This window comes from Thalassotalea sp. G20_0, from assembly GCF_017744175.1.
Taxonomy (GTDB): domain Bacteria; phylum Pseudomonadota; class Gammaproteobacteria; order Pseudomonadales; family Endozoicomonadaceae; genus Endozoicomonas.
In genome coordinates this window covers 1-57,671 of the sequence record NZ_JAGHQV010000034.1, presented here as the reverse complement: position 1 = coordinate 57,671, position 57,671 = coordinate 1, and the positions used below count along the sequence as shown (strand labels likewise).

The window sequence follows — 57,671 nt, the reverse complement described above, 5'->3', positions numbered from 1 at the left end:
CCCCGCTGCTACCGCTGAGCCAATAACGCCCGCTACGTTGGGCCCCATGGCATGCATCAGCAGGAAGTTCTGGGGATTGGCCTCAAGCCCCATTTTGTTGGAGACCCTGGCCGCCATGGGTACCGCTGACACCCCGGCTGAACCAATTAACGGGTTCACTTTGGTAGACGACACCCGATTCATCAGTTTTGCCATCAGGACACCACTGGCGGTACCGATACAGAATGCCACAATCCCCAACGCCAGAATCCCCAGGGTTTCCATTTGCAGAAACTTGTCAGCACTCAGTTTGGAACCAACCGACAGCCCGAGGAAAATGGTGGTGATGTTGATCAGCGCATTTTGCGCTGTATCCGACAGGCGCTCAACCACACCACACTCTTTCATCAGGTTACCAAAACAGAACATCCCCAGCAGTGGAGCCGCATCGGGTAATAACAGGGCCACCAGCACCAGCAGTAAGATCGGGAAAACGATTTTCTCCGTCTTGCTCACTGACCGCAGCTGTGTCATGACAATCCTGCGCTCCTCTGCCGTGGTCAGCGCTTTCATAATCGGCGGCTGAATCAGCGGAACCAGAGCCATATAAGAGTAGGCAGCCACCGCAATGGCACCCAGAAGGTGGGGAGCAAGCACGCTGGATACATAGATCGCAGTAGGACCATCCGCACCACCAATAATACCGATAGCAGCGGCATCCGCCAGGCTGAAATTCATCAGCCCCATAGAGCTCAATACAATAGCGCCAAACACTGTGGCAAAAATACCAAACTGAGCGGCAGCCCCCAGAAACAGGGTTTTCGGGTTAGCCAGCAACGGACCAAAATCCGTCATGGCACCCACCCCCATAAAGATCACCAAAGGAGCAACACCGCTGCCAATAGCCACACTGTAAAACTGATAAAGGACACCGTTCGTGTACCCTGCATCAGCAATAATGTTACTCACTACAGTCCGGGTTGCCGCATTCGCCTCATGGTATAAAGCATAAAGTTGATCCGGGGCAGCCGAAGCACTGCCCAGCGCTTCGGCAACCGCCTGCATCAGTGCAGGGTTAGCCATATGAAGCGCCTGCTCAATGGCGGAAAACGCCAGACCAGCCTGAGGAATATTGGCCAGAATTCCACCAAAACCAATAGGCACCAGCAGTAGAGGCTCAAATTGCTTGCGGATGGCCAGATACAGCAACCCAAAGCCCACCAGAATCATAACGAACTCTCCGGCGGTAAGGTTGTATAACCCGGAGCCCTCCCAGAGCGTTAATAGCTTTTCCATGGTATTTCTCGACCAGACTTTTCTCTTTGAGAAGCCTCTGTAAGAGGCCTCCCTAACGCTTTTTATTAAGCCAGGGCAAGCAGGGTATCACCCACCGCTACACTGTCACCTTCACGTACATCAACCGACGTCACCTGTCCGGAACGCGGGGCACGAACTTCCGTTTCCATTTTCATGGCTTCGAGAATAAGCAGCACATCACCTTCCTGAATATGCTGCCCCGGTATGACATTCACCTTCCAGATATTACCGGCCAGTGGAGCGGGCATTGGCTCACCTTCAGAGGCTGATGTGGTTGTCGTTTCAGGTTGGGCAGTCGGCACTGAAACCGGAGCCAGCATGGAAACATCACCACCTTCTGAAACCTGAACGGTATAGGCATTGCCATTAACGCGAACGGTATAAACAGAATCCTCCATTGGAGGAGCCACGGAAGTTGCCTGGGCAGCAGGCTTCACTTCCGGTTCGGTCCCGGGAGCAGGTTCAAAAGCATCAGGGTTACCGCGATTCTGCAGGAACTTCAGACCAACCTGCGGGAACAGGGCGTAGGTCAGAACATCATCCACAGTCTGATCTGCCAGTTTGATGCCTTTCTCTTTGGCCAGGCCATGGAGTTCAGCAGTCAGTTCCTCAAATTCAGCTTCAAGCAGATCTGCCGGACGACAGGTAATCGCTATCTTACCCTCCAGCACTCTGTCCTGAAGACTTTGGTTAAAAGGTGCCGGTGCAGCACCGTACTCACCTGTTAAAATCCCCCGGGTCTCTTTGGAGATGGTTTTATAACGCTCACCGGTCAGTACATTGAGAACCGCCTGGGTGCCGACAATCTGGGAAGTGGGCGTGACCAGTGGAATCATCCCCAGGTCTTCACGAACTCTTGGAATCTCCTGCAGCACTTCATCAAACTTATCACTGGCCCCCTGCTCTTTCAGCTGACTTTCCATATTAGTCAGCATGCCACCGGGTACCTGGGCAATAAGGATTCTGGAGTCAACGCCACGGAGTTGACCTTCAAACTTCGCGTATTTTTTTCGGACCACCCGGAAGTAAGCGGCCACTTCTTCAAGCTTATGCAGATCAAGCCCGGTATCACGCTCAGTCCCCTGCAATGCAGCAACGATTGCCTCAGTTGGCGAATGTCCATAGGTCATCGACATGGAAGAGATGGCCGTATCGACACGATCAACACCGGCTTCAACGGCCTTGAGCAGTGACATTGAAGAAAGGCCGGAGGTGGCATGGCAGTGCAGCTGAATTTCCAGGTCCGTTTCGCTCTTTAATCGGGAAACCAGCTCATAAACGTCAGTCGGCGTAATAATGCCGGACATGTCCTTAATGCACAGAGAGTCCGCACCCAGATCCTCGATCTCTTTGGCCAGAGAGACCCAGCTATCCATGGTATGAACAGGACTGGTGGTGTAAGAGATCGTCCCCTGGGCATGAGCACCCTGCTTCTTCACCGCCTTCATTGCCTGCATCAGGTTACGGGGATCGTTCATGGCATCAAATACCCGGAACACATCCATACCATTGGCAACAGCACGCTCAACAAATTTATCCACGACATCGTCAGCATAGTGACGGTATCCCAGCAGATTCTGTCCTCTTAACAGCATCTGCTGAGGGGTTCTGGGCATGGCTTTTTTCAGTTCGCGCAATCGCTCCCACGGGTCTTCTCCCAGGAAGCGGATACAGGCATCAAAGGTGGCACCACCCCAGGTTTCGAGAGACCAGTAACCGATCTGATCCAGTTGTTCTGCGATCGGCAACATATCTTCAATGCGAAGACGGGTAGCAAACAGTGACTGATGGGCATCCCGCAACACCACATCGGTAATACCCAGCGGTTTTTTATTGGCTAATGGCTTTTGTACGTCAGACATAACCCTTCTTTATCCCCCGGTTATCGGCGTTTTTCTGCTTGAGCTTTTTTTGTTCTGTGCATTTGAATGGCTGCACTGATAGCAGCAACCAGTTCGCCCTGATCATCGGATGACGATGGCTGGCTATTCACTGGGATGGGATTGGCTACAGCAGATGGTAGAGGTTCCTGAAAATACCGGTCGATGATTGTTGACATCAGGCTGGTTACCAGCACCAATAGCGTCAGAAACAGGAACACAAAACCCATTCCAAAGAGCATCAGGCTGGAACCTTCTGAAATAAGGTCCGATGGATTCATCAAGTAAGTCCTTTGTTTTTTTCAGGCTTGCAGGTCCGGTCAATCCCCTCAGGCAGTTCTGCCCTGCCGGAACCATTGTTGATTATTATTTCCATGAACAGGTTCATGGCTCCTGGCTGTCTTACGCCTTTACCTGGCTGCGTCAGTATACTACCGAACAGTGTGTAATAAGCAATCAGTCATCCGGACTATGTTGTCTGTATAAACAGAAGCCCCGGACCACCTTCGACAGCATCGTGCAAAAGGAAGATTGCCTCAGTCCGGAAAAAAATTCACCGACGTAAATCAATAAAAGCTGGCCAACCGAAAAAATTGGCCGTTGGTTATTATGCCGCTCTCTTAGGGTAGACATTAAGCGTCTACTCCCCTCTTCGGGAAGTTAAAGATGGAACCACGAAGGACACGAAGAGCACAAAGAAGAGATTTTCTTTTCCTTCGTGCTCTTTGTGTCCTTCGTGGTTCCATCCAAAAGCCATTAAAAATGGAGGGGTAAGCTTAATGTCCACCCTAAGATGCCGCTCTTGCCAGGTCCGAGCAGAGGATTTCCACAATAGCATCAGCGTCACGGAGGGAGCGGATGCGCTCAAACAGATTCTGAGCTTGCGGATACGCTTTACGCAGATAATTGAGCCACTGCTTCAGACGGGAAGGATGGTATTGCCATTTACCATTTTGACGATCTCTGTCGCTTAATTGCAAAATAAGCTGCAACACTGAAGACCAGCTCATGGGCCTGACCGATTCCCGAATCATGGTAGTGATATTCGGCGTTACCAGCGAAGGCCGCCCGACCATCAGGTCAGTACAGCCGGAAGCGTCCATACAGCGCCGGGCATCTTCATGATTCCAGATCTCGCCGTTGGCGATCACCGGAATCCCCAGGTTTTCCCGAATTTTGCCAATGTATTCCCAGTGAGCCGGAGGTCGATAGCCCTCCGCCTTTGTCCGGGCATGCACCGCCAGTTGCGAGGCTCCTGCCTGTTCAACAGCACGGGCATTTTCCAGGAATAACGACTTGTCTTCATAACCCAGGCGAATTTTGGCCGTCACCGGCAGCTCTGCCGGTACCGCCTCCCGAACCGCCCGGACAATACTGAACAGCTGATCCGGCTCCCGCAGCAAAATTGCCCCGCCCCGGTTTTTATTGACCGTTTTTGACGGACAGCCGAAGTTAATGTCCACTCCGGGCGAGCCAAGCTTCACCGCACGCTGGGCATTCAGTGCCATATATTCCGGGTGACTGCCCAGCAGTTGTAGACGAACAGGTGTACCATTCGAAGTTTTTGCTCCCTGCAACAGCTCCGGGCAGGTACGGTAAAAGACCCGGTTCGGCAACAGTGTATCCGTTACCCGGACAAACTCGGTAACACAGAGATCGAAGGTATTGATGCCGGTGAGCAGATCCCGCATATCGTGATCCATAACGCCTTCCATCGGCGCCAGTATCAACCGCATGGCATGCCTCTTGAGTGAAAAAGCGCCAATTCTACCGTTAGCAGAGCTGATAATAAAATAAGGAGCACTCACAGATAACGCTTACTTCACCTGGCAAGAAATGGCTAACCATAAGGAATCGAATATTTTTGGTGTATGCCGACGTCAGGCACAGTGGGAACCAATATATTGTGCTGAGGTCTAACAAGCCGCGATGATTCGCATAAGCACTGCTGCTCTATGCCAGCAGCTTAAAATAAATACAAATCAGAGTTAGTTATGGATACGTCTATCAGAAATCTACCAGCCGTTGCGCAACGCCCACAACAGTCGGGGCCTCAGGAACCTCCTGTCGACACAGAATTTTCAGGGCGTAGTGTCTACGTTGGTGCCGGCTCCTCAAATATACCCTCACCGCCGCTTACTCATTCGTTGCTCGACCCACCAGGCCCCGATTACTCACGCCTTCCTCCCGCTTGTACTTCGATTGCCAACAACCCGGGGCCGGGTTTGGTTTCCGGCGATGACCTCCCTGCAACCTTTAAGCGATGTTTACTCAGGCTGAATGAGGCCTACGATACCAACTTTTCAGAACTGGCTGATACATTAAGCGATTTCGTACCAATGTCGTCATTAAAGGCCCCATTCTGGAAAATATTCCATGAAGTTATCGACCCACCGTTTCTGGAAAGCAACAGTAGTCAAAAAATCCAGGAACTGGGTCAAAAAATACGCCAGCTATACATTGATGAACACGATGTTCTTGCTACTAAACATGCATATCCCAGAATCAGTGAACTGACCATCGTGCTGTGCATGCACTTCCTCGAACAAAAGTTCATCCTCGAACATCCGGAGCCAATCCAGCAAAGCTCTGTCGATGTCACCAGGTCGGATGAAGCTTCAACAGACTGTCAACATTTACTGCCTGCATGGGTCAGAAAGACCTTTTTCGAAAAGTTATTATCTGGTATTGATAAATCCGGCAGGGCAACCGCTGGAATAAGAGTTAAAACATTTATAAAAGATAACCAGTCAGGTTTAGAGAAGGATATGAGCCTTCAGCAGCCTGCCACTGGCCATCTGAAGTTTTCCGGACTGCGTTACGACGATATTCCCGGCGCTACTGTTGCGAAATTATATCATTCCAAACTTAGTGACCATTCTCGTGATTTCTCTATTGATCTGCGCGGTTTAATAGAGGCATTAGGTCAAACGCAAAGCCGATGCTGGCCCGCTTCTACCAGTGACCCTCTGGAGAATGCCATGAAGAGAGTTGCCAATAAAACACACAAATCAAGACTTAAACCGGAAAATTTCTTCAATAACAAGCTGGAGCCCTTCAGGGATCGGAATGCACGAACTCTGCTGGAATTAATAAAATACTTTCAAAACCGGGTTACCAGGCAGCATCGCAATGGGCCAACCCGTGAAGCCCCTGAAATGGGTGAAAAATATAATGTTGCTCATCAAGCCCTTCAGGAATCATCCGCTGGCATCGGGCAGAGAAGCAGGACCATGAAAGAAAGCCTCAGAATATTCCTGACAAACTGCTGTGAGAATAATAAGAGGGTAAAACGAAGGCTAGAAAGTTTTTTTGACAAAACGTGACGCCATTATATTAGCCCGGATCTGGTACATGGTCAGAAAGAACCTTGAGCACCACTACCAGGAGACTGTTTTCGGGCAGTCTCCTTGCTCATGGTTCTTTACCCGATAGTCGGCACTGACTATGCTTGCAGCTTTGTGCCTGATATTGAAACAGAAAGCCGTGTCCAATCATCCACCAAACCATCCGAATCACACCATAACTGCTGACATCCAGTGGGAAAATGGCCTGCCAGTCTCCACCCGGTTTAATGATGTCTACTTTTCCCGGGCCTCGGGTATTGCCGAAACACGCCATGTGTTCCTGGAACATAATCATCTCCCCGGGCGGTTTCGTCAACTGGTACCCGGTACAACGTTCACCATTGGCGAAACCGGCTTTGGCACTGGTCTGAACTTCCTCTGTGCCTGGCAGCTCTTTCTGGAAAAGGCCCCTGATAACACGTCTCTGGTCTTTATCAGCACGGAGAAGTATCCACTCCAGCAGGATGACCTGCAAAAAGCACTCAATATGTTTGAGGAGCTGACACCTCTGGCCAACAAAATGATCAGCGCCTATCAATTGAGTGAGGAAAATATCGACCTGCAATTTTCAGACCGCGCATCAGGCAAACACATCCGTCTTCATATTTTGATTGGTGACGTGCTGGACACATTGCCTCATATCAACGAGAAGGTTGATGCCTGGTTTCTCGATGGCTTTGCCCCGGCCAAAAATCCTGATATGTGGCAGCCCAAACTGTTCCAGACCCTGAAAGCCAAAAGCCATGAGCAATCAACCTATGCCACCTTCACTGCGGCCAGACAGGTTCGGGACGGGCTGACGGAGGCAGGCTTCTCAGTGACCAAACAACCGGGCTTTGGCCGCAAGCGGGATATGATTGCCGGCCGCTTTGTCTCCTCGGGTCTACCTTTGAGCAAACCCTGGTTTGCGCCCGCTGACCACAGGAATCCTGAAAAAACAGCCATCGTCGTCGGTGGCGGCCTGGCGGGCTGCAGCACAGCATGGGCGCTGGCGCGTCGGGGATGGCAGGTCACCATTCTGGAACAACACCAGACCCTGGCCAGCGAAGCATCGGGTAATCCACAGGGTGTTCTCTATGCCAAACTCTCTGCCGACAACACGCCGCTCAGCCAGTTCATCCTTAAAGGTTATCAATTCACCCTGGATACACTAAAAGCACTGGAGGTTGAACAGTGGCAGCAGTGCGGTGTTATCCAGTTAGCCATTGATGCCAAAACGGATCAACGATACCAGGCCCTGGATAAACAACATCCGAATGCTCTGCTTCAATACCTGACGGAAGCACAACTGAGCGATATCGCCGGATTGGGCATTCACTATCCTGGCCTCTACTTTCCACAGGCAGGCTGGGTGCACCCACCCGCACTCTGCCAGGCTTTGGCCGATCACCCAAACATTCGGGTGGTGACCAGCACGGCGATGAATACTATCGAACCCGTTGAGCAGGGCTGGCTGGTGAAAACCGATGGCGACAGGTTGCACAGTAAAACCGTTATCATTGCCCGGGGAGCGGCCAGTCATCAGTTGTCACAGTTGAACTACCTGCCTCTTAAAGCCATCCGTGGCCAGATTACTCAGGCCAGGGCAACCACCGAAAGTGAGAAGCTGGCCTCCTGTGTCTGCGGAGAAGGCTATATAGCCCCTGCTGTCGATGGCTATCACACCCTGGGCGCAACGTTCAGTTTTAACGACAAAGGTACTGAAGTTCGAGAAGCCGACCACCTGGAAAACCTGGCCATGCAGGCCGGGTATTTCCCTGCCATGTACCAGGCACTCGGTGGAACTGATGCACAAGTGACCGGTGGGCGAACAGGATTCCGCTGCACAACACCGGATTATCTGCCCGTAGTCGGTCCAATCGTTGACCTTAAGCACTTTGTTGCCACTTATGCACCCCTCAGAAAAAACAGCAAGTTGACCATTGACGTCTGTCCTGAATATCTGTCTGGCCTGTACGTGACCGCCGGACACGGTTCCCGGGGAATAATCTCCTGCCCTGTTGCCGGTGAGATTCTGGCCACCATGATCACCGGTGAGGCCGATAGTACTGTCGGTCTATCAATGCCTGCAAAACTGCTGGAAGCCATTCACCCCTCCCGCTTCCTGATCAGGGATCTGATCAGAAATAAAATATAGGAGGCTTATGCCGGTAGTTACACCAGAAGCGAGACTGCCGTCTATCCTCGACAAACAATCTAAGTAAAAATCGCAAAAAAACAGGTAGCAATACGCAGTGAGGAATCAACAGCGGCTGTCTATCTTATTAGGCATGGATTAGGTAACACACGGTTACCTGTCCATGAAGCTCCTGTTTCAATCCATTCAGCAAACTGCGTCCGGGCAACCTAATCTTTCTCTTGGTTGTCCGTTTTTTTGTCTGGTTGAAAATCAATAGCGGTTACTTGCCAAGACAAACACCCGTACCTTTCAGACCGCAGTAACCGCCGGGATTCCTGGCCAGATATTGCTGATGGTATTCTTCTGCGTAGTAGAACGGAGGAGCCTCACGGATTTCTGTTGTAACATCCGGATATCCCTGCTGTTGCAAAGACTTTGAAAATTCACTCCTTGAGCTTTCCGCCAATCCGGCCTGTTCATCCGTGGTGGTATAAATGGCTGAACGATACTGAGTTCCCACATCGTTACCCTGTCTCATTCCCTGGGTTGGATCATGGGATTCCCAGAAACATGCTAATAAAGCCTGTGTCGTTAGCTTTTCAGGATCGTAAACCACCATCACCATTTCTGTATGCCCGGTTGCTCCGGTGCAGACTTCTTCATAAGTAGGATTGGGTGTGTAACCACCTGCATAGCCAACAGCCGTTGTATAAACACCGGGCAGTTGCCAGAACAATCGCTCTGCTCCCCAGAAACAGCCAAGCCCCAGATAGATGGTCTGCAAGCCATCGGGAAATGGCGGCCTCAATGGCTGTCCATTGACATAATGCCGGGCCGGGACCGGCATCGCATCCTCCCTGCCCGGCAGGGCTTTTTCTTCAGTTGGAAGTTGCTGTTTATCGGGGTCTTTACCAAAGAATGTCATGATTATGTCCTCCCTGTCAGGGATCATAACATACCGCAGGGTCTGTTGAATTTACTGATCCCCAAGCGTTAACAAAGCAGGGTCAAGCCGCTTATCAAACCAGTTATAGCGCCAGTCAAGATGGGCACCGGTAACCCGGCCAGTGGCACCCACTTCACCGATAGTCTGCCCTCGTTTGATAGCCGCCCCACTTTTCACAGAGACTTTGCTGAGATGGAGAAAGCTGGAAAAAATACCGTGGCCATGATCAATAATGATGGTGCCGCCGGAATAGTAGAGGTCCGGGTCCACCAGTCGCACAACCCCATCAGCCGGTGCCACTACCGGTGTGCCTGTGGGTACGGCAATATCCAGACCGTAGTGTGGCCGCCCAGGTTGACCGTTATACACGCGCTGGCTGCCATAGACACCACTGATGCGGCCTTTTACCGGCCAGTCAAAGCCGTTAAAAAAATCCTCCTGATCCGTATCAGGTACTCTGGCTGCACGCACCTCTTCAGCTTCTCTGCGGATACGGGATAACACCCGCTCATCCGGTGATACATATTTTCTGGCAATCCCGGTCAACCGCTGAATATCATATTTCCGTGGCTTCAGGATTAAATGAAACGTCTTCAGTTCGCCACTGGCAAAGTGCTCTGTATAGGACTGCTTCAGTTCTGCATCACGGCCAAAACCAAGAATAAAGCGCCCATCTTTCGCTACTCTGACGTCCTGGTTGTCATAAACAATCCGACTCCCCGGTGCCGCCTGACCAACCAGAATACCTCCGGGTGTCAGCTGGCTCTGCAGGCCGTCCGCACTGACCATCAGAGAAAACACCAGAAGAAAAAAACCTGTAGCGAGATGCATTTAAACGTTCTCCTTTTATCATCCTGTCTGGTAATCATTATCGACATTATGATTTTTAACGAAATTGGTTCATAACAAAACAGCCTTAAATGGCAATAACTTATTTTTAGAGAAATAAGATATAAATATCAATAGTTTATACAGCCCCCACCATTACTAAAACAAGAATCAGCAGTATTGTCAGTAATACTAAACACAGTGTTATGAACTTTTGGCTCAGCTCGTTGTAAATTACTCCCATAACTTGAACAAAACGCCCAATACATCGGATTGTATTTAAGAAACTACGGATAATGGAGAGTATCTATGTGTAGACCTACTACTGCTACTACTGGCAATCAACAAAAGATCCCCTTTCTTACTGAATTCCAAACCGACATGATCGACGGAGGGCGCTTCGGGCACAGGAAGACCACAAAGCGATCAACGACTACTCAAGTTATCCAGGATAGCAACCCAAGCGCTGACTTGTCGGCAAAGCCAAGTTTAAAAGACCGGCTGGTTTATCCATTCAAGGCGGTCAGAAACCGAATCTTAACGGCCATGATGTTCGGTGGCTCCGCAGGCATGTTTATGGGCATGGGTGCCGGTGCGGCAGTTGGCGCTACGGCAGGATTTACTGTGGCTCTGATTCCTCAGATATTAGACTTGCTGACTTTTTCTTTTAACCCCTATATTGTTGCCGCTGGTGCCTATGTTGGCAAAGAGGCAGGCATCCGTACCGGTGCCGTTCTCGGGCTTGGCATTGGCGCAGTTGCCACTCTGGCATCTGCTGCCATAGCTCTTGCTCTCAGCGTGGTTCACCTGCCAAGGGACATCTACCATGCGGCAACCCTGGATGCCCCCCGCCTGGATGCACCACTGCCGGAGAAGCCATGGCTCACACAGCAACTCAGTCAGGAATTGTCCAAATTTAATGAATAAAAGCCTCAGGACATCATTTTGGATTTAATCATTCCGGGAACTGAAGGTTCTTCAATCACGGTACTTTTATAAGCTTCAGCCGCCATTGGGCGGCTTATTTTCTGAAAGTCCCGGTTTAATTGCTCGGCAAACGCCTTAACCCGCATCCAGTCGGTAAACTCGGTATTCTGAGTGACGTCAATAGGCCCCCCGGTCAGTTTCATAATCAAGCGGATCATCTGTTTATCAATCCAGCGATATCGGGTATACAGCAAAGCACCGGCAAACACTTCCACCCGGTCGGGAGTCCATGAAATCTGTTTCAGGAATTTCTGCAGGTAACGGTTGTTATGAGGGTCCCGTCGTTCAGGCTTGCGGGCGGTCAGATTGACGGAAAAAAAGTAACCCGGAATGGTTGCCAGCTGGTCACTGTATTGCCTGATAAACTGGTAACACGCTTTATGGTGTTTGCCATAACGAATCGAACAACCAAGGATAACACCATCACAAGACTGAAGTGAGAAGCCGTCGTTCAGATCAGTAATAGAGCTGACAAACGTCTCATGACCAGCCTGGGCCAGGCACTGGCCGATTCTTTCGGTAATTTTTTGGGTCTGGCCTTCACACCCCTGGTGCAACAACGCTATACGGGACATATCTAAATACGTGAGTAATTATAAAACCAATATTTGCGTAGATAATAACCAACTTATAAGTCGGTAGTGTTAACTCAGATCAACAAAGCGGTGAATAGAAGCTGTTCAGGTGGTTTCTTCCCGGGAGCTGTTTAATAACTTCGACATTTCAATAAGCGCTGCCCGCCACCCGCTGCCCGAAAAGACAGGCAGCTTTTGCTTTTGCGGGCTCTGCATGAGTATTAGCCCTTATACAGTTTTGGATTCAACACATCCCTGAGCCAGTCACCCAGAAGATTGAGCACCAACACCAGAACCACCAGCACAATCCCGGGAATAACCGTAATCCACCAGCTGCCAGAGAAGATATACTCAAAACCACTGGAAATCAGAGACCCCAGGGAAGGCTGGGATACCGGCATACCAAGACCCAGGAACGACAACGCGGCCTCACTGATAATCGCATTGGCAATCTGCACCGTCGAGATCACCAGAATAGGCGACAGTGAGTTTGGCAGGATATGTCGAAACATAATGCGCCCGGCACCAAAACCCATAACCCTGGCCGCCTCTACATACTCCTTCTTCTTTTCTGCCAATACCGATGCCCGAACCGTACGGGCATATTGAGGCCACTCGGCAATACCAATCACCAGTATCAGCATGAACATGGCCAGCTTACTGTAGAGTTCCGAACCAAAAGAGGCCTGGAAAACCGCCAGCACGATAATCGCCACCATCATGGTAGAGAACGACAGCTGAATATCCGCAACCCGCATCAGAAAACTATCGATTCGGCCACCAAAGTAACCGGCGGTCAAACCCAGAACGATACCCAGGAAAGCCTGCAACAAAACAGCAAACAGACCGATCGCCAATGAGATGCGCATACCATAGAGAATGGTACTGAACAGATCACGCCCCTGGTCATCGGTGCCCAGCAGAAAACGTTCATCCCCTTCTGCTGACCACGCCGGGGGAATTTCCGAATCCATAATATCAATGGTTGACAGATCGTAGGGATTGGTGGGAGCCAGGATCGGAGCCAACAGCGCAGCCCCCACAAACAGCGCAAAAACCAAGGCGCAGACCATGGCCACCTTGTCACGGGTGAAGCTGTACCAGAAGGTAGAGTTCCTGAAACGCTCCCAGCGCCCCGGTGCCCTATTAGCCGCAGCAGTTTCCTGATCGACCGGCGCGTTCGATATCATTTCACTCATTGGGCGCTCCTCGCCAGTCTGACGGTGGGGTTAATCAGGCCATACAGCAGATCCACCAGCGTATTCACCACCACAAAAATGGCACCTACAACAATCAGGTAAGCCACAATCAGCGGCGTATCCACCCGGTTGACCGCTTCCAGAAACAGAAAGCCCATGCCCGGCCACTGGAAGACAGTCTCCGTAAGAATGGTATAAGCGACCATGGTTCCTATCTGCACACCGCCAACAGTAATGACCGGCAGCATGGTGTTCTTCAGGGCATGGAGGAAGTAGATACGTGCCTTTTTCAAACCTTTCGCTTTGGCAAACTTGACGTACTCGGTATGCAACACTTCTGACATTTCAGAGCGAATCAGTCGGATAAACAGTGGCAGCATAATGCTGGCCAGCGAGATGGCAGGCAGAATCAGATGCAACAGGCCATCTTGAGTAAACAGGCCGCTCTCCCAGCCACCGATAACCGGCACCAGCTCACCCCGGCCATAAGATGGCAGCCAGCCCAGCTCAATAGAGAACAGGTAAATACTGAAAATAGCGGTCAGAAAGACAGGGACAGAAATACCGAGAATACTGAACCCGAGAATTAACCGGGTAAACCAGCTATGGGGCCGAATGGCACAATACACACCAGCGGGAATAGACACCAGAATAATGATCAAACTCGCGGCAAACACCAGCTCAAGGGTGGCTGGCATTTTGGCCAATATCACGTCCAACGCTGGCGCTTTGAAAAAATAAGAATTCCCCAGGTCGCCCTGTAACGCGTTGCCCATAAATCTTGTGTATTGAGTGAGGAACGGGTCGTTTAGCCCCATCTCGTCACGCAACTTTTCACGTTCGGCTTCTGACACCGATTGCCCTACCAGCTCCCGGAGGGGATCCCCAAGATTGTCCTGTATGGAAAAGCTGATAATGCTGATAACAAACATCACTATCAGCCCCTGCATAAGCCTGCGCATTAAAAATAACAGCATAAATATCCCTGGATGCCTGACAAAAGCAATAGCGAAGCATTTTCATTCCCCGGTCCGAACTCGTTTCCCGAGGGTGTTAAAAGAAGGGAACCACAAAGGCACAAAGACACAAAGTTTTTTCCGGGCTTGCCTGAGCTTCGCTCAGCAAGCAAAAAAGGCTTCCTTTGTGCCTTCGTGTCTTTGTGGTTCAAGGCTTTTAGACCACGAGTATCCGGGCTAAACCGTTTACTCCTTGATCACCAGGTCGCCCAGGTAAGGGAAGTTCATCACGTTAACAACGTCTTTGGCGGCCACGTTCTTGCTGGCACCCCAGGCAAGGTTCTGCCAGTGCAGTGGAACAAAGGCTGCTTCCTCATAGAGGGTACGCTCAACGTCCTGAAGAATCTGTGCCCGTATGTTTGGATCGGTTTCAGAGCCAGCTTTCTTAACCAGCGCGTCTACCGCCTCATTGCAGTAATTACCGGAGTTATACTGTCCCCAGCCGGAAACCGAATCGGCACAGGCCGTGAGGTACTCGGTAAAGTTGGCGGAATCTTCCGTATCGGAGTGCCAGCCAATCATCATCATATCTGCAGAACGCTCATCAAACTCAGGCCAGTACTGCGCTTTTGGCAGAGTTTTCAGATCCACTTTAATGTTGATTTTTGACAGCATGGAAGCCACCGCCTGAGCGATCCTGGCATCGTTCACATAACGGTTATTGGGAGCCATCATGGTGATGGCGAAACCATCTTCATAACCGGCTTCTTTCATCAGCTGTCTGGCCTTTTTCAGGTCATAACGTGGCTGCAGATCATCAACATAACCGGCGTAGCCTTTTGGCCCCTGCTGACCGGCAGGTGTCGCAAAGCCTTTCATGATTTTCTTAACGATGCCGTCATTGTTGATGGCATAATTAATGGCCTGACGAACACGCTTGTCTTTGAACGCGGGAACACGCTCCTGATTCAGCTGGAAACTGATGATACGGGTACCACCGAGGGTCACCAGGTCCGTATTGCCAGACCGCTTGATACGCTCATGATCGTTAGGCGGCACAGGGAAGATAAAGTCCACGTCACCGGACAGCAGAGCGGCTACACGGGTTGGGCCTTCTTTAATAGGTGTAAGCACAATCTCGTCCACATTCCCCGGCGATTGCTTATCCCAGTAACCCTCAAACCGCTGGAAATCGACACGCACGCCCTGCTGACGCTCGGTCACAATAAAAGGCCCGGTACCAGAAGCATTTTTAGAGGCATAGGTATCGCCGTGCTTCTTCAGCAAAGACTTCTCCTGACCTGTACTATCCAGACCTGCATAGAACTTGCTGTCCATCGGGAAGATGTAGGTGGCAGAGTTAAGGACCAGGGGGAACGCCTCTTTGGTCACCAGATCAAAGGTATAGTCATCAATGACCTTCACTGCGGCAAAAGGCTCGAACACCGCTTTGAAGTCCGGGCTGCTGGCCAGTCGCTGAAAAGTCCATTGAACGTCGGCAGACGTCAGCGCATTACCGCTGTGGAATTTAACGCCTTTACGAAGGGTAAAGCGCATGGTCCGGTCATCAATACGCTGCCACTTCTCCGCCAGACGAGGCTCAAACTGAAGGTTGTCATCCCAGCGAACCAGTGGATCAAACACCAGGTGAGACAACTGCAGCGTTGCACCAGACAGCTGCTCATGCGGGTCCAGAGATACCGGATCCGAGTCGTATGCCATTTTTAAAGTAGCGGCCTGAGCCCCTAACGCCAATGATGCTGCCAGGATCGCTCCGGCAAGCTTTTTCATAGTTTTTTTCATCGCTCCCCCATTACAGGTGTTTCACTTTTTAAAATTATTCAAGAACTATACCTAAGAATGCGCAGCAACTCTGGCTTCAATATCCAACCCACTACGGGACAGATTCTCAACCCTTGGCATCATATTGATCAGATGCCGGGTGTACTCATGGTGAGGATCACTGAAAATCCGGTCGGTATCCCCCACCTCAACCAGTGTACCCATCTTCATCACACCGATGCGGTCACACATCTGCAAAATAACCGGCAGATCGTGGCTGATAAACAGCATGGTCAGGCCAAGCTCTTCCTGAAGGTCTTTTAACAGGTTGAGAATCTGAGCCTGTACCGAGACATCCAAAGCCGAGGTCGGCTCGTCACAGATCAGGAATCTCGGGCGGGTTGCCAGCGCCCTGGCAATGGAGATGCGCTGACGCTGTCCACCGGAAAACTCATGGGGATACTTGACCCCGGCCGCACGCCCAAGGCCAACGTGATCCAGCAGATCCGCCACGATACGATTGATCTGACGTTCAGATTCGGCCAGTTGATGAAAACGAATGGGCTCGGCAATGATGTCCTGCACCGTCATCCGGGCATTCATGCTGGAATAGGGATTTTGAAACACCATCTGAATCTGACGGCGAAATGGCTTACGCTGCTTTTCAGTCAGCCGGGTAATATCCTGACCGGCAAACTCAATCAATCCGGAGTCTGGTGGATAAAGACCGGCAATAATCCGGGCAATCGTCGACTTACCGGAACCGGACTCCCCCACCAGACCAAAGGTTTCACCGGCGCGCACCTCAAAAGACACCTGGTTGGATGCCTGAACGTAACGGCGATTTTTTGCAAAAAACGCAGACTGGGTTTCAAAACGAAGGTTAACGTCTTTCACTGTCAGCAGGGCACGGTCGCTAATCTCTGCATTCAAATCAGAAAGCTGCTCTTTCTGCCCCAGCCAGTGATTCTTCACATCAATATGACGCCCCTGCTCTTTTTCGATGTACTCGACCCTGGGAAAGCGGTGCAGTTTAATATCGGTTCTGGGCACGGCACTGATCAGGCTCTGGGTATAAGGGTGTTCCGGGCGGCATAAAATCTGCTCTGTAGAACCCAGTTCCACCAGGTCACCCATATACATAACAGCGACACGATCCGTCACATTGGCAATAACGCCCATATCGTGGGTTACCAGCAGGCAGCCAACGTCCCGCTCTTTACAGAGTTTGCGGATCAATTCGAGAATCTGATTCTGAATAGAGACATCAAGTGCCGTGGTGGGTTCATCGGCAATAATCAGCTCAGGATCGCCGGACAGAGCAATGGCAATAACAACACGCTGTCGCATACCACCGGAAAACTGGTGAGGGTATTGCCTGATACGCACTTCCGGCTCTGAAATGCCCACCGAGGTCAGCAGTTCAATTGACTTATTATAGGCCGCTGCTTTATCAAGCCCCAGATTGACCATGATGGTTTCCACCATCTGGGTTTCAATGGTCAGAAGTGGGTTAAGAGACGTCATTGGGTCCTGAAAAATAAACCCGATACGACGACCACGGATCCGGCGAATGGCTTCGCCACTGAGACCGCTGATGGCCTGGCCATCCAGCTTAATATTGCCACCAGCCACCACACCCGGAGGGCTCAGCAAGTCAATGACCGCATTGCCAACGGTGGATTTACCGGCACCGGACTCACCGACAAGGCCCAGTATCTCACCCTTTTCGAGGGTAAATGAAACCCCTTTAACAGCTACAGCAGTACCATGACGAGATGGAAACTCAATGCGCAGCCCTTCTACTTCCAGTAAGGACATGCTTCCCCCTTGTAATGCTCAGTCCTGAACTTCAGAAGGTGAACCTCAGCTTCTGAAACTCGCAAGCCATGATGCAAATACGCTGTCGTATATGGCATAACAATGCCCCCCATAGAGGGCAGCGCAGCTTGACTTACGACAGATACAGACGATACGTGACACAGCTTATACCCCATAACAGCCGTCACAAATTGAATAGAAGTTCAGGCCGGACTCATGGATGACATGAGTGCATGGAGGTTATGTTATTAATGCGTTATTAACACCAGAGTGCATCGACAAATACATGAAATCATGCCGGCTCATTTCGGAAAATAACTATACCGTCAGGACAGAAAAATAAAAAGCCCTGATTCGAAATCGCTTACGAATCAGGGCTTTATTCATGAAAACTGAAGATTTTTTATGCGACAGGAATTGCGACAGGCTTGAACCAGTTGCGACAGAGCTGCAAATAGATTCCGTATGGCCGCCCCATGATCAGCATGGCTCCTATCTGCCCTGCACAGGCAACCAGCAACTGCTCCAAATTGACACCCGTCGACAATAACAGCAAGGCATACAGCGGAATCTGAAACGACAGAAACGCCAGGGCATCCAGCAGCGTCATTTGCATAAAGCCATTACCGATAAACCGGCCACGACGAATCAGCCAGTCACGGTACAGTCCATAAGCTCTTGCCGTTAACAGGTTAACGGGAACACTCATCAGACGGGATTGCAGTGACTGTTCAAAACTCAGCCCTGCCAGCAGTTCAACACTCATGCCAACCACAATACCAAAGGTAATCATGGCAAAAGTATCCGCCAACATATCCCGATTAAAAACCATCTCCCTCGCTCCTGAAACAAATAGCCCTGATCGGGCAGAAAAAGCGCAAAAAAATCCCTGCACCGATTCTGTAAAGGAAGAACCGGTCAATTCATTTGAAATTAAATAGAATCCGTCAGTCTGTTCAGGAGAAGGTTCTGAAGCCCCTTCCATAAGTAAAAACTGAGATCTGACGGGATAACTGATAAGCAGAAAACCGAACTGAAACAGCAGTATTCAGACGTTGAAAAATATAGCTAGATAAGGCAAAAAACAATAGCTAATAAATCCATATTTAGATAATTTGCAGAATATAATTTCAACATATCTCTTTTAAACAGGAATAGTCGCCAACAACAAAAAACCTGATAACAAATGATCTACTCTTGAAATCATTTGTCAGGAGACAAGACCGTGACACGTGTCAATTCACTGACCGCCAGACATCATTATTATTGAGCATGGATAAAAAGGCCTTTCCTATGCAAGAACAAATGATTCATTCACTCAAAGAAGTGAGAGAAAAGCAGCCGCTGGTTCACAACATCACCAATGATGTGGTCACCAACATCACAGCCAATGCCCTGCTGGCCATTGGTGCATCGCCGATCATGGCCCATGCCATTGAAGAAGTCGCAGATATGGTGAGCATTACCAGCAGCCTGGTGATCAATACAGGAACGCTGACCGGCTCCGGTCTGCAAAGCATGCTTCTGGCCACAGAAACGGCATTACAACTTGAAAAGCCCTGGATTCTCGACCCGGTCGGTGTCGGGGCAACCCCCTTCCGACTGACAGGCAATAAACAGTTGCTGGCCAACAAGCCATCCGTTGTGCGGGGCAACGCCTCCGAGATCAAAGCCCTGTTTACCGGTGCCAATGAGGGGAAAGGCGTCGACAGCAGCAGTAGCAGTGAATCTACCCTGGAATTTATTCAGGAAAAGGCCCGTGAACATCATCTGATTATCGCGGTAACCGGTGCTACCGATTATGTGACCGATGGCTACGACGTCTACAAAATCAATAATGGCCACCCTATGATGGCCAGAGTAACCGGCACCGGTTGTACGGCAACTGCCATCATCGGTGCTTTTCTTGCGATCTGCGATACACCACTGATTGCCGCCGTATCGGGCCTTACCTGCCTTGGCATTGCCGGCGAACTGGCCAGTATGGATTGCCCCGGCCCTGGTTCTCTGCAACTGCGCATACTGGATGAGCTGTACCTGCTGGACCGGGCCACCATTGAGAAATTTGAAAAAGTGAGCAATATGAGAAGGAGCTGTCATTGAGTCTGCTGCCATCTATTAGACTTCCTCTGCCCGGTATTAACCTGCGGGAGAGACTCAAAAAACCAGGTATTGAGTTACTGGGCCTGCCGGTCAGGCTGCTGCCATCAGCCATGGTGAACAAACCACTGACCAAAGCCATCAACCACATCTTCCATACGCCGGTAGAAGAAGGCGATTTTGATTTTCTGGAAAGTCGCTGCCTGAAAATCCATATTACCGATATCGACATCAGCTTCTTTATCAGTTTCGATGGCAGTCAGCTGACCGCTACCGGCCCACGACACTTTGATGTTGAATTCCGGGGAGACAGCAAAGCCTTCCTGAAACTGGCCAGCCGACAGGAAGACCCGGATACCCTGTTCTTCCAGCGCAGCCTGATGATTGAGGGTGACACTGAGCTGGGGCTTGGAGTAAAAAACCTGCTGGATAGCCTGGAGCTGGAACAGCTGCCAATTCCTGTCCAGCAACTGGCCCGGCTGGGGCAGCAATTGCAGAAAAAAATGCCTTCAGGATTTGTCACAGGATAACTTCATCACTCAGTCTGGGAAAAGGTCGCCACCCTCAGGGATGAAAAGTCGTTGAGCAAAATATTTTTCTCGGCAAAATTTGTCAATATAACTAACCATAAGGTCAATGACAGGTGTTACACAGCCAGCTAACCTGAACAGCATTGTGACCATCCGAAACGGCGATGATAGCCACTTTAAACCAAACGGAAGATGCCAATGCTTGACCGAATGATGCCAGAGCTTGACAAAATACTGATTGAGAGCATAAGTACACAACTCAAGAGCAACCTTGATTCGGGAGAATATCAGTGCCACAACAACGGTGGGCGACCCTACCTGACCAACTCCCGGGGTTCAGTTCTTTGCATTTACAATGGCGAGTTCAGTGATGAGCTAGACCAGATCCAACCCTACATAAGCGAGGCTCAGGATTTTTATGACCTGCTTCCGCCGGACATTAAAGCGCTTGCCCAAAGAAAGATCACGGCATCAAACCCTCACACAGCCGGAGCATCACTCCAGACAAAGTGTTCCGTGGAAACCAACCCGGATGCCACCCAGCTAACGGAAACACAGTGCCAGATATTGAAAACAATATTTGACTTACAAACAGGCGTTTATTTTAATCAGGCTTGCCAAGCGATCACCTCAATTGATGAACTCCACTGCTACCGTCCCGACAACCTCAATGGCGGCTGGACAACTTCCCCGAATATCACACCGCTGGCAAACTTTGCGGCCATTGAGCAACAGTATACGCAATGGGTCGAGCGCTCGGATGCGCACCATGCAAGCGCGATGCAATCACCATCGCAGCACTCAGCAACCGGCATAACCCAGACAACCTGCCATACGCCTTTGCCTATCCAGGATCGGGAATATAACGTAAAAAGTATTGCCGCCGTTATTGACTATGTGACTCCGGGATACCACCCATTAGTGATGTTTAATGTTGACCAGACCCTGGTAACCCTTGACTTTGTTTATGGGCAATTAAAACGGGTTGCTGTTGAAAACGATATTGAGCGGACCCTGCAACGCATCAGACAAAAAGCACCTGACGCGCACATTATAGTGTTGACCCGGGCCACAGCAACAGCAGCCAGAGAAAAGCTGCAAAAAGCCAATATCGATGAGCGCCTGTTTGACAGTATCGAAAGCGTTGCCGACAAACAGGGCACAGAAGGCTCGGTGATGGAGCAATACATCGAGAAAATGCCCGAGCGCCCGGCACAGGTTTGTTTCGTTGGTAACACGGTCGAAATGCTAGCTAATGTGGAATTCACCTGTAAGAATTTGCAAATCCATTACAATACTTTCCACTACACAGGAGCAGAAGAGATAGCACAAAGAGCCAGTGAATATGCTCGGAATATGCCATGGACTGAAGTTAGTGTGCAATATAACAGGGCCTGAGTGAGACATAGTATAAAAAAATTGTCTTAATAAAGTTTTTTTAAAAGATAAACGATATTTAGATTCGGTGGTTCCTGGACTAACTTAAAGTTCAGTTATTCTATTCTTTGTTATTAATTGGATATCCGTCGTTTTTTTATAATTTATCTGACGTTTATTTTCTGGTTTGATTCAACACCCTTCAAGGCATCTAAAACCATCTTCAGGCGCTTAACGTCGTTCAAGGTATATGTGATGAGTCGTTCAGTAGTTATATTAAGAAAGAAAGCTCTGGTTCTGGGTATCAGCTCTGTGCTGGCCGGGTGGAGTGGCAGTGGTGGTTTGTATGCTGAGGAGTTGGATGTTGCCCCTTCTGTTGATGTTAAACCAGCGGCTCCTGCTGTAATGTCTCAGAGCAATGGTGGAGGTGGAGACTCGAGCGATTCGACAAAACCTGCTTACTGGCCGCCCGAAAAACAAGCAATCATTATAGGTCAAAATCCTGTGAAAGCTATTAATGGGATTGACATAAAAGAACCAGGAGAAAACATTTCATTAGAAGGCGGCAATCTGGAAATTCCGACAGGTGTTACCATCAAAGTAACCGGAACAGGCGATGGCGCAAGCATTGTCGGACAGTCTGGTACTAATACCCTGACTCTGACTAATACTGGGCAAGCAAGCGTTGAGGTTGGGGCTGGCGCTACCGGCGTGAAGGTTGTTGATCAATCATTAACCATTAGTGGAGCGGGATCTATCACGGCAGCTACAAGTGCAGCCGATGCAACTGGGGTATCCGTTGCCGGGGGAACACTCACAATAAATGGCAGTACAATCGAAGGCTCTAAAGCCGCCATTGCAATAACCGGAAGCGCTACCGTTGATTTCCAAAAAGGTTCTGTTATCACAGGTCTGGGCGGCAAACCGGCAGTAGATGCACCGGACATAGAGGCATCAGACAAACCTGTTATTGTAAACATTCAGGATGGTACATTTACCGGTGACATAAAAGGTGGTGGTAGCGATGATGACAAGATAACCATCACTGCCACAACGGGTGACGGGATCAAGGGTAATATCAGTGGTTTTGAAACTATCAATATCACTGGCACTGGCTGGAAAGCCCAAGGGCATGTGTCCGGTGCAAACAAGTTGAAAACCAACAGCGCGATCGAAGACCTTCGTGTCAGTAAAAAAGCAGAAGACTTAGCGAAAAGCGCTGATCCAAATACCCTTAAAATTAAAATGGCATCTGATGAGACTCTGACGATTGAAACCGCCGGCGGTGCCGACGGCAAAGTCAAAAATCTGCATATACTCGATGCTACACATCTCAACTTAAGCGACGGTAACAGCTCGTCGCCTGGCCCCGCTACTGTTGACAAAATCACTGTTGGCGACACTGCTGGTTGGCAGGTTGATGGTGTGGCTAAAGATGTAAGCGTAGTCAAAACCACTGGCACCATTGAAAATCTCTATGTGAACGTTCAAAACCTCTTAGGTAGTGACCGTGGTTCTTTGAGCGTTAATTCTAAGGGTGCTGAAAATCTGACTATCGCCACCAATACCAATAACAGTGGTGATGTCTTGGGTAAAATCGGCATTCTGCACATACATGGTGATAACACAAAGCTGACATTAAGCGATGACGTAAAAGATCATAAACCCGGCTTTGCCTCAATTGACAATATTTTTGTTGACGGTATCACTGGTTGGCATGTCGACGGCTTTGCCAGCCAAGTAGAAGCACTCAACACTTTAGGTACCGTCAATAATCTTTATGTTTATGATCAGAACTACGCGCTAAGTACTATTAAAAATAGTGAGGCAGGGACGCTGAGGGTTAGGTCTGACAAACTGGAGGTTAACACCGTTAAAGGTCTTAGCGCAGTTGGCAAAATCGACCATCTGCATATACTCGGTGCTACAGAGCTCAATTTAAACAAAGGTTCTTCTGACCCTGCCGAGGTTGGCAAAATCACTGTTGGCGATCCCGCTGGCTGGCAAGTCAATGGCCTGGCCAAAGGAGTCAGCGCACTCACCACCGATGGTACCGTAAACCACCTTTATGTCAGCGATAGCAACGCTGTTGTAATAAATGCTATTAAAGACAAAGACAACGCAGCCGGTTCTTTGCAGGTAATGTCTGACGAACTGGCGATTACCAGCACTAAGACCGGTGATGCTGCTGGCAAAATCGACCAACTGCATATATTGGGCGTTACAAAGCTAACAGGGGCAGCCCCTGTTATTAAAAATATTGAAGTAAGTGCTAATGGCTGGCAATTGTTATCAGCTTTGAGTGACGTTCAAAGCATTACTGCCAGCAGATCTGAAGCTGATAAAGGTGATGAGCCAACTACTGTGATTAACGCCATCTCACTTGTAGGACAGGGTGCAGCGGCTCCGGTTGACGGAGTTACTGGCTCTTTGAATATCAACGCCCCAATATCAACACCTAAAAATAGAACAACTCCCATACAGATAACGGGTACTGAAACAGAGCTGATAAAAAGCCTTACTATTGGAGAAGGTGTGCAATTCGGAACAGTCACTAATGTCGACGACATCATAATCACTGGTGATAACTGGCAGTCGTCTGGTTTGGTAATCAATACGGAAAGTATTACGGTTGGAGCGGAAGGAAGCGAACCCCCAAAGGGGACAGTATCTGCTATTAAAAGCGTCCCTTATAGTACTAACGTTATCAGTTCCCCACCAAAAGCAACTTTAAATGTTACTTTCAATCAACAGGCGGATTTAGATGATTTTCTTGAAATCCAAACCACTGGTAATGGTGTAATCAGTGGGATCGACTTCCGGGAGGCCAGTTTGCGGCCGAGTATCAAGTTTGTACCGATAGCGAATACTGATTATACCAAGGTATTTGGTAACTCTTCTAAAACAGATACTCTTGTGATATCAACTGGAGTGTCGGCACCAACCGGTGATAAGTGGCCAAATGGCTTCAAAGGTATAGAGTATGCTGCTCCTCCTGCCTCAATCATTCCTGATTTAAAACGATTGGGATTGGCAAAAATTGAAACTGGTACCGAAATCAAAGCTGTTGATAAAGCTAATCGCTCTGGTCAGGAGGATTCAAAAAAAGTTCTATCTATTCCCTTTACCAAAGAGGGAGCACCAGATTCGTTTTATCTGAAAACGACAGCAGACGCTGATGATAATGCTTACTCCATTAATTTTAATTATCCTAATCGACCCAATACTACCTTTGAGATCGCCGGTGGCAAGGTCACAAAACTGGAGAATGGTGATACTCATACAGACAAACTTATTATCAGTGGTGGTGCTATTGAGGGCAATATTTCCACTATTAACTCTATGAGTATAAATGGAGGTTCTTCCTCTACTCCAACTTGGGAAACATCCGGCACCTTCACCAATCTGGAAAGTATTAAGGTAAACGATGGCGGAGTTTTGACCGCTCTGAATGTTGAGCCAGTTCAGTCCGGCAATGCTGCGTCTTCAATATCTAAACAGACGCTGAAGGTACAAACCACCAGTAAACAGAACCTGGCTGTTAATGTCGTCAAAGGTGGAACTCTCACCACCATGGATATCGCTAAAGACGCCAGCCTCGGAGCGATTTCAGGTGCCGAAACTGTCAATATTAATGGGATAGCGACTCTCGGTCCTATTACCAATGCAGCTTCAGTCAAAGCTGGTGAACTTGATTTTGATCAGGTGCAGGTGGGTAGTGGTTTACCTGCTCCTAATGACCGGGCCAGTATTCCAAACCTGGTCTTGAATACGCCCGACAGAGCGGTTGCACTCACCACCAAAAGCATCGGCACTCTGGATTTAGCTAACGGTGCCAAACTTGGGGCAATGACCGGAGACGTTAATGCTCTGAACATAACTGGTAAAGAGTGGGAGGTCTCTCCGGTCATCACATTGGCGGCTAAAAGTAGTGTAGTGACCGTCAATGTTGCCCAAGGTGCTAATGTCAGCGGGATTGTTACACAGGCTCCCAGCTCGGAATCAAAAGTAAACCAATCTGGCTCTAAAGCACCTTCCCCAGTTAAGATTGCTATTAAACCAATTGAAGGTGAAAGCAAAAATCAGACTCTGAAAGTAAAAACCAGCGGTAACATAGATGGCAACCTTGATTTCACAATTGTACCCGATCATACCACAGTTGAACTTACAGAGGATGGGGGCTCCATCAACGGTGACATCACCGGCGCTAAAAATATCACCTTCGGCGGTAAAAGCACCCTGAACGGAACTATTAATGGCCCCGTCAACACCGTCCAGGTAACGGGCCAGCTGACAGCACTAAGTAAAAATACTGCAGAAACATTTACTATTCGTGGCCCTGTATCTAAATCCGAAGCACCTGAGCCCCCCACCTTGAGCATTGCCAAAGGGGGTAAATTGATCATCAATAGAAGCGTAAAGGTGGAAAGTGGAAGCTTCCATCAGGATGGTGAAATTAATATTGATCCAAGTGCCCCACTCCCAGCTAAAGACAAGCCTTTGGTCACTGCCAAATCTATTAACATCGGGCCTGATGCCAGGGTTGTTTTTGATAGTTCAAAGGCCAGTGCGGGGCAGGTATTGATGGCAGCCACTGATAAGGGAATCAACCAACCCGTAACAGTGGCAGCCACTAACGAGCAATACCATCATTTTTATTCCATCCTGAATCCGAAGGATCCGAAAAAGATGGAGCTTGCCACCAAGAACATGCAAGCCTATGTTTGTGATCTGGCGGCCAGCGGCGGTGCCCCGGCATCTGCGGTCAAGGCTGTGGACGTAGCCGTTGCACCAAAAAAAGCACCAGATGCCGCCGCTGCCCAGTCCCGTGCCACAGTTAAAGATCCGCTCAATGCCTTTGTGGTCCAACGGGCAACGACCCCAGACAGTTCCGCCAAACTGGCCAAACAGCTCACACCCAATGATACCGGCAGCAACATTACCGCCGCCCGCGATGCACAACAGATGTCCAGTAAAGCCATTGATACCCGCAATACCAACCGCCGCACCGGCATGAACAGTGGCGATATGATGGAGTCCGGTGGTGTCTGGATTCAATATGCCTACAACGACGCCAAACAGGATGAGAAAGACGGCGTGTTTGGCTACAAGGACAAAACCAATGGCTTTACCCTGGGGGCAGACTGGGAGCTGGACGATATGTTTGACGCCGGGGTGGCCTACACCTACGCCAAGTCGGATATCAGCGGTGAAGGTGCCGGGTCCGGCAGCACCATGGACAGCAAGAACCATATCTTCACCCTGTACGGCTCTTATGACCAGGATGATATGTTTATGGATGGCATGATCAGCTATGCCTCCGGGGATAACAAAGGCCACCGTAACGTCAGCGGCAACCGGGTACAATCCAGCTACGACAGCAAGAGTTGGGGTATCGGCCTGAGCGGCGGCATGACCCTGCCCAGCAATGAAGAGTGGAGCTGGCAACCCCTGGTGGCCTTTAATTACTACCGCATCACCACCGACGACTACCGCGAGTCTGCCCCGTTGAACTACCTCGCCTTTGATCAGGTGAAAAACGACGATTACACCATTATGGAACTGGGCGTGGGTGTGCGACTGATGGGCGATATCCAGAGTGATGATCTGGCCTTTCGCCCGGCCTTCAAACTGATGGTATTGCACGACTTTAAAGACGATCCGGTCACCATGACCGCTCACTATGCCGCCGGTGGCAACAGCTTTGTGGTGCACGGTGCCAAACGTGACACCACCCGCTACCAGTTTGCCGCCTCTGTGGATATGGATCTGCACGATAATATGACGCTGTCGTTCAACTACAGCCATGACTGGATGGATAACTTCAAGTCCGATGGGTTTATCGCCCGGCTGCGGTATGACTTTTAGCGGGAGGAGTAGTATTTAAGGTTAACTGTTATGTGTGCGTAGTGCTTACAGAGTGTGTACAGAGTTGCCTCCCTTTTCGGGAGGCTTTTTTTTGGACAATAAGTATCCATCCTTTGGGTAGAAAAGATTCAAGCCGCCAGCGCTAAAGGGATTCCGACCCACAATAAGGGCATTTGGGAGCCCGAACAAAGCCCTCTACAATAGTCTTGGCAATATCAGCAGGAGAATTTTTCTCTGAGAGGGCATTGATAAGCGCATTTTTGGATTGACTGCTCAGGTTTTCTCAGTGGGTGACGGGCACAACCCGCGTATAGATATAAAGCAGTGGCCGTTCAGGAGTTCCGTTCTTACGGATCACTTCTCCAGTTAGCTGATGGCATGCCTACAAATGCCGGTGGAACAGATCAAGACGACCACGGTCTATATAGCCGAGTTTCTGGCCATTCAGTTCTATCCGGATAGCCCTGTCATCAAAGGAGTTTGATGGCTCTGGTATAAAGCTGACGCTGGCCTCCAGGGGGATATCGTCAACGGCTACCTCAGACTCATGCCGAAAACCGGCCACTTCAACAATAAACTCAAATGCCCCGTCAGCATTGTCAAACGGGTGGATCAGCTCGAAGCCGTCATCAGGTAGCCGGGCTCATGAATGCCCCAGTAAGGCAAAGTCACTGATTTGAGCCTCCGGGTTTAAGCCTCTAAGCTCCAGGTAACGGGAGAAATCGCTGCGGGTTCGAGGCGGCAGTCGACGGATAAAGGCATCAAGCACCTGATTATCGTACTGACTGACTCCCTCCTGAATCTGAAAGGCAGGATAACCGGTAAAACCATCTGCTACTGCCTGCTGAAAATCTTTACTGTCGGAAAAATACCGGAGAGTCACCTTTTCACCCTTGCGTATCAGCTCGCCCACCACAGAGCGAGACCGGTTTTTGCTTGCCAGTGCCTGCCATGAGAGAAGTATTCGATCCGGCTCGACCAAGTGTTCAATATGCCTCATTTCCAATCATCCTTATGCCACTTCATCTGATGTCTACCCCGGTTGATATAGGCGAGCAGCATATTATTGTCACGCACGCATTGATTGAACTTTTTCGGGAAGAGCTCATGGCCAAGACTGGTGCCATTATCAAAGAAGGGCGAAAGTCGGGCAGTGCCTTCGTTGCCATTCCAGATGACTTTCCAGTGGCCCTTTTGAGTGTAAAAGGGAGGGGATTGCGGCAGCCAGGAAGCAAGGTAGAAAAGCTGGGGTCAGAAAAGCTGGGGTCTTTCTTTTTGAACACATTCAAGATTCAAGACCTGTCTCCGTTTTGCCTGGGGAATAAAAGATTCAAGAGCCTGGCCTTCCTTAAGGTTGCGATTACTTAACGTACGCTCTACATTAATAGACGTACATACTTCAAGGATTTTGTTTTATGCCTACGCAACAAGAACCAGAACAGAGCAACCAGGTGGTAACCCTGACTCAGCTTCGCAAGAATATCTATCAGCTTGTTGATGAAGTGATCGCCAGTGGTAAGCCATTAACCATTGAACGGGGGGGAACTCTGTTAAAACTGGATGTTGTCACCAGAGCTTCATCAAAACTTGGAAATCTTAAGGTCCGCAACACCCTGCTGCCTGATGGTCCTGATACGGCAGATGGTCTTGAGGAAGCGATCACCCACCAGTGGGAGCCAGATAATGGTTTTGATTGATACGCATATTGCGGTCTTTCTGCACAGTGGTGATTTGAGCAAGATTTCTCCACTGGCTCAGGAGCAACTTGAATATCATGATATTGTTTTGCCTGAACTGGCAAGGCTGGAGCTTCAGTATTTGCATGAGATTGGCCGGATTACCTTCACGCCTGCTGAAATAGTTGCTGACTTGTATGGTGATGTGGGCATGGTTTGTTCAAAAACGCCTACCGCAGGACTGGTTCAATCGGCTATCGGTATTCACTGGACCCGGGACGCTTTTGACCGGCTGATTGCAGCTGATGCCATTTTTTGTGATTGCCCGTTGATTACCCGTGATCAGCGTATCATTGAGCATTTACCTCAGGCGTTAAGTGCCCGCTGCTGAGTAAATTGTGAAATACTCCCACCACTAAACCGCTAGGGCGGTTATAGTAGGGGCTTCCTGGAAAGCTGGAGTCATACAAAAAGCTGCAAAAGCTGGGAAGCTGGGGTTATGGGAAGCTGGGGTCATATAGAAAAGCTGGAAAAGCTGAGGTCAGGTCTTTCTTCTTGACGCAAAACCAAGGAGCCCGAAACTGAAAAAAACTGGGGTCAAAAAACTGGGGGCAGGTCTTTCTTTTTGAACACATTCAAGATTCAAGACCTGTCATCGTTTTGGTCGTCACCGTTTTGTAAACTCCGGCCTCATGTATTGTGCCAATCCCCCTTCGATACTTCGACAAGCTCAGCACTCAGGATGAACGGAGATCGAGTTCAAAATGTCGAAGTTATTTCGGGTCAATTCCTAACCCGGATATTTCATAAACTGCCCCGAATCTCGCGCACGACCACATGGATGTGGGAGATAGGGCGACGCAGGATGCCAAAGCCGAGGACTTTGTCGCTCTAAGGGATTTTGTGAGGGAGCGCCGTACCGGGGAGTCCGGTCGACTGAGCAAAACTCCCATAGAGCGGCAAAGGACAAGCGAGAGCGGGAGCACGTTTATGAAATATCCGGGCTGAGAGCCTGCCCCCGGTTTATCGACTGTCAAACAAGCTTCGCTGACTTAGATCAATACTTTCTCTTCGGCAAATACGTAACCTGTGCTTATCCATTGAGTGATTGCCGAAGTCGATAGCGACTGTTTCGGAACCTGGTAACAAGAACACCAAATGCTAACTCTCTGGCTAAGAATAAATACCACCCCAATAATAATAAAAACCGCTGACGGCTGATTGATCAGCACTTGTCGCCTTGCTTCGAGCGAGGTTTTTTATAGGTTGGATACGGGGGAATAAGCAGTAAATTCCGTATCTGGACCAATAGGATAATACGGCAATGTCCGTAAAATAGCCGACTCAGCAAACAGGCTGAGACCTTAAGTTGAGTGAAGCATTTTGCATCAGGGAAGAGTCGATACAGTGTCACAGTGATGTGAACTGACGGAAGCCTCGAAAAACCAGGCAGGATGCACAGGAACCCCTAACGACTCCGGTCGTTCTTTACGGTCCTCGCTTTATGCGGGGATTTTGTTTTGATCTCGATTCCAAGGTCCCTGGCATACCGAACCTCTCCACAAATTAGCCCCCCATAAACTCTCATGATTCCGAACAGAAACAGGTTGTTCCACATCCTGCAGGCTCCGGTATGCATTCCCACGCAGAGCATGGGAACGAGGGTACAATACTGCCACTACAGAGGAGCAACAGTGCTGGTACACAACGCCAATTTACCTGCTATGAAGCTGTCAACGGCTGAATTTAGTTTTCAATATAACAGGTTTAGCCCATTACCTGTTCTTGAACTTGCTCTGATGAAATTTTATGTGTTCAAATCCCTTATACAACGATAACAAAATTTGAGATTGACATGACGAACACAATAATAAGAAAACTCCTCTGGACAGCACTGACATTTAGCGCTCTATTAAGCACACAGGCCAATGCAGCCTGTATGTTCTGGCAAGACTGTGACGCCTACAAAACCAAACACCCTATTGTTCTGGTGCATGGTGTAGCCGGGTTCGACTCCATTCTGGGCATTGATTACTTTTACGGTGTTCACAGTGCTCTCAAGGAGAGAGGTGCCGAAGTCTACAGCCCCAACCTCTCTGCCTGGGAAGACGCCTATGTCAGGGGAGAGCAGCTTGTGACCTATCTGGAAGATTTGCAAGCCGCCACCGGTGCCGAAAAATTCAATCTGACAGGGCACAGCCTTGGTGGACCCACTGTCCGTTACGCAGCGGGTGTCAGGCCTGACCTGGTAGCCTCTGTAACCACCATAAGCGCCGTCAACTTTGGCTCGGAGTTTGCCGATGTGGCCCGGGGCCTGGTACCGATGGGCGGGAACACAGAAGCTTTTATAGCTCAGGCTCTTGAGCTGATGGGTCACATAACCGACTTTCTTGCCGGCAACCCTGAGAATCCGCAAGATGCCCTGGATTCGGTCACATTCATGACGACAGCCGGTGCAGCAGAGTTCAACAAAAAGTTTCCCGACGGCATGCCATCCTCATCTTGTGGCCAGGGCGCACAGGAAGTGAATGGAGTGCATTATTACTCCTGGGGAGGCAATGATGCCGTAACCAACGTTTTGGATATTTCAGACGCCTTCCTGATGCTGACCAGCACAGGCATCAGCGGCAACAATGATGATGGTCTGGTCGGCCAATGCAGTCAGCACTGGGGCAAAGTCATTGGGACTGATTACAGTCTGAATCATTTGGATGCTATCAATCATCTTTTTGGTATTCACCATCTTTTTGAAACCGATCCGGTTACCCTTTATGAAAACCACGCTGTACGCTTGAAAACAGCTGGCTTATAAAAGCAAGGTGTCATCAGGAGAAGATCTATGAAAGGTCTTCTCCAAACGGTAGAGGCAGATAATTCATGAAAGCATCACGACGCAGACAACTCAAAATATCCTGTTTTATCTGTTTCTTGTCTTGTATTGGCGTAGTCGTCTATAAACAAATCGCTGAAACAGATAGTAAGCCTCAGGCACTCCTACCCGTCATCTCTGATCAGTCCTCACCCAATGCTCTGGAAAAGACATCAACAAATAGTTCAGCGGTTTATATGTCCAGCTTCGGAGCCTTGCCCGATACACTTCAGGACACCACGGTTATGGGACGTCTGGCTGTAGACGATAATGGACACCTGATCATTTCCAGTGATATCAGGCAGATCTTCGACTACTTTCTCTCTGCCATAGAAGAGGAACCGATTGAAATCATTCTTGGCAGAATCAATGAATACCTGACAAACTCACTGACTGAACCGGCACTGTCTGAGGCCAGGGCGATTCTGAACAGTTATATCGACTTAAAACTCGCCTTGTACCGGTTGAAGCTGGAACGCTCTCCCTCTCTTCAGACATTAGCGGCTGATGGTAGCGGATTTGATAAAACGCTCTACCTTTCTTTGTTAGGAGCGCAATTTGCAGACATCGACCGGCTGAAATCCATCTATTTGTCCAGAGAGGTCCGTGAAGCTTTCTATGGCAAGGAAGAACGATACGATCAATATACCTTTGCCAAAATGAACGTATTGAACGATGGCTCCCTCAGCGATCAGGAAAAGCAGTATCAACTTGAGCAGATTGACGCAAGTGCCCCACAGGAAATGATCGAAGCCAGAAGGGAGGTTCAGATCATTGATGAATTACATCGCAGAACAGCGGATTTAAAGCAGACCGGAGCCGACGAAAGTGAAATTCGATCCCTCAAAATAGAGATGTTTGGCTACGAGGCAGCAGAGCGTTTTGAGCAGCTGGGAAAAGACCGGGCTGTCTGGCAGTCCCGGATCGACCAGTACCTGATTCAGAGAAATCATATCCTGTCAGCAGAAGGTTTAAGTCAGGAGGATCAGCAAGAGCAGATAGAAACCCTCAAAGATTCGCTCTTTGAGGCCAGAGAGCAACTCCGGGTCGAAGTCTATGAACGACAAAAAACAGATGCCTGATGCAGGCCAGCAGTTCAATTAAGGAATCAGATGTTTACCATAGTCTCTGAGCTGGCAGACCGGAATCAGAGGCTATAGAAAGAAGCGATCCTGAAACTACTTCCCCTGATTGGCGCTGAAACATTCCTTGATTAACCGCCAGACAAACATTCTCAGGCTTCGCCTGTCACAATCAAAATCTGCCACCGCAAACCTCATAAGTCTGGGAAAAGTTGAGCAATCTTGTCCTCAAAGATCGCGAGAAGGAGGTAAAAATGATGTTACAGCACTCGGAGCCAGAAACAATTTAAAGCGTACTTTGATGTAACGCCTTGTGGAAACCGCTCAGGTTTTGTGAAAGAACACAGACGGTGAAATCCTGAATCGCTCGGACAGAGCCTGAATATGATCTCTGGTCAGGTTTCTTGAGCCGTTTAAGATCATCGATACCAGGCTTTTACTGCCTAATTCGGTTTTAAGATCATCTGCCTTTAAGTGGTACTGATCCATCAACGTCCGAAGAATAGCGACACCATCATCAAGTGCTTCGATGCGTCGGTTAAACTCAGAAAACTCTGCGGATTCTTTTTCCCATTTTCCAATAGCGATAGAAAGCACCTCAATCAATGGCAGGTATTGGTCATAATCTTCAATCAGTTCATCCATTAATTCCAGAGCTTGCTCATACTCAGACTCATTGTGGATGCGACTGATGAAACGAGCCTCTGCAAAAAAGTCCAGTGCCTTTTCTTTTAAATTGGCATATCTCATGAACCAGCCTCCTTCAGGTACTTTTTGCATAACTTGTCGTACTCCAAATGAGAGACAATATGCTTCACGTAAATTCGGTTGTCTCTATATTCGATAAAGGCAATGAGTCGCAGGTTATTACCACCAATATCAATAATCCACCACTTATCCTTGTATTTAAAATTATCCAGGCTTGGAAACAGGGCCTTCAATTCTTGCGGGCTGCTAAAGTCACCGTTTCGCAATGCTTTATAAGCGGCATCAATGGCAGCTGCATCGTTAGGGTATTTCTTGGCCGCATCGTGAAACGGCTTCCTGGAGATAACGTGCATAGCGGTCTCAAAATTTACTTATTGTGAACTTTAGCATAGGGTTGATTTGTTTACAAATTGTGAATATCGCCTTTATATGCAGGGAAGGCATATTGCAATCGATGACAATCGAGGTCGTTTTCAAGTGACAATACAGGGTTGGTCAGGCGAATGATGACAGAGCTTGGGACACCCGCAAACAAGGATACAGTATCCCGATTGCTCCATATGCAAGACTTCCAGATAAAAATTCGGACAGCCCACTTTCCAGCTTATTGCTCAAAATATAATCCGATTGAGCACCGCGCTTTCCGCATGTTACCCGAGCGTGCCAAGGCGTTGCGCTTGAGTCAATCGACGTTGCAAAACACTACATGGAGAAAACTGAGACTACCATCCGGTCACTTATGGATTCGCTTCCGGCTGATGGTTAATCTTTACCGGGTGGGAGTCGAACCCACTGGATTTAAACGAATGATTTCAGTTCACAGAACCTCCCACATTCTCAGGCGTCACCTGTCGCAATCAAGACCTAATGGAATGGTCCGCCCCGCTCCCAAAACGGCTTCAAATGAGCCAAAATAGAATGAGTTTAGTAGGACATCATTATGATGTAACGCCTATGCTCGCATTGCCTGGGCTGTATTAACCAAGAAAGAGCCATACAAGGCAGCAGCATGAACATAGTCATTAAACTATTAAACGTGAGCGGATTCCATCAGGGCCAGAGGCATTGAGACCTCACCCCAAAGGCCGGTCTCTTTATTAAGAGAATGGAAGCATTACTCTTTAGTAATGATGGAAAACTTTTCCTTGCAATGCGGGGCGGACAATATATTACCCCAGATTTCTGACTCCAATGAGTGGAACTTCGGAAACATTAATAAATAAGCTAGTATTGGGCCTTTTTCCTTTTGACCACAGGGATTTCCATTTAGCAGAATAAACTGACGAATTGTTTATCGACCAACATGACGATAAAAAACCTGAGAAAAACATTCAGGCATGGAGCAAACAGCTCTTTTGACTCTTACTAAAAACATGGCCGTTGCCATACCCGCATATTCACTAAGATGAAATCGATTTGCTAATGCTATTGCTGACATATAAAGGACTTTTCCACCTCCTTCAAAATTCCCCAGAATAGATCCGTCGAATTTAGGCTCATCACCATCATTTAACGACGTGACGAATTCCGGCCGAGATAGAATGCTTCTAACAGCTTCATCCTGACTGATATTGTACCGGTTCATTGCTTTACTTATCAGATAATTAAAGAGGTCGCTGGTATCTCCTTTATCCATCTGCATAGCCCCTCTATACCCCGGGGAGTATGAGCTTGCCCAAACGATCCCTACGCCAAACAACCATTGGCTTACTTGCATTCCTATACGCTGTATCTGATATTTTTCCGGATACTTGTGAATCAGCTCAGGATTGACAAAAAAACTATCCTCATCTGGCAGGCTCTGCCGCCCCTCATCTATTCGTTGCAGCATGAGTGCAAAGAAATAAGAATCTAACTCATCAATATCGGAGGATACCGTTTCGAGACCTTCAACGACCCACTCTTCATAGGTGCCTCTAATATCAGCAATAACATCATCAACAGCAGCCTTCATCGCCTCTTTGTATTTTTTACCATTATCTTCATTTGGCATCATTGTAATTCGGAAAGGCCGGAGCTTATTCCCCACAAGATCGGCCAGATTATCATCAAAAACATGAAGATCTTTTTTAAATTCATCCAGTTTTTCTCGAAAGGCGGGTTTTATTTTTTGTCCTTGCAGTCTATCAACGGTTCTATAGATGATTTTCTTTGAAAAAAGCTCTGTTTCTATATCACTTTGCACCTCAATCTCTTTTACAGCAGCTTGGGCTTCTACACCTGTCTTTAATGTTATTTTCCTCCCAAAAGCCCCTCCAGTATCTCTCCACTCACCACCCGCGCATGGTGAGCGATGCCTGAGGAAACAACTTCCAGATTCCACACCGGTGTTAATCATTGTTAAAAGTCCTGTTTTGGTTTCAGGAACCCGTGATCAGAAACGCCAGGTTGATCAATAAGCTTCTGAGCAGTTAAGATAGCATTAAAAATGAAAGCTTTTTTGTAAAAAGCCAACTTGCAGACATAACAACCAATTTATTCACTTACATTTATAATTCACGATACTATTTTCCAGTTTCAGTTCCTGAAAATTGCATTTTTTTTCAATGAAGAAAAAAATTTCTACCAATTTGATCACCGGCTTCCTGGGCTCTGGTAAAACCACCGCCATTCTGCACTTACTCAGGCAGAGCAAAAGCTGAGGAAACAAAAGCTGGGGTCATATATGGTCTTTCTTCTTGAAGCAAAACCAAGGAGCCCGTTGACGCAAAACCAAGGAGCCCGAAACTGAAAAAAACTGGGGTCAAAAAACTGGGAGCTGGTCTTTCTTTTTGAACACATTCAAGATTCAAGACCTGTCACCGTTTTTCTTTTTCTCTGCGTCCGGGGGATGGGGGATAAGGGATAAAAAAAGAAAAATCATTGTCAAATAAAAATTATTGAAATCTGTATTGGAATAACAAAATGCATGGTACAGTTTCCAGCCCTGGTGGCCAGAGAGCAATCATCAGCAAAAGGCCACGCCTTGATACCCCAGATACGTCGTCGGTTCCTGTTCTTCCTTCCTTGCCAAAAGAAGCTTCCCATGCCCACAACAGCTCTGCCCCATCCAATGCCCTGACGGAAAGAACCATCGCGCCATCAGAACCTCTCAATCCACGGCCCCTGCCGGAAAACTGGCAATGGCAATTGGTATCAGGCATCCTGAATGGAGAAATCCAAGCCATTTCAGCATTGCTTCAACAAGGTGCTGGTGTTAATTGCAACCTCTCCAGCCAGATTGCAAGATTGCAGCAACAACCTGTCAACATTAACAGGGTAGCCCCCTCGACAATCGCCCACCTGGCCAAGGCTGTCAAGCTGGGGGTGCCGTGCACCCCACTTTGGCTGGCCGTCAGGGTCGGCAAGCTTGAAGTGGTAAAACATCTGCTGTCCAAGGGGGCACACCCGGATGCCAGCAACCCTCACTGTTCACCTCTGACGATGGCGGCCTTTTTAGGATTTCAGGAGATAGTCAAGGTTCTGCTTGAATATGATGCAGATATACAAGCTGGCAGCACAACAGGTTTGTTATCACCACTGTATTGGGCCATTCATGCTGGCCATCAGGATCTGGTGGTGTTTCTAAAGGAGAACGGTGCCCATCTGCAAATCGGTTCCCGGGGCAAGGATGCCCTGATTCACAAATCCGCCAGACTGGGATCGACCAGGGTAATGGAGTATCTGCTCAATCAGGGCGAGGACATTGATAACCACAGTACCGGTCAGCTTACCCCGGTTTATGCCGCAGCAATCAATGGCCATTTTGAGCTGGTCAGGTTACTGCTTGAGCGAGGCGCAAACAATAGCCATGACGAAACCGGTAAAAATACCTTAATCTGGGCTGCCTGTCGCAGTGGCAAACTTGACATGGTCAAATATCTGCTTGATCAGGGGGCGGACATCAACGCCCGCTGTGGTAATACCTATTCCGAGAAAAACCCGCATCCCCTTGAGGCAGCTGCTTATTCTGGCAATTTGCCACTGTTAAAGTTTTTGCTCGGCCGCCTGAATCTGACTATCAACAACCCCCGCCTCAGCGCCACTCTGTTCCAGCAAGCTGCTGAGGGTGGCAAAGTGGTGATCATGGATTACATTGCCAACAGGTCAACCATCAACATTAATGGGAGGGGTTACAATTCCCCGATCTCTTCAGCGGCCCGCAGCGGCTCCATCGAAGCGGTGGCGTGGCTACTTGACAAGGGTGCAGATATTGAAGCCAACTGCCGAGACCAACAATCCCCTCTGTGTCAGGCCTTCGCCCGGGGGCACTTTGAACTGGCCAAATTCCTGCACAGCAAGGGCGCAAGACTTGCCGGTAATAGAGGCAAGGATTCGCCCATCTATTGGGCGGCCAGCACTGGTAGAATTGATAGCGCGGCATACCTGCTTGACAGGGGCGTCAGCGTCAATGCCAGTGCTAAAGGCTCAAATACCCCTATCCATAGCGCAGCGGGGGAGGGTTTTCGGGAGATGGTGGAATACCTGCTGGAAAAAGGCGCAGATGTTAACGCCAACGCTGAGTACATTACGCCTATCGTTAATGCAGCATGGAAGGGACACCTTGAGCTGGTCAAACTTCTGGTTCATAAATCTGCAAAAATTGATGCGAGTAGCTTGCTCAATGCGGCCGCCTTGGGAGGCCATTGCCCCGTATTGGAATACCTGTTTGAAGAGAACGCAATCCGCCAGGGTATCAATCCGTCACACGTTTCAGGGGCAATTATTCAAGCGTCCCTTCAAGGCCAGCTGAACGCCATAAAGTACCTGCTCGGCGTATTCGAGACCCATTTTAGTGCTGCCCCCAGGCCTGACATTTCTAAACCCCTATGGAATGCAGCCCAAAGAGGCGATATTGATGTGGTGAAGTATCTTGTTGAGCTGGGGGCTGACGTTAATGTAGAGTCCCGGATGCATGGCAGCGCACTCTGGAGTGCAGCAGAGAGTGGTTGTCTGGATACCGTTATGTACCTGTATCAACAGGGTGCCAATATTCACTATTCACACCCGGTCAACAATACGGATGTACTTTCCATCGCTGAGCAAAAGGGCCATCAGGCTGTGGTTCAATTCCTGCAACAGCAACAACAGCTGAATCATTTTCCTGCCAATCACCTGCAGTCTCTGCCGGAAATCCCCGGGATGCATTCCCCCGATGGCGCAAAAAATGAATTTTATGAGTAATGGTTTAGAGGAAAGTTCAAATATTTTATCTCCTGATAAAGTAAAAACTATCGTACTCCTCAATAGGAGACTTTTACTCAATGCATTTAGCCATTAAGTGAACCAAAAACCGCTGTCTGAAGCGGACAGCGGTTTTTTTTGCTTACTGTTGAGGTCCGGCAGTGATCACAGGATCAGAGGCAAAGAATTTTCTCAACTCCTCGGGTGCCCAAAGACTGTCACCTTCAGGGCCGTTAGCCCTTAATTCATAAAGCCCACGCCCCATCGACTTTGTATGAGGCTCTCCAAGATTGGGGCCGTATATCAAGAAGGTCAATAAAATCAGCAAGTATCCCGGTAGGAAGTTTACCTCAGGCGTTCAGTGCCCGCTGTTGAGTAGATTTTAAGAGGATTCTATCATTGTTCCCTGTTACTCAATGGGCTATTCCGGGCTTTCCTGACCAATAGCCATTACATTGTTGAATATCAGAAGCAATGACCTTACTACTCAACGCCATTGCCTGCGCCAATTCATCACCCACTTTCAGAATATCTTCCGAATGCCCGGAAAGGCGCATAGCCTTAACCCCTGCACTCGCCATTGCCTGCCACTGATCCAGAATATTATGACAACTGCCAGACAGTGTCTGAATACCGTTGATGGTAAACAGCGCATCACCTTCCTGGGTCGCCAGGGGAATACCTGATGATGACTTAATACAGCTGAACTCACAGCTGTCTTTGCTCAGATCGTGGGTACGGGCGGTAAAACAGCGGGCCGAGTAGGCCAGAGGTAGATAGCCATAGCTGAATACCTCGGTTTCCAGATCATGAATGCCCAGCTCTGGCAAACGCCCCATAATCAACTTAAGGTGATCAAAAGAGAGTTCAACCGGCAAAACCCAGCGTTTTAAACCGGTACCATGCAGAACCTGCAATGCTTCAGCACTGTACAGGTTCACCGAAGGGCCGGTAATAAAAGGGATGCCCGCTTTTGATAGATAATGGACAGCAGCCATATCATTGGCTTCTACAGCAAACTCTCCGTTCTCACAGACCTTACTCACCCGGGCCAGTTCAGACTCAGCTTCAATCAGCGTCAGTGTCGATAGAACGACTTCTTTGCCTTTAGCCTGCAATAACCTGGCAATGGCTAACCAGTCATCCAGCTTCAGCTCACGTCTTTTCGAGCAGACGACTTCTCCCAGGTAGACGCGTTCAAAGGCGGATTCGGCTACTTTCTCGTAAAACGCCATAACATCTTGTTTAGGCCAGAAGAACAGTAATGGGCCAAGGGTAATTTGCATAGTTTATTCCCTGTCTGCGCCGGGCATTACCCGAAAACGCGATCTGCCAGCCATAAAGAAAGCAAAGCATGTAAACCTTTATGGCTCGTGTCTTTGTGGTTTAAATCAAAAGAGAGTGTCAAGCAGCCAACATCACTGCCATGGCCGGTTATAGGCACCCAGTGTAGTCTGGCTACCTTCAGACAAACGGGAAAGGCCAGCCATCCAGCGCTCATTCGTGGTAAAACTATCAGGATTGGACTGGTAATGGTCCAGCGCTTCCCGCCAGATTCTCACCACTTCGGCAACATAGGCCGGGCTTCGCTGGCGGCCCTCAATTTTCACCGCACTGATGCCAGACTGATAAAGCTGAGGAATCAGATCCAGTGTATTGAGGCTGGTGGGCTCTTCAATGGCATGACTGACCTGATCATTCACCGTAAAGCGCCCCTTGCAGAGGGTTGGATAACCGGCCTGCTCATGGTGATCAAAACGGTCGATCAACAAACCTCCCAGTCGGGTTTCCATCCCATTGGCCGTTGTCTGCCAGCGCACAGCGGATGCGGGAGAGCAGGCACCGGCGGTATTGGGCGACTCCCCTGTCACATAAGAAGAGAGAATGCAGCGCCCTTCGGCCATAATACAAAGACTGCCAAAGGCAAACACTTCCAGTTCCACCGGGCTTTTCTGAGCCAGTCGCTCAACCTGTTTTAACGACAGCACCCTGGGCAATACTGCGCGTTTGATACCAAAATGATCATGATAAAAAGACAGGCTGGCCTGATTGGTGGCAGAAGCCTGAACGGAAAGATGAAGATTAAGATTGGGGTATCGCTTGCTGGCATAGTCCAGCACGCTGATATCGGCAGCAATCAGGGCATCGACACCGAAGTCGGCACACATATCCACTGCTTTTTTCCAGCGGTGCCAGTTGGTCGCCTGGGCATAAGTGTTTACCGCAACAAAAAGCCGAACCTTTTTTCCTCGGGGATTTTTATCAACGTAATCCAGTGCCTTCATGGCCCGCTGATCAGAAAAATTCAGACCGGCAAAATGCCGGGCATTGGTTTCATCGCGAAAGCCGATGTATACGGCATCAGCACCATTATCGACAGCGGCTTTCAGGGAAGGAAGGTTACCGGCAGGACACACCAATTCCATAGAGAATTATCCAGTAGTTTTTGCGCAGCATAGCACGCTGAACAAAAAACCGACTTGATACTTATCAAGAAAAAGCCAAAAAATAAGTATCAACACTTAAGCCAGTATCTATTAAGGGATTGTCCCGGAATTTGACTGAGACTTGTTAAGGTCGCTTCCCGCTGCCCGCAAAAGCGGCCTGTCTTTTTCGGGCAACGCTTATTGAAATGTCAAAGTTATTCAATGGCAGTTCCTTATGCGCTGATAGCAAGAGGTAGCAACGGGAAAGCGTGGAGAGATTTATATCGCGTTCCCATTGCAGTGCTCTCACTTTCCATTAATACCACTTCACCTACCGTCATCCGGAAACTGGGAAGGTTAAAATACTGACTATGGGTGATATACCTTGGTCGTTTAAAACGCCCCAGGGTTACGTGGGGGCGGAAATTCCGGGTTTCAGCACTGAAGCCTGACTGTACCGCCGCCTGCTCACAAATATCAGCAAGCCGTTTTAACTCCTGTCCTGAATGCATCTCCAGGGCCAGCACCCGCGGGTTTCGCCCAGTTGGAAAGAAACGAAAGCAACCGGTCATACTGTCAAAGGTATGGTAATCAGCCAGATCATTTTCAAGGTTGCTAATTAACTGCTGTAACTGTTGGGGGGAGCTATTGCCCAGGAATTTAAGAGTAACGTGCTGCTGCTGGGGAGCTACCCAGCGCAAATCGTGAACATGACCTTCACCGGCTCGATGAATGGCTTTCTTATGCAGCGTTGCAGCAAGTTCAAGAGGTAATTTTACAGCAAGAAAAGCCCTAACCGGGGAATTATGCGACAACGCCTCATCAAAAGAGGTCGGGGCGCTGGAAGCGTTGTAGCTAATGGGGTTATTTTTCATATTATTCTAACTTCAACGTCTGACTGCTAAATTCAAACCAATTGAGCCTTGCAATTTGGTTTGGCTAAGTTTGTTGAACCTAGTCTAGTACATTGTTGGCAGAAATCTGCCTGTATCGTCGTATTATTCCAAAAGTGCCTGAAAAAAACGGCGATTAATCTTGATCCCTGATTCTGCTATGTGCTCAGGAAATAAACGAATATGTACCGGCACTTTGAATTTAGCTATCTTGCCTGCCAACCTCTCTTTTGTAAATGGTTCATTCAGGGTACCGTCCACAGTCTGAACATAAGCAACAGGGCGCTGCCCATATTCAGGATCCGTTATGGCAACGACCACCGCCTGGACAATGTCCGGGAAGGTCAGCAAAGCCTGTTCAATCTCTTCAGGATGAATATTCTCCCCCCCTGAGATCAACATATTATCCATACGACCACATACCTGTAACTGGTCACCGTGCCAACACCCTTTGTCACCGGTATTAAACCAGCCACGGGTACCCGGTAATGGCGTAATCTCGCCATGTTGAAAATACCCTTTGGCCAGAGTGTCGCCACGCACCTGAATCTCGCCTTCCTCTGTTAAACGAACCTCACGCCATGGCAATACCGCTCCGGAAGTAACACCACTTCCGGTAAACAGTGGCTCTCCGGTACACACCTGGGAGGCCATCTCGGTCAGACCATAGGTGGTCAGAACAGTTACACCCTGTGCTTTTACCGCCTCCACCAGCCTCGGGGAAGCAACGCCTCCGCCCAGCAGAATATAACGTACGCCTGAATCGTAGAGTGATAACCCGGACTGCAGCAGCCTGAACAATTGGGTATTCACCAGGGAAAGATGGGTCAATCGCTGTCTGGTCAGCATGTCATCCAGCGACAACCGACGTTCAAACAGCACCATTGTGGTACCAGCCAGCAGGCAACGCATAACAATGGCCAATCCGCCCACATGAAACAGCGGCAAGGATAACAGCCAGGTATCACCATAGGTTAATGGCAAGGTATGCATTGAGCCCAGGGCACTGAAATAATGATTTTTATAACTGTGCGCTACCGCCTTTGGGATACCCGTCGTTCCAGAGGTGGCGATCAGGTCGTAAACGGCTTCAGCATGGATCTTAATGGGCTGAAGCCTGCTCTCCGATTGTGGCCGCATGTGAGTAATCCGTCGATGAAAATCGATACCCGCACTGTCTGCCACCAGCGCAGCTCCAATACGTTCACGATATCCCGACATTTGCGCTTCCGGAAACGCCGGGTTTACCGGGCAGAAAACCCATTGGGAACGAAGACAGGCCAGGGCAACCACCACAGTGTCCAATGGTTTATGGGTGACAAACAGAAGACGGCCGCCCGCTCTCATGCCCTTATCCCGGTATATACGACAACAATCATCCACCCATGCATCCAGCAGCCGAAACGTGACTCCACCCTCCTCCAGCTGAATCGCTGTACAGGAGGACTGATGAATGGCTCGATAACGCAAGGGACAGTATTGCAATTCGGGGAAGATGGTTTTCATCAACGGCGTTCTGCTATGGTTCTGTTCAGCTCTGTATCGCTGAAAAAGCGGGATTTATGGCAACCGGCTGACCGGCAATCATCTTTTCAGAGGTCAGGCTGTCGGTAAATGCCGATAAGGTGTCCAGGCCCGGTTGTTCTTTCGGTGTCCACTGAGCGCTGAGCTGCTCCAGTATGTGCAATCCAATAGACGACTCATAAGAAGAACTGAAAACAGTCCTGACACCAAGGTTTCTGCCGGTTGTCACCAGCTGTCTGCAACGGGCCAAACCACCCACCAGCGTCGGCTTGATCACAATGGCCGCCAGACCGCGCATGGGTTGTAGCAGGTATTCCGGGAGCTGGACAGTTTCATCCAGGGCAAAGCGAAGCCCGGTCTGCTCGTAGAGTTGTGAAAATTCAGCCACATGAGCGGTCGGCTCCTCAATATAAGCAACTCGCTTAACATCAATAGAGGCAGCGACTCTGATGGCTTGCGCCAATGTCCATTGCTGATTGGCATCCAGCTTGATGCTGACGGACTTTGGCAAAGCCCGCAGAACCTGGTTAATTCTGACACAGTCGTCTTCCATTGAGTCTCGGCCTATCTTCAACTTAAACTCTGTCGGCCAGTTTCCCTGCCACATTGCAAGCCGCTGGAGAATATCCACGGTGCTGCCCTGCAAAAGTGGTCCGGTTTCTGGCGGGACAAACCAATGATCCTGTTGCAACCACCACAGAGCCGATTCAATACCAAACAGGACTGACGGTATTGGCTGTAACCGCAGAACATCAGTGAGAAAAGGACTATTGAGAGATAACGGCTTGCCATCATTAACGGCCCGACAGAAAGCCTGAAGTTGTTCTTCAGCGTCGGCAAGACTCTCACGGCTAAACCCGGGCAGTGGCGCTATTTCGCCATAACCCCACCGGTCACCGATACGCAAACGCAAAATCAGCCCTTCCCGCTTATTCAGGCAGGCGCGCTTCAGCCATAACGGCTGCTTTAAAGGTAGCCGATACCGCAGGATATCGGCCTTACAGTCTTTCATAGATCGGTTAAGAGGTTTCAGGAATTACGACCAAAGCGGCTGAAATCCGGCTGACGTTTTTCCAGGAAAGCATCTCGTCCTTCCTGTGCCTCTGCGCTCATATAGAACAGCAGGGTCGCATTACCCGCCAGCTCCTGAAGACCGGTTTGACCATCGCAGTCGGCATTCATGGCGGATTTCAGGCAGCGAAGCGCCAGAGGAGAGTGCTGCAAAATCTCACGACACCATTCTACGGTTGTCCGCTCCAGCTCTGCCAAAGGCACAACGGTATTGACCAGCCCCATATCTTCAGCCTGTCTGGCATCGTACTGACGACAGAGAAACCAGATTTCCCGGGCTTTTTTCTGACCAACGATACGTGCCAGATAGCTGGCACCAAAACCACCATCAAATGACCCCACTTTCGGACCGGTCTGACCAAAACGGGCATTATCCGCCGCAATCGTCAGATCACAGACCAGATGCAGAACATGACCACCACCGATGGCATAACCGGCAACCATGGCAATCACCGGCTTTGGACAGGTTCTGATCTGACGTTGAAGATCGAGAACATTCAGATGATGGGTTCCTTTATCATCCTTGTAGCCAGAATCGCCGCGAACGCTCTGGTCACCACCGGAACAGAAAGCCAGATCTCCGGCACCGGTCAGAATCACCACACCCACCGACTCATCAAAACGTGCTGACTCCAGGGCTTTCTGGATTTCTACAATGGTTTGTGGGCGAAAGGCGTTGCGTTTTTCCGGGCGGTTAATGGTAATTTTGGCCATACCCTCTGCCCGGTGATAGAGAATGTCCTCATAATCACCGCTGAGGTTTTCCCAGATCACGCCTGAGTCCAGCTGCTTGCTCATATCCAACTCCTTATAGCTCTTCACAAGAGCTCTCTGAGCAACCGGGCCATTGCCTCTGGTTGCTCCCGATGAACATTGTGTCCACACCCGGTCACCGGGTGGACACTGTGTATCACATGCTCTGTCAGCAAATGCTGTCCAAGCTGCCCAAACTTGTGATCATTTTCACCATAAAAATAATGAACGGACAGCGGTGAACCGGGACTGAGCTGACAATCAGCCTTGAGCCGGGAAAGTGCCCGGCGATAGTCTGGCTGCTTCGATAGACTGAATGCCATCAAGGCATTAGCCAGAATCGAACCACTGCCTTTTGATCGCTCAGCAATCAAAGAGCGAATCTGGCTATCATTCAGGTCAGAAAAAACCGGCTGTTTATACCAGTCCAAAAGCACATCAGCCACTGATTCTTCAGTAAAACGTCTGGCCCATTGCAGATCTGACCGATAACGATCGCTTCTTTCCTGCTCACTGACCAGCCCGGGATGCGCTCCTTCCAGTAACAGCTGCGCCACTCGCTGCGGGAAAGCAGTGGTATACGCCATGGCCAGACGCCCTCCCAGTGAATAGCCCAGCAGGTTGAACCGTTTCAGGCTGATGCCTTCCACCTGTTCAATGGTTTGAACCGTCTGTTCCAGGCGATAGCAGAAGTAGTCAGCGCCCTGCTTATCTTCCTCCAGCCACTGGCTTGAGCCGTGGCCCGGCAGGTCAATAGTAATCAGGCAATAGTCGTCTTGCAGAGGTGCCAGCAGGGAGCCCCAGTCGTTTGCACTGCCCAGAAACCCATGCAGTAACACCAGGACTGGCGCATGAACATCACCAGCGCAGTAGTAAGACAGGCTCACAGTGTTTTCGCCATAGCGACGGCCTGTTCAATACTTTTTGCCCCAAGGCCGGATTCAGTAAAGACTTCAATAATGGAGCAGCCAGCCTGACTGCAGGCTCTATTAAACTGCGCGGTAAAGTCATCAATGGATTGCGGTGCAGAGTAATCAATTCTGAACATCTCAGCCGCATGCTCTGCTGTAAGACCGTGGGGTGTGACAAAATAATCATTAGTCACATGGGCAACCTCATTGCTACACCCTTTGGTGGTCACATAGAAAATACCACCACCGTCGTTATTGATCAGCACAATAACCAGCGGCGTTTTGCACTGTGCCGCCAATTGCAGGGAGTTAAGGTCATGGAGGAAAGAGATATCCCCGATCAATAACACCATTGGCCCCTGATGTCCCGCAGCACACCCTGCCGCAGTAGCAATCAGCCCATCAATGCCACTGACGCCACGGCTGGCATAAACCCGTGGCAAATGGTGTGTTGAGAAGATATCCACCATGCGAATGGGCAAACTGTTCCCCAGGAACAGGCTGCTTCCGGGCTGTAACAGTTCCCCCAGAGAAGCACCGAGCCATTGCTCATTAAGCTGCTCTGGTCGTCGACTTTTCAGCAATTCACCAAGCTTTTCTGCCCGGGCTGTAAATGGTGTGCTCCATTCCCTGTCAGCCTGTATCGCTTCATTGTTGAGCAACAGTTGACGACAAACTGAATCAATATTACCCACCAGGCGCACACTCTGCCGCTGTCCTGTATCGACTCTTCTGGGTGCAGGGTCAAGCATCCAGAATTCCTGCCAATGGTGCCGGGCAATAAATTGATCCAATCGTTTCGACGTCAGGTAACCGCCAATCTGCAGCACACGGTCGACCTTATTGAATAGACTTTCGCTGGCAGAACTGGCCAGTAACAGGTCAGCATGCCTGATGGTTTTCGGGTGACCGTGCAGCTGTGATTGAACATCGGCAATTAATGGCCAGCCCAGGCGTTCTGATAACTGCACAATGATATTAACGTCAGTCTCAGGCATCACCCGTCCCGCCACAATCAGGCCTTTACCATCGGCAAAACGCTGCCAGCGACCACTATCAGGCAGCCGGGTTAACTCTGGTACAAAGTACTCAGTATAAGGCGTTAATGAGGCCATCCATTGCTGGATACTGGCAAGATAGACGTCATTTTCAATAAGAACCGTTGCTTCCTCCTGGTGGGGGTAGAGCGGCTCCCGAAACATGCAGTTGATATGCAGAGGCAGCCCCAGCGCTGATGAACGGGCATACGCCTGATCAATACTGCCCAGCAGCCAACGGAGGGAGATGGACCTGTCCGGCGTTGGCAAGTCCAGCGTCGCGCCGGTGTAGTTACCAAAGATATTCAGCTGATCAATGGCCTGATTTGCACCACAGTCAATCAACTCGGGAGGGCGATCAGCCGTCAGAACCACCAGCGGTATACCCGACTGGTGAGCTTCGATAATCGCCGGGTAGAGATTAGCAACCGCAGTGCCTGACGTAGTGATCAAAGCCACCGGTTCTCCCGCTGCCTTGGCCAGGCCCAGGGCAAAGAAACCAAGCCCTCGTTCATCGAAATGAATATGGCGGGTCATACCATGATGATCTGCTACGGCAAAGGTCAATGGAGCTGAGCGGGATCCCGGGGCAATACAGCAATGCCGGATACCCAGTCGCCACAGTTCTTCGATCAGCACTGCAGACCAGATGCCGTTGATATTTGCGTCGTTGGTTTTAACTGTCATGAACAAACTCACCGCATGAGCAGCCAGTGATGGTGGGAATTTCCAGACCTTTCATGTCATTAAGAAAGGCCTGAACTGCCGAAGATGATTCCAGCCCGGTAGTCATGGGCTGTCGATAGGGTTATGAACTTTTTCTCAATTTGAGACTCTAATTCCACAGGGTTATTTATCAAACCATTACTTTAGCGGCTGCTTATATTCTCTGCAGGCAGGTTCTGTCAAACATTTTTTGAGGTGTATTATTGTGGATAAAACTTTTTTTGCTACCGGTAGAGCATCAACTTATCAAGCATCAATGGGTAATTCACCGAAGGAAATTGGTGATGACATCAATAAACTGGCCAAAAATTTTATTGAAAAATCTATAGTAATCGATGAACAAGTGCAAACTAATGCCGTTAATATCAGTGATATCAGAAAATCATTATTTGCCAGAACCATTATTCGGTTGAACGATTTATCGTCAACACGCTTCACGTTAACTCCAGGGCTTTATCACTTGGCTAATCCTACTGATCCAGAGCGCTGGGACTGGAATAAATGGCAAAAAAATTTAGTTGATAGCCAGCAATATGATGCTGTTGAAGATATCGTTAAAGATATACCTCTTGATCATAGAACTGATCTTTTGAAAGATTTTTTACGAGACATTGACCCACAATATTTCAATGATTATCTCATTGCAGTAGTATTAAAAAATGACACCCCTAACCAATTTAGAACAATACTTGAAACCCGTCTTGTAGAAGCAACGTCCTTTATTAAGACTGCGATCAAAAGAGGACTTTTGCAGGAAACTCTTATCAATAGAATATACAACGAAGGTATCCCTGATACTGGGAAAGCAGCTTCACCCAGTGCATCCGCCACCAGGCCAACAAGTCACCAGGATCCCATTAATGCACTCCAGAATCGGGCTGCCTCACAGCTTGCAACAGAGTTCTCCAGATTATCTTTGATCTACGGAGACCTGCCTGACAACAGCAAAGAACTTATGGGTCGGTTTATCTCTGTGTTAAACACTGACTATCAGTGTGAGGTAGGGTTGTACGAAACTAACCCTGAATTTAGCGAATCTTCTGAAATTTCCAGCAACAACCCAACAACATTTATGAAAGAAGAATGGGAAAACTGGCAATTCGCTCTCTACGAGGGAGATGATAGCGTTGGTCAAGGTTATTATGCTGCCAGGGAAGATAACAAGAGTGAACCTATTATTTCACAAATCGAAATTCTATTAGCAAACAACTGTCTTCAAGAACAAGTCAAGAGTGCATTCCGATCAAATGCTGATATCCTCAGCTTAAAGTTGGATTTCCCTGAAGTCGTTCTGGATGATGACAATCTGCTGGAACATTGTTTTGACGCTTGTCGTGCTAAAGGAATACCACTAAACAAAATTATTACAGGATTAATTGCTTCAGGCTGTTTAACACAAGAAGTAATTGATCAGGTCTTGAAATTGGGGATTGATAATTCATCTAATGTCGTATCCGACTAACCAGAACAAATGAAAGTATTACATTACTTTCATCGCTTCTGAACTTTTCAGAGTTGTCAGCAGGTACGTGAAGAGAGCGCTGCATAATCATGGTTACTGTCTACACGTTTCTCTGCCTGACCCGAAAATACAGCGATATCACCGGTCTGTTGATGATCAAGAATATCCAGTACCGTGGCAATTTTATTGTCCAGCTCGGACCACTCTTCGTCGGCCACCGAGTCCTTCACAATACCCGCACCGGAGTAGAGCATCAGGGCATTATCAGCCAGACGGGCGCTGCGAATTGCCACACTGAAATCACTCTTTTGAACACCAACAATCCCACACACACCGGCATACAAGCCACGAGCGTAGGGTTCGTTGGCGGCAATAAAGGAGAATGCGTCCTCTCTTGGAACGCCCCCCACTGCGGGGGTCGGATGAAGTATATCCAGTAACTGTTGATCACTCACGTCGTGGTTCAGTACGCCACGAATCTGGTAACGCAAATGCTGTATATGGCGCAGTTTAACAATCGAGTGACTGCGATCCGCTTCGAGGGACTGACAGAGGGGTTGCAGCCTATGGCAGATATCATCCAGAACCAGACGATTTTCATGGATATTTTTACCATCGCTCATCAGCAGGCTTGCCAGCTGAGCATCTTCAAGCAGGTTCTGACCGCGGACAATGGTACCAGCCAGGGCCTCGGTAGAAATAATATTTTCCAGTCGCTTCACCAGTCGCTCCGGAGAGCAGCCAAAAAACGTTTGCCCCTGCCCCTGAAACAGGAACTGATAGGAATGCGGGTTCGCCTGCTGCCATGCGTAAAGCAATGAGAATGGGGAGAGATGCCCCTCAAGTTTCAGACACGTTTCCCGGGATAACACCACCTTATCCAGCACGCCCGATGCAAACGCCTGCCGGGCCTTGTCAACCAGTTGGTTCCAGACATTGACGTCTGGCTGGTAACCTGCGAGCTGAAACGTAAAGTCAGCCCCGGGTAACTGCTGGCTGCAGTTGAGTGCTGCGATAATCTCCAGAGCTTTGCGAATACTGCCATGGTATTCCAAAGCATTGTCAGACCTGAGGTTCACACCCAACACCGTTCCCTTGCGAGTCTGAACCAGTTCCAGCAGTGGCAGGATGACCCTTCCATAACCAAAAGCAGACCATATTGACGCTTCATCATCCGCAAAGGAGAGGTAGCAGAGGCAGTGACTGCTCATAGGCTCCGGCAAATGACTCAGGATTTTGTGAGCACTGGCAAATGCACAATCCAGGTCCTGCCGACAGGATAATGTTTCTGACCAGCTGTAACCGAGCGCCGCTATAGCATGATCGCCTTCCCGGTCTCTCCAGAACGCTTTTTCACAGCAGTCCTGTGCCGCCAGAAAGCCCTGCAGGTGAATGGCCGGGAAAGGTAGCTCAATTCTGACCAGCCGCTTTTCAGGCACAGGTTGAGATAACAGCTTTTCCAACTGTTCCACCATCAATGCTAACTGAGCCTGAATTACACTGGTCAAGACATCCTGCCAATAAGATCGTTAAAAAAAAGACATCGTAAGATAACGAAATTGTACGTAGATTGGCCACCGGTATCTGGATCGTATTTACCGAGAAAAGCCATGACATCCCTAAGGGTATAACCAACTGTTGGTAATAGTAGATGAATTTTTCAACGTAACTTTTTATCATTGCATTTTTTTCAACGCTGAAATTCATGCCTTTCAGCAGAACTGAACCCTTGATCAGTTTCATCAGCACGGGTAACTATTCACCATGGCCACCAACGGAGAGTCAGCCAGACAATGGCTGGAACAGAACAGGGAGCAGATCTCGGAGGAACGAATTCTCCAGATTCGCAGTAACCTGGTAAAAAAGATAAACCAAATGGCGGATGCTGAAGACCTGGCTGTATCGGATGAACATCAGGGGTTGCTAGAGGCCCTTGATGTGATGGATGCCTGGCTTCAGGAACGCGCGACACCTCAGGAAACAGCAGTGGAAGCTTCAACGCTGGATTACAGCCCGCTTATTCAGGAGCCGTCGCAAACAGTCCCTCAGCTGACTCAGGAAGAGAAGCTGCGCCGCTTCCAGAATCTTCTGAAGGACACAAAAAAATAACGGCAAATGGTGAGGTTGCGCTCAGGCAACCTCGCCAACCGTCTGCCGGGGCATCACACTTTCAACCGCTCACACTCCTCAACGACCCGGTCGTAGGTCCAGTCCCCGCCGCCGGGATGCTTCACCTCGTGTTCAATCAACTTCTGGCACATCTGCATAGGGTTCAATCCCTTTTTTGCCAGTCGCTCCAGAGTCTGCTTCAGCTCATTGTCTGCTTCACTGAATTCCTGAGCGCTTCGGGATCCTTTCTTTCTGACTGCAACTTTTATTTGCTTCATCGTCAATTCACCTAAAACAATGTGGGCCTCTGGGAAGCCACCTTAGAATAACGCCCTGGCAAGAATAGCACCGGGGTGATCTATTCTCAGGCAGCCTCCCGGATAATCTATACTCTATTCTTAGATTCTGCGCGCAGTAAAGCAGGAGTTTATTATGAAACGTCTTTACTACCTGACTGGCTCACTGGACAGCGTCACCAAAATTACTGAAGACCTGCACCGGGATGGTATCACCAACTGGCATCTCCATGTTTTAAGCCGAAACGAAGCTGGCCTGTATCACAAACAGGTTCACAGTGCCAATATGCTGCAGGAAAACGATGTCATTCACTCCGGAGAACTGGGAGCCCTCATTGGTGGTGTTGTCGGCCTGCTGGCGGCCACAGTGATTGAGTGGTGGAACCCAATCGGGATAGAGATCCCGCTACCCGCCCTTCTGGTGGTCGCTGGCGTCTTTACCATGTTTGGTGCCTGGAGTGGTGGATTGGCAGGGATCACCCGCGAGAATTACAAAACGGCCCGCTTCCACGATGATCTGGTAAAAGGCAAACATCTGATTATGGTGGATGTCTCCAGACAACAGGAGCAGCGGGTGCGCTACCATCTGAGCAAATATCATCCGGAAGCTTCTCTTGCCGGTGTGGATACCACCCTGACACTGCCTTTCAGCCCTAACTTCTGGCGTTATCCGCGCCATAACTAGTCAATAACCTGCTTATCCATTGTCAGGGGATGGTGATTTCACAAGTGTCTGCACCTCCTGAAAGGTCTCGGACTCCGCATCAGAAGGTGCTTTTCCCAACAGGCTAAACACCACTATTGCCACTGACGCCGCGATAAAACCGGGAATAATCTCGTAAACTTCAAAAATTCCCCCACTGAGCGAACGCCATACCACCACAGTTACCCCTCCCACAACAATACCAGCAAGGGCTCCCAACCCATTCATTCGCTTCCAGTAAAGGGAAAAAAGCAGCGCAGGACCAAAGGCGGCACCGAACCCTGCCCAGGCATAAGACACCATCTCCAGTACAGAACTGTCCGGGTTTAGTGCCAGCACCGTGGCCAGTACCGCTATACCGACAACAGCCATACGGCCAACCATCAGCATCTCACCCTGAGTAGCATTTGGACGCAGCATATTGCGATAAAAATCCTCTGCTACCGCAGTAGAACAAACCAGCAACTGAGAATCTGCGGTACTCATAATGGCAGCCAGAATAGCGGCCAGGAGAATACCGGCTATGACCGGGTGAAAAAGGGTATTCACCATCAGCATAAAAATAGCTTCCGGGTCGTCTAATACCAATCCCTGCCGCTGGGTATATATGATTCCGGTCAAACCAACCAGCAAGGCACCCAGCATACAGATTCCAGTCCATGAAACCGCAATACGCCGTGCCAACGTTAGCTGATGACTGGACTGCACCGCTTTAAAACGCGCCATAATGTGTGGCTGGCCAAAGTACCCCAGCCCCCAGCCCAATAATGACAAAACCGTAATAACAGAAAGCGCTTCCCCCCGAACATCAGTGAACATGCTGGTCAGATGGGGGTTCAGTTGGTTAATATCAGTCAGCATCTGCCCGGCACCACCGGTGACTTCCAGCACGGTCACCGGAACAATCAGCAGTGCTGCCGACATCAGCAGGCCTTGCACCAGATCGGTCCAACAGACCGCCAGGAAACCACCAAACAGGGTGTAGGAGACCACACTCAACATGCCAAGAATCACCGCCAGCTGGTAGTCGAAGCCAAAAACAGATTCAAAGAGTTTGCCACCGGCTACCAATCCTGAACTGGTGTAAAAAAGAAAAAAAATCAGGATAAAACCCGCACTGACCGGTTGCAGGATATACTTCAGATCGGAGAAACGGTTGGAAAAAAATTCGGGAAGCGTCAAAGAGTCATTCGCAACCGCACTGTATATTCTTAAACGACGGGCCACCAGAAGCCAGTTCAGCCAGGTTCCTCCCAGTAGCCCCAGACCCAGCCAGATCGCCTCAAAACCAGCCGCAAACGCATACCCCGGCAGGCCCAATAATAGCCACCCACTCATATCAGAAGCACCGGCGCTTAATGCCGCCGACCACGGCCCCAGTGAGCGTCCGCCAAGAAAATAGTCAGAAGAGTTTTGGGTTCTCTGCCAGGCAATATAACCAACCCCCAGCATGGCAATAAAATAGATCAGGAAGGTTATGGTTATTTGTAGTTGGTTTTCCATGATGGCTAAACTCTTGGTATATATATCTTCAACGTTAGCCCACATTTATTTGTTCAATTCAATTGGAATACCTGCTGATTTAATTAGTTATTTATCAAATAAAGTCTGCCAAAAATATGACTCTTAGCCCTGAGATAAAAAATTATTTTGATTAAAAGTTTCCCTTATATTGATCCAGTTAAGGTACGCTATTATTCACAAATGAACTTGTAATTTGTGGATAAAGACATGGACAGTCAACGCATATCACCCCCCTCCTATAACCAGATAAAATTACCTGACCAAAAACCAGCAAGGTACGTTGGAATTGAATCAGGCAAGGACAGTAAAATATTGGATAGTCATGGGAAGCTGGTTTCCAAGTGGGGACGAAAGATTGAGAATTACCTTAAAATAGAGCGAATTAATCCAGAAAAATATGCTCGCAGTCAAAAAATGCATGAGTTTCAAGCATCCTTAACCAATAGACGGGTCAAACTTTTAACACAAGAAGTTCAAAGTACATCTGATCATATTGATAGCATATTGAAGCTTCCTGACGAAATCCCAAAAGACTGTGAATTTATCAGCCATAAAAAATTCCAGAAGCTTGTTCAATCAGACGTTAAGAGATATCTCTCTTATGAAATCAGATCCTGCAACTCGGGAGAAAAACTCCTTAAATTACACGAGGAAGTACAGAGACTCGGAGATCACCATCGCCTGCCACCCAAAATAACAGATCCGCTCATTAAAAAAATTAATGCTCAAATGGCAATACTTGTTGAGGAAATGCCAAATCACCTCAGAAGCATTGACCCTGGTGTAGAAAATACTCATACCCTTGAATTGACCAAGCAAAAGTGTGAAGTGGTAAAAGGTCTGTACAAGGCTGCCAAAAAGATTGATTACAACTTATGCAAAAAGCATAGAAAAGTATTAAGAGATACGATGATCGACATGTTTTCCGAAGATGTTGAAAAAGTAGCGACTTTGTGCAAGGCAAGAAACAACCTGAAAGAGAATAAATATTTATCAGATCAAATTATGGAAGTAAGAAAATCAATAATATATCCATTCTTGGAAGAAGCTGCTACAAAATCTGACACGTATTTTGACAAAGTCGTAAAAAGTACCGATGTACAAATAAAAGATTTGAAAGCACAACGTGAAATAATACCCAAAATAATTACAAAACTTAATGAAAAACTAACAACTGCCTCTCAAATCATAAAAAATCAGGCGAAAGCAACGGCAGATAATGAAAATTTATTAGAAGGTAAAAGAAAAAAAACAGAAGGTACAATCCAAAAACTTGAAGAAATAGAAGCTAATAAATTTAATGATTTTAAAAGACTACAAAATGAATATAAAAACCTGTATGGAGCATTGACTTTCAGGCTGAAACAATTTAATTCCAGTGTCGAAATATATTTTAAAGACCAACAAAATATGACACCAGAAACTCTCACACATCCTGAAGCATTCCTGACTGCTTATAGAGGAGTAGAATTAACCAAACCATGGGAAAGCCTACAAAGCCTGGATCCAACAGATACCAATTCGAATTTGGCTTTACAATCCTTCAATCATGCTTGCATTGATAGCCACTTTAAAAAACTTGTGTCTGAGGAACGGGGCTGGTTACCTGAAAAGGAAATAAAAAAACTCAAAAATCATGTTCAAGAATCAGTAACAGAAAACTCTGATCAGAAAGAAGCCTATGATCAATTGGTTGTTGCGCACACCGCCTGTGAGCTGGCCAGTAATGCATATCAAAAAGCCACGAAGGATGAGACAAAAAATGCCAAGAAGTATCGTCGACAAGCCAATATAGTGCAAAGCACTGTTACTTCGCAACAGCTTGACACAGCAAAACAACTGAGAATGTTGCATGCAAAGCCAGTAACCAATAAAACTGATCACATCGGTGTTGATGCCAAGCCCGACGCTGAAATGAATGAAAGCAATAATCACTCTTTGAGTAGCAGTTCTGCTGACTCAAGTAACAAAGCTCCAGCAGTAAGTGATGCTGAAGTACCTCAAGACAGTATTGACGCAAACATTCCCTCAGGCCTGCATCAGGAATCAGCTACTGAAAAGCCACAGACCTTCCAAGCCAAAAAAGTATTACCACCGATACCCAGTAACAGCAACACTACAGGGAACAGGGACGCTGAAATACACCCCAATGGAAATAAACTACCACCAATACCTCAACGCCCCGAAGAACAAACACCACCAATACCTCCACGCCCCGAAGAACAAACACCACCAAAACGCCCAACACGCCCAACACGACCAGCACCACAACCGCCATCTTCTGAAAACACAACAAGTGGTGGAGATAAAGGCCTAACCGATGGTAGTAAATCAGTACCGACACCACCACCTCCGCCACCGCTACCTGCTGGCAACACTACAAAAAGCGTTGGTGCTAAAGGGCAAACCGGTGGTAGCAAACCAGTACCACCACCATCAGTAGGAGGCCAGACCAAGAAAGGCAGTAGTGGCGTCAAAAATCAAGATGACATAAGAAATGCAGTTCTCAAGGATATTCGCAAAGGAAAACCATTAAAGAAAGTACCTGAGAATAAAAAAAGTGATAGATCCGCTTTGAAAAGCAATGCAGCTAAGGATCGAAGTCAAGATAAAGCACCGGAAGGTGAAAAGTGGGGTAGTTCCGCAGCAAACTCTAAACAACCTGGTCAAGAGAGCAAGGAAGTTGACATAGCTACTGCCCTGAAAAATTTCTTATCGCCTGAGGATAATGATAATGATAATGCCTTCTTGAAAAATGCCATAACTACTAGAAGACAGTATATTGAAACTGGTGGTGAAGTTAACTCTGATGATGATGATGAAGCGTGGATCAACTAACCCTCCTTCAAGGATACTAACATCGGTTGTAGCCGCCCGGGGTTCGGTCATTTCATTGCTGAGCGCCTGTGCCGATGGAAAGCATCAGTTTTTTCCAGGTCATAAAAAATCCCGGTTGATTACTCAACCGGGATTTTCAGCCTTGAGTGAACTCTAGGTAAGAATGGTGCCTGGCGATGACCTACTCTCACATGGGGAGACCCCACACTACCATCGGCGATCGGTCATTTCACTGCTGAGTTCGGGATGGGATCAGGTGGTTCTAACCTTCTATGGTCGCCAGGCGAAA

At 48.7% G+C, this 57,671-nt stretch carries 48 protein-coding genes and 1 rRNA gene (1 of these 49 running past the window's edge); 20 read left to right on the top strand and 29 right to left on the bottom strand.

Annotated elements, in window-relative coordinates; all coding sequences use genetic code 11:
* The 3 genes from J7438_RS18260 to J7438_RS18250 form a co-directional block, all read right to left on the bottom strand.
* Window positions 1-1,275, bottom strand: partial view of a sodium ion-translocating decarboxylase subunit beta gene (locus J7438_RS18260; protein ID WP_209277678.1) — the 5' portion only. Its footprint begins 24 nt before the window's first position; the window shows 1,275 of its 1,299 coding nt (coding positions 1-1,275); its start codon is at window positions 1,273-1,275; the stop codon falls past the left edge of the window.
* A 65-nt stretch (window positions 1,276-1,340) separates the two neighbouring features.
* Entirely contained in the window at window positions 1,341-3,158 is a 1,818-nt protein-coding gene (gene oadA, locus J7438_RS18255; RefSeq protein WP_209277677.1) for a sodium-extruding oxaloacetate decarboxylase subunit alpha, read from the bottom strand.
* A gap of 20 nt (window positions 3,159-3,178) precedes the next feature.
* Window positions 3,179-3,457 carry an OadG family protein gene (locus J7438_RS18250; RefSeq protein WP_209277676.1) on the bottom strand — a complete coding sequence of 93 codons (279 nt, stop codon included), beginning with the start codon at window positions 3,455-3,457 and terminating at the stop codon, window positions 3,179-3,181.
* Here J7438_RS18250 and J7438_RS18245 point away from each other — a divergent pair.
* Window positions 3,448-3,741, top strand: a complete 294-nt coding sequence (locus J7438_RS18245) for a hypothetical protein (RefSeq protein ID WP_209277675.1) — start codon at window positions 3,448-3,450, stop codon at window positions 3,739-3,741. The two genes, J7438_RS18250 and J7438_RS18245, sit on opposite strands and share 10 nt — an antisense overlap.
* Window positions 3,742-3,964: 223 nt before the next feature.
* On the opposite strand, the gene J7438_RS18240 is transcribed toward J7438_RS18245, so the two are convergent.
* The gene (locus tag J7438_RS18240) at window positions 3,965-4,912 is read right to left on the bottom strand and encodes a tRNA-dihydrouridine synthase (RefSeq protein WP_209277674.1); all 948 of its coding nucleotides are present in this window, start codon (window positions 4,910-4,912) and stop codon (window positions 3,965-3,967) included.
* Window positions 4,913-5,170: 258 nt separating this feature from the next.
* Between J7438_RS18240 and J7438_RS18235 the strand changes: the two genes are divergently transcribed.
* Together J7438_RS18235 and mnmC are read left to right on the top strand one after the other, a co-directional pair.
* Window positions 5,171-6,502, top strand: coding sequence for a hypothetical protein (locus J7438_RS18235; protein ID WP_209277673.1), 1,332 nt, complete (start codon window positions 5,171-5,173; stop codon window positions 6,500-6,502).
* A 121-nt stretch (window positions 6,503-6,623) separates the two neighbouring features.
* A complete protein-coding gene (gene mnmC / locus J7438_RS18230) occupies window positions 6,624-8,660 on the top strand; it encodes a bifunctional tRNA (5-methylaminomethyl-2-thiouridine)(34)-methyltransferase MnmC2/FAD-dependent 5-carboxymethylaminomethyl-2-thiouridine(34) oxidoreductase MnmC1 (protein WP_209277672.1) in 2,037 nt (678 codons plus the stop codon).
* Between the two features lie 262 nt (window positions 8,661-8,922).
* Here mnmC and msrA read toward each other — a convergent pair whose 3' ends face one another.
* Together msrA and J7438_RS18220 are read right to left on the bottom strand one after the other, a co-directional pair.
* Window positions 8,923-9,567, bottom strand: a complete 645-nt coding sequence (gene msrA, locus J7438_RS18225) for a peptide-methionine (S)-S-oxide reductase MsrA (protein ID WP_209277671.1) — start codon at window positions 9,565-9,567, stop codon at window positions 8,923-8,925.
* Window positions 9,568-9,618: 51 nt separating this feature from the next.
* Complete coding sequence (locus J7438_RS18220; protein WP_209203263.1) at window positions 9,619-10,419, bottom strand: M23 family metallopeptidase; 801 nt, start codon at window positions 10,417-10,419, stop codon at window positions 9,619-9,621.
* A gap of 306 nt (window positions 10,420-10,725) precedes the next feature.
* Here J7438_RS18220 and J7438_RS18215 point away from each other — a divergent pair, with 306 nt between their 5' ends.
* Window positions 10,726-11,343, top strand: coding sequence for a hypothetical protein (locus tag J7438_RS18215; protein ID WP_209203262.1), 618 nt, complete (start codon window positions 10,726-10,728; stop codon window positions 11,341-11,343).
* Window positions 11,344-11,348: 5 nt separating this feature from the next.
* Here J7438_RS18215 and hemG read toward each other — a convergent pair whose 3' ends face one another.
* From hemG to alaE, 6 genes are all read right to left on the bottom strand, one after another.
* On the bottom strand, window positions 11,349-11,978 hold the full coding sequence (gene hemG, locus J7438_RS18210) for a menaquinone-dependent protoporphyrinogen IX dehydrogenase (protein ID WP_209277670.1): 630 nt from the start codon (window positions 11,976-11,978) through the stop codon (window positions 11,349-11,351).
* A 221-nt stretch (window positions 11,979-12,199) separates the two neighbouring features.
* The gene (locus J7438_RS18205) at window positions 12,200-13,177 is read right to left on the bottom strand and encodes an ABC transporter permease (RefSeq protein ID WP_286196692.1); all 978 of its coding nucleotides are present in this window, start codon (window positions 13,175-13,177) and stop codon (window positions 12,200-12,202) included.
* Window positions 13,174-14,154 (bottom strand): ABC transporter permease, encoded by a 981-nt coding sequence (locus J7438_RS18200; RefSeq protein ID WP_209203259.1) that lies wholly within the window; start codon window positions 14,152-14,154, stop codon window positions 13,174-13,176. The genes J7438_RS18205 and J7438_RS18200 overlap by 4 nt, the downstream gene beginning before the upstream one ends.
* Before the next feature lie 225 nt (window positions 14,155-14,379).
* Window positions 14,380-15,936, bottom strand: a complete 1,557-nt coding sequence (locus J7438_RS18195; protein ID WP_209277669.1) for an ABC transporter substrate-binding protein — start codon at window positions 15,934-15,936, stop codon at window positions 14,380-14,382.
* A 51-nt stretch (window positions 15,937-15,987) separates the two neighbouring features.
* A complete protein-coding gene (locus tag J7438_RS18190) occupies window positions 15,988-17,736 on the bottom strand; it encodes a dipeptide ABC transporter ATP-binding protein (protein WP_209277668.1) in 1,749 nt (582 codons plus the stop codon).
* Between the two features lie 403 nt (window positions 17,737-18,139).
* Window positions 18,140-18,568, bottom strand: a complete 429-nt coding sequence (gene alaE / locus J7438_RS18185; RefSeq protein WP_209203256.1) for an L-alanine exporter AlaE — start codon at window positions 18,566-18,568, stop codon at window positions 18,140-18,142.
* 473 nt (window positions 18,569-19,041) lie between these two features.
* Here alaE and thiM point away from each other — a divergent pair, with 473 nt between their 5' ends.
* The 4 genes from thiM (at window position 19,042) to J7438_RS18165 (ending at window position 27,611) form a co-directional block, all read left to right on the top strand.
* Entirely contained in the window at window positions 19,042-19,839 is a 798-nt protein-coding gene (thiM, locus tag J7438_RS18180; protein WP_209277667.1) for a hydroxyethylthiazole kinase, read from the top strand.
* Window positions 19,836-20,366: a ubiquinone anaerobic biosynthesis accessory factor UbiT gene (ubiT, locus tag J7438_RS18175; RefSeq protein WP_209203254.1), complete on the top strand. Its 531-nt coding sequence runs from the start codon at window positions 19,836-19,838 to the stop codon at window positions 20,364-20,366. Before thiM ends, ubiT begins: the two co-directional genes overlap by 4 nt.
* A 198-nt stretch (window positions 20,367-20,564) precedes the next feature.
* Window positions 20,565-21,764, top strand: a complete 1,200-nt coding sequence (locus tag J7438_RS18170) for a DUF2608 domain-containing protein (protein ID WP_209277666.1) — start codon at window positions 20,565-20,567, stop codon at window positions 21,762-21,764.
* Window positions 21,765-21,998: 234 nt separating this feature from the next.
* Complete coding sequence (locus J7438_RS18165) at window positions 21,999-27,611, top strand: autotransporter outer membrane beta-barrel domain-containing protein (RefSeq protein WP_209277665.1); 5,613 nt, start codon at window positions 21,999-22,001, stop codon at window positions 27,609-27,611.
* 382 nt (window positions 27,612-27,993) lie between these two features.
* Here J7438_RS18165 and J7438_RS27875 read toward each other — a convergent pair whose 3' ends face one another.
* Entirely contained in the window at window positions 27,994-28,176 is a 183-nt protein-coding gene (locus J7438_RS27875) for a hypothetical protein (RefSeq protein WP_286196691.1), read from the bottom strand.
* A gap of 78 nt (window positions 28,177-28,254) precedes the next feature.
* A complete protein-coding gene (locus J7438_RS27870) occupies window positions 28,255-28,611 on the bottom strand; it encodes a hypothetical protein (protein ID WP_286196689.1) in 357 nt (118 codons plus the stop codon).
* A gap of 29 nt (window positions 28,612-28,640) precedes the next feature.
* Here J7438_RS27870 and J7438_RS18155 point away from each other — a divergent pair, with 29 nt between their 5' ends.
* The 5 genes from J7438_RS18155 (at window position 28,641) to J7438_RS18135 (ending at window position 33,238) form a co-directional block, all read left to right on the top strand.
* The gene (locus J7438_RS18155; protein WP_209277664.1) at window positions 28,641-28,979 is read left to right on the top strand and encodes a hypothetical protein; all 339 of its coding nucleotides are present in this window, start codon (window positions 28,641-28,643) and stop codon (window positions 28,977-28,979) included.
* Window positions 28,980-29,026: 47 nt separating this feature from the next.
* Complete coding sequence (locus J7438_RS18150; protein WP_209203248.1) at window positions 29,027-29,308, top strand: type II toxin-antitoxin system Phd/YefM family antitoxin; 282 nt, start codon at window positions 29,027-29,029, stop codon at window positions 29,306-29,308.
* Window positions 29,295-29,678, top strand: a complete 384-nt coding sequence (locus tag J7438_RS18145) for a type II toxin-antitoxin system VapC family toxin (protein ID WP_209203247.1) — start codon at window positions 29,295-29,297, stop codon at window positions 29,676-29,678. The genes J7438_RS18150 and J7438_RS18145 overlap by 14 nt, the downstream gene beginning before the upstream one ends.
* Window positions 29,679-31,226: 1,548 nt before the next feature.
* Complete coding sequence (locus J7438_RS18140) at window positions 31,227-32,099, top strand: esterase/lipase family protein (protein ID WP_209277663.1); 873 nt, start codon at window positions 31,227-31,229, stop codon at window positions 32,097-32,099.
* 65 nt (window positions 32,100-32,164) lie between these two features.
* Window positions 32,165-33,238 carry a lipase secretion chaperone gene (locus J7438_RS18135; protein ID WP_209277662.1) on the top strand — a complete coding sequence of 358 codons (1,074 nt, stop codon included), beginning with the start codon at window positions 32,165-32,167 and terminating at the stop codon, window positions 33,236-33,238.
* Window positions 33,239-33,562: 324 nt separating this feature from the next.
* Here the strand turns inward: J7438_RS18135 and J7438_RS18130 are convergent, their stop codons facing one another.
* Complete coding sequence (locus J7438_RS18130) at window positions 33,563-33,988, bottom strand: helix-turn-helix domain-containing protein (RefSeq protein ID WP_209277661.1); 426 nt, start codon at window positions 33,986-33,988, stop codon at window positions 33,563-33,565.
* On the bottom strand, window positions 33,985-34,299 hold the full coding sequence (locus J7438_RS18125) for a type II toxin-antitoxin system HigB family toxin (protein ID WP_209277660.1): 315 nt from the start codon (window positions 34,297-34,299) through the stop codon (window positions 33,985-33,987). The genes J7438_RS18130 and J7438_RS18125 overlap by 4 nt, the downstream gene beginning before the upstream one ends.
* 150 nt (window positions 34,300-34,449) lie before the next feature.
* On the opposite strand from J7438_RS18125, the gene J7438_RS28410 reads away from it, so the two are divergent.
* Entirely contained in the window at window positions 34,450-34,863 is a 414-nt protein-coding gene (locus J7438_RS28410) for an ISAzo13-like element transposase-related protein (RefSeq protein WP_209203934.1), read from the top strand.
* A gap of 374 nt (window positions 34,864-35,237) precedes the next feature.
* Here the strand turns inward: J7438_RS28410 and J7438_RS18115 are convergent, their stop codons facing one another.
* The gene (locus J7438_RS18115) at window positions 35,238-36,284 is read right to left on the bottom strand and encodes a hypothetical protein (protein WP_209277659.1); all 1,047 of its coding nucleotides are present in this window, start codon (window positions 36,282-36,284) and stop codon (window positions 35,238-35,240) included.
* Window positions 36,285-36,492: 208 nt separating this feature from the next.
* Between J7438_RS18115 and J7438_RS28405 the strand changes: the two genes are divergently transcribed.
* Both J7438_RS28405 and J7438_RS18105 read left to right on the top strand, forming a co-directional pair.
* Window positions 36,493-36,588 (top strand): GTP-binding protein, encoded by a 96-nt coding sequence (locus J7438_RS28405; protein WP_353620156.1) that lies wholly within the window; start codon window positions 36,493-36,495, stop codon window positions 36,586-36,588.
* Window positions 36,589-36,850: 262 nt separating this feature from the next.
* On the top strand, window positions 36,851-39,109 hold the full coding sequence (locus J7438_RS18105) for an ankyrin repeat domain-containing protein (RefSeq protein WP_209277658.1): 2,259 nt from the start codon (window positions 36,851-36,853) through the stop codon (window positions 39,107-39,109).
* 413 nt (window positions 39,110-39,522) lie between these two features.
* Here the strand turns inward: J7438_RS18105 and J7438_RS18100 are convergent, their stop codons facing one another.
* The 8 genes from J7438_RS18100 to menD form a co-directional block, all read right to left on the bottom strand.
* Window positions 39,523-40,395, bottom strand: coding sequence for a U32 family peptidase (locus J7438_RS18100; RefSeq protein ID WP_209277657.1), 873 nt, complete (start codon window positions 40,393-40,395; stop codon window positions 39,523-39,525).
* 132 nt (window positions 40,396-40,527) lie between these two features.
* Window positions 40,528-41,535: a ubiquinone anaerobic biosynthesis protein UbiU gene (gene ubiU / locus J7438_RS18095; RefSeq protein WP_209203939.1), complete on the bottom strand. Its 1,008-nt coding sequence runs from the start codon at window positions 41,533-41,535 to the stop codon at window positions 40,528-40,530.
* Window positions 41,536-41,768: 233 nt separating this feature from the next.
* Entirely contained in the window at window positions 41,769-42,410 is a 642-nt protein-coding gene (thpR, locus tag J7438_RS18090) for an RNA 2',3'-cyclic phosphodiesterase (protein WP_209277656.1), read from the bottom strand.
* 123 nt (window positions 42,411-42,533) lie between these two features.
* A complete protein-coding gene (gene menE / locus J7438_RS18085; protein ID WP_209277655.1) occupies window positions 42,534-43,934 on the bottom strand; it encodes an o-succinylbenzoate--CoA ligase in 1,401 nt (466 codons plus the stop codon).
* A 25-nt stretch (window positions 43,935-43,959) separates the two neighbouring features.
* Window positions 43,960-44,964: an o-succinylbenzoate synthase gene (menC, locus tag J7438_RS18080; protein WP_209277654.1), complete on the bottom strand. Its 1,005-nt coding sequence runs from the start codon at window positions 44,962-44,964 to the stop codon at window positions 43,960-43,962.
* Window positions 44,965-44,981: 17 nt separating this feature from the next.
* Entirely contained in the window at window positions 44,982-45,821 is an 840-nt protein-coding gene (gene menB / locus J7438_RS18075; protein WP_101747640.1) for a 1,4-dihydroxy-2-naphthoyl-CoA synthase, read from the bottom strand.
* Between the two features lie 20 nt (window positions 45,822-45,841).
* Window positions 45,842-46,663 carry a 2-succinyl-6-hydroxy-2,4-cyclohexadiene-1-carboxylate synthase gene (gene menH, locus J7438_RS18070; RefSeq protein WP_209277653.1) on the bottom strand — a complete coding sequence of 274 codons (822 nt, stop codon included), beginning with the start codon at window positions 46,661-46,663 and terminating at the stop codon, window positions 45,842-45,844.
* On the bottom strand, window positions 46,660-48,411 hold the full coding sequence (gene menD / locus J7438_RS18065; RefSeq protein WP_209277652.1) for a 2-succinyl-5-enolpyruvyl-6-hydroxy-3-cyclohexene-1-carboxylic-acid synthase: 1,752 nt from the start codon (window positions 48,409-48,411) through the stop codon (window positions 46,660-46,662). Before menD ends, menH begins: the two co-directional genes overlap by 4 nt.
* Before the next feature lie 244 nt (window positions 48,412-48,655).
* Here menD and J7438_RS18060 point away from each other — a divergent pair, with 244 nt between their 5' ends.
* Window positions 48,656-49,912, top strand: coding sequence for a hypothetical protein (locus J7438_RS18060; protein ID WP_209277651.1), 1,257 nt, complete (start codon window positions 48,656-48,658; stop codon window positions 49,910-49,912).
* Between the two features lie 56 nt (window positions 49,913-49,968).
* Here J7438_RS18060 and J7438_RS18055 read toward each other — a convergent pair whose 3' ends face one another.
* Window positions 49,969-51,420: an isochorismate synthase gene (locus J7438_RS18055; RefSeq protein ID WP_209277650.1), complete on the bottom strand. Its 1,452-nt coding sequence runs from the start codon at window positions 51,418-51,420 to the stop codon at window positions 49,969-49,971.
* 256 nt (window positions 51,421-51,676) lie between these two features.
* Here J7438_RS18055 and J7438_RS18050 point away from each other — a divergent pair, with 256 nt between their 5' ends.
* On the top strand, window positions 51,677-52,021 hold the full coding sequence (locus J7438_RS18050; RefSeq protein WP_209277649.1) for a hypothetical protein: 345 nt from the start codon (window positions 51,677-51,679) through the stop codon (window positions 52,019-52,021).
* A 53-nt stretch (window positions 52,022-52,074) separates the two neighbouring features.
* Here J7438_RS18050 and J7438_RS18045 read toward each other — a convergent pair whose 3' ends face one another.
* Window positions 52,075-52,299 (bottom strand): hypothetical protein, encoded by a 225-nt coding sequence (locus tag J7438_RS18045; RefSeq protein ID WP_101749297.1) that lies wholly within the window; start codon window positions 52,297-52,299, stop codon window positions 52,075-52,077.
* A gap of 154 nt (window positions 52,300-52,453) precedes the next feature.
* Between J7438_RS18045 and J7438_RS18040 the strand changes: the two genes are divergently transcribed.
* The gene (locus J7438_RS18040; RefSeq protein ID WP_209203948.1) at window positions 52,454-53,002 is read left to right on the top strand and encodes a hypothetical protein; all 549 of its coding nucleotides are present in this window, start codon (window positions 52,454-52,456) and stop codon (window positions 53,000-53,002) included.
* 12 nt (window positions 53,003-53,014) lie between these two features.
* On the opposite strand, the gene putP is transcribed toward J7438_RS18040, so the two are convergent.
* On the bottom strand, window positions 53,015-54,526 hold the full coding sequence (gene putP, locus J7438_RS18035; RefSeq protein ID WP_353620157.1) for a sodium/proline symporter PutP: 1,512 nt from the start codon (window positions 54,524-54,526) through the stop codon (window positions 53,015-53,017).
* 213 nt (window positions 54,527-54,739) lie between these two features.
* Here putP and J7438_RS18030 point away from each other — a divergent pair, with 213 nt between their 5' ends.
* Entirely contained in the window at window positions 54,740-57,382 is a 2,643-nt protein-coding gene (locus J7438_RS18030; RefSeq protein WP_209277647.1) for a WH2 domain-containing protein, read from the top strand.
* Between the two features lie 168 nt (window positions 57,383-57,550).
* Here J7438_RS18030 and rrf read toward each other — a convergent pair.
* A 5S ribosomal RNA gene (gene rrf, locus J7438_RS18025) occupies window positions 57,551-57,666 on the bottom strand.
* Between the last annotated feature and the right edge of the window lie 5 nt (window positions 57,667-57,671).

What these genes read in the sequence shown, in the direction of transcription:
- oadA (WP_209277677.1), bottom strand. Translation starts at nt 3,158, where the DNA reads ATGTCTGACGTACAAAAGCCATTAGCCAATAAAAAACCGCTGGGTATT.
- J7438_RS18245 (WP_209277675.1), top strand. Translation starts at nt 3,448, where the DNA reads ATGGATTCATCAAGTAAGTCCTTTGTTTTTTTCAGGCTTGCAGGTCCG.
- J7438_RS18250 (WP_209277676.1), bottom strand. Translation starts at nt 3,457, where the DNA reads ATGAATCCATCGGACCTTATTTCAGAAGGTTCCAGCCTGATGCTCTTT.
- J7438_RS18240 (WP_209277674.1), bottom strand. Translation starts at nt 4,912, where the DNA reads ATGCGGTTGATACTGGCGCCGATGGAAGGCGTTATGGATCACGATATG.
- J7438_RS18235 (WP_209277673.1), top strand. Translation starts at nt 5,171, where the DNA reads ATGGATACGTCTATCAGAAATCTACCAGCCGTTGCGCAACGCCCACAA.
- mnmC (WP_209277672.1), top strand. Translation starts at nt 6,624, where the DNA reads ATGCTTGCAGCTTTGTGCCTGATATTGAAACAGAAAGCCGTGTCCAAT.
- msrA (WP_209277671.1), bottom strand. Translation starts at nt 9,567, where the DNA reads ATGACATTCTTTGGTAAAGACCCCGATAAACAGCAACTTCCAACTGAA.
- J7438_RS18220 (WP_209203263.1), bottom strand. Translation starts at nt 10,419, where the DNA reads ATGCATCTCGCTACAGGTTTTTTTCTTCTGGTGTTTTCTCTGATGGTC.
- J7438_RS18215 (WP_209203262.1), top strand. Translation starts at nt 10,726, where the DNA reads ATGTGTAGACCTACTACTGCTACTACTGGCAATCAACAAAAGATCCCC.
- hemG (WP_209277670.1), bottom strand. Translation starts at nt 11,978, where the DNA reads ATGTCCCGTATAGCGTTGTTGCACCAGGGGTGTGAAGGCCAGACCCAA.
- J7438_RS18205 (WP_286196692.1), bottom strand. Translation starts at nt 13,177, where the DNA reads ATGAGTGAAATGATATCGAACGCGCCGGTCGATCAGGAAACTGCTGCG.
- J7438_RS18200 (WP_209203259.1), bottom strand. Translation starts at nt 14,154, where the DNA reads ATGCTGTTATTTTTAATGCGCAGGCTTATGCAGGGGCTGATAGTGATG.
- J7438_RS18195 (WP_209277669.1), bottom strand. Translation starts at nt 15,936, where the DNA reads ATGAAAAAAACTATGAAAAAGCTTGCCGGAGCGATCCTGGCAGCATCA.
- J7438_RS18190 (WP_209277668.1), bottom strand. Translation starts at nt 17,736, where the DNA reads ATGTCCTTACTGGAAGTAGAAGGGCTGCGCATTGAGTTTCCATCTCGT.
- alaE (WP_209203256.1), bottom strand. Translation starts at nt 18,568, where the DNA reads ATGGTTTTTAATCGGGATATGTTGGCGGATACTTTTGCCATGATTACC.
- thiM (WP_209277667.1), top strand. Translation starts at nt 19,042, where the DNA reads ATGATTCATTCACTCAAAGAAGTGAGAGAAAAGCAGCCGCTGGTTCAC.
- J7438_RS18170 (WP_209277666.1), top strand. Translation starts at nt 20,565, where the DNA reads ATGCTTGACCGAATGATGCCAGAGCTTGACAAAATACTGATTGAGAGC.
- J7438_RS18165 (WP_209277665.1), top strand. Translation starts at nt 21,999, where the DNA reads ATGAGTCGTTCAGTAGTTATATTAAGAAAGAAAGCTCTGGTTCTGGGT.
- J7438_RS27870 (WP_286196689.1), bottom strand. Translation starts at nt 28,611, where the DNA reads ATGAGGCATATTGAACACTTGGTCGAGCCGGATCGAATACTTCTCTCA.
- J7438_RS18155 (WP_209277664.1), top strand. Translation starts at nt 28,641, where the DNA reads ATGTCTACCCCGGTTGATATAGGCGAGCAGCATATTATTGTCACGCAC.
- J7438_RS18150 (WP_209203248.1), top strand. Translation starts at nt 29,027, where the DNA reads ATGCCTACGCAACAAGAACCAGAACAGAGCAACCAGGTGGTAACCCTG.
- J7438_RS18145 (WP_209203247.1), top strand. Translation starts at nt 29,295, where the DNA reads ATGGTTTTGATTGATACGCATATTGCGGTCTTTCTGCACAGTGGTGAT.
- J7438_RS18140 (WP_209277663.1), top strand. Translation starts at nt 31,227, where the DNA reads ATGTTCTGGCAAGACTGTGACGCCTACAAAACCAAACACCCTATTGTT.
- J7438_RS18135 (WP_209277662.1), top strand. Translation starts at nt 32,165, where the DNA reads ATGAAAGCATCACGACGCAGACAACTCAAAATATCCTGTTTTATCTGT.
- J7438_RS18130 (WP_209277661.1), bottom strand. Translation starts at nt 33,988, where the DNA reads ATGAGATATGCCAATTTAAAAGAAAAGGCACTGGACTTTTTTGCAGAG.
- J7438_RS18125 (WP_209277660.1), bottom strand. Translation starts at nt 34,299, where the DNA reads ATGCACGTTATCTCCAGGAAGCCGTTTCACGATGCGGCCAAGAAATAC.
- J7438_RS28410 (WP_209203934.1), top strand. Translation starts at nt 34,450, where the DNA reads ATGATGACAGAGCTTGGGACACCCGCAAACAAGGATACAGTATCCCGA.
- J7438_RS18115 (WP_209277659.1), bottom strand. Translation starts at nt 36,284, where the DNA reads ATGATTAACACCGGTGTGGAATCTGGAAGTTGTTTCCTCAGGCATCGC.
- J7438_RS28405 (WP_353620156.1), top strand. Translation starts at nt 36,493, where the DNA reads ATGAAGAAAAAAATTTCTACCAATTTGATCACCGGCTTCCTGGGCTCT.
- J7438_RS18105 (WP_209277658.1), top strand. Translation starts at nt 36,851, where the DNA reads ATGCATGGTACAGTTTCCAGCCCTGGTGGCCAGAGAGCAATCATCAGC.
- J7438_RS18100 (WP_209277657.1), bottom strand. Translation starts at nt 40,395, where the DNA reads ATGCAAATTACCCTTGGCCCATTACTGTTCTTCTGGCCTAAACAAGAT.
- ubiU (WP_209203939.1), bottom strand. Translation starts at nt 41,535, where the DNA reads ATGGAATTGGTGTGTCCTGCCGGTAACCTTCCTTCCCTGAAAGCCGCT.
- thpR (WP_209277656.1), bottom strand. Translation starts at nt 42,410, where the DNA reads ATGAAAAATAACCCCATTAGCTACAACGCTTCCAGCGCCCCGACCTCT.
- menE (WP_209277655.1), bottom strand. Translation starts at nt 43,934, where the DNA reads ATGAAAACCATCTTCCCCGAATTGCAATACTGTCCCTTGCGTTATCGA.
- menC (WP_209277654.1), bottom strand. Translation starts at nt 44,964, where the DNA reads ATGAAAGACTGTAAGGCCGATATCCTGCGGTATCGGCTACCTTTAAAG.
- menB (WP_101747640.1), bottom strand. Translation starts at nt 45,821, where the DNA reads ATGAGCAAGCAGCTGGACTCAGGCGTGATCTGGGAAAACCTCAGCGGT.
- menD (WP_209277652.1), bottom strand. Translation starts at nt 48,411, where the DNA reads ATGACAGTTAAAACCAACGACGCAAATATCAACGGCATCTGGTCTGCA.
- J7438_RS18050 (WP_209277649.1), top strand. Translation starts at nt 51,677, where the DNA reads ATGGCCACCAACGGAGAGTCAGCCAGACAATGGCTGGAACAGAACAGG.
- J7438_RS18045 (WP_101749297.1), bottom strand. Translation starts at nt 52,299, where the DNA reads ATGAAGCAAATAAAAGTTGCAGTCAGAAAGAAAGGATCCCGAAGCGCT.
- J7438_RS18040 (WP_209203948.1), top strand. Translation starts at nt 52,454, where the DNA reads ATGAAACGTCTTTACTACCTGACTGGCTCACTGGACAGCGTCACCAAA.